A 54,747-nucleotide genomic window follows, 5' to 3' on the forward strand; every position below is an offset into this window, starting at 1 on the left:
ACACCCGCCTCTCTAATGTCACCCTTGGACACACCATTACATCCGCATACAATTTCATCATCAGGCATTTGTTCCAGCATCATGGAGCCATTTGCTTCTGATTGACCAGGATGAAAGCCGAGCAGCAGTTCTTTCTCGCGGCCAACTATCGACTCGCCACTTTTGATCAGTGAAAACAACTTGGCTCCATCAGACGTATCGCCGAACAGGACGGCTCCGATCAGTTTTTCTTCCTTGATTACGATTTTTTTATAGACGCCGCCAATTTCATCCTGATATCGAAGGGACCGCGTTCCCGCTTCGTCCTTATAACACCCTGCTGAAAACACGTCTACGCCCGATACCTTCAATCTCGTCGAAATGACGGAACCACGATAGCCCGGGGTCTCCATTCCCGCGAGCCGCTGGGCCAGCACACCGCCCTGTTCATATAATGGAGCCACCAGCCCGTAGGTGATGCCACGGTGCTCAGCACATTCGCCTACGGCGTATATGCCGGGGATACCTGTTTCCATGTAATCATTTACGATAATGCCGCGATTGACAGGAATTCCTGCCGACACCGCAAGCTCAATGTCTGGTGTAATGCCTACTGCCATAACGATTAGATCCGCTTCCAGCTCACTGCCATCGGCAAATTTCAATCCCTCCACACGGCGACGACCTGTGATAGCCGCCGTTCTCTTATTGACCAGAAAATTCATCCCTTGCTCCTCCAGCTCACGCCTTAGCATAAGGGAAGCGGCCTCATCCAGTTGCCGATCCATAATATATTCGTGAATATGAATAACTGTAACATCCATCCCCAAATTGAGGAGCCCCCTGGCAGCCTCTAGCCCAAGCAATCCGCCGCCGATAACGGCTGCTTTTTTGTGCGTCTTCGCCGTCTCCATCATCGTTTCGCAGTCACGGATATCCCGGAAGCCGATAACACCCTCCTTATTTGCTCCTGGAAGCGGCAGGATGAAGGCGTTGGAGCCAGTGGCCAACAGCAGCAAATCATAAGGGACGCATACACCGGAGCGGGACGTCACCTGCTGCTTGTCTGTGTCAATCTCTGTGACAGGATCACCTGTAAACAACCGGATATGATTTTCTTCATACCAGCTCCAGTCGTTGATGACAATATCCTGCAAACCAGCTCCTCCAGCCAAAACGGAGGACAGCATGATCCGATTATAATTCGGATGGGGCTCGGCCCCGAATACCGTAATGTCATAGATGCCCGGAGCGATCTTCAGTAAATGCTCAAGGGTGCGTATTCCCGCCATTCCGTTGCCGACCAGCACCAGCTTTTTTTTATGGTTCATCAGACCTCTCCCCTTCTATTCATATCCTCAAAACATAAAAAGCCTGCTTCACATAAGGGGATTCAAAATATCCCTCCATATGCGAAAACAGGCTCCATTGCCGTTTCATTGAATACGCCGTTGTATCCATCTGAGTATGGAATTAAAAGTACTGTAGCCAATATATAATGATTCAAGTTCGATGTCAATATTCCTTACGTATTATCTTTAAAAAATGTATTTTATCATCATGTAACATATTTATGACGTATAAAATATCACCTTTTCATAAAATTTCGATTGATTTTCAGATGAAAACACGCCAAAATGGATTAAAAGTCTGTTTTTCTTTCAAAATGTTCAAAAAACGCGTAGTTAAACCGAAAACACATGTCAGGTTTGTTATCAAGGAACACTTCTCAGCATCCCCATTGCTAACTATCCTTCATGTCGCAGAAAGGAGGAGCCCGCTTGCGTTCCTTGTTGGTAATTCACCCACATTCAGAGCATGTATCCGGAGAGGCTCACGCCGTTTCCTTACGTCAGGCAGGACCTGAGCAGCTTTTGGAGTCCAACGGATATTTGACACTACCCTGCCGTGATGAATCTGAAATCAAGCAGCTGATTCATGGTGCAGATGCGGCGGTGCTGAATATACCTGTCGGCACCATCAGCGCATGGTCTACCAAGCTGGAGCAAGCCAAAGCCATTCCACTGCTCTGGTGGTGCAGCGCGGAATCTGCTCTGTCATCGACGGAATTCTGTGAAGCCAATGTTCCCGTCGACGGCATTTTAACCCCGTCCATGGCAGCACATGAGCTGAATTGGGCTCTTCACTTTAGCGCCAAACGCTTTTTCGAACGCCAGCACTGGCTCAGTGAACGCAAACAACTGACCGCTCGGCTGGAAGAGCGCAAATGGATTGACATGGCCAAAGGCATACTTGGTGAAGTAAACGGCATTCCAGAAGCGGAAGCATACGATCTACTGCGAAAAAAAGCAATGAATGAGCGCAAACGGATCGTTGATGTGGCCATCTCCATCGTCAAAGCACAGCAAATGCTAAAGGCATAGATTTGAAAGGGGCGTTCATATGAACATGATGGAAATATTAAAAGAAGTTGGACGCGGCAAAAGAGGCGCCCGGGATTTGAATTACGCCGAAGCCGAAGCCGCTGCCGAGCTTATTATGACCCGCTCGGCAACGCCTGCACAAATCGGAGCCTTCTTTGCCGCAGAACGCATCAAAATGGAGAGCATCGCCGAGTTGGAAGCATTCGTTAACGTCTGTCGTAAATACGCCCATCGCTTCCAGATGCAGGAAGGCATAGATTTCGCAGGTCCCTACGATGGCAGAAAATCCTCATTTATCGCTACCTTCGCCACCGCTTTTCTAGTCGCCGCGCACGGGGTCCCGGTGACGATGCACGGAAGCGCGCCCCTTCCTCCCAAATGGGGCATTACACTCCCCCTTTTGCTGCAGGAAATGGGGGTGGCGTCTGAAACCATGACACACGAAGCCGCCACTCACGCGGCAAGGCTGACAGGCGTACTGTTCGCAGCCTCTGAACAATGGTGCTCACCTCTGAGAGAGCTGCGTACCATCCGCGAAGAGCTAGGGCTCCGCACTGTGCTGAACACAGCCGAGAAACTGGTTGATTACGGTGCTTCTCCGTATATCGTATTCGGCGTTTTCCACAATACAGTGTTCGACAAGATGGCGCAGCTGATGCAGCAGCTGAATTACCGCAGGGCTCTGATCGTCCAGGGTTGCGAAGGATCGGAGGATCTGTTCATTGACCGACCAACCCGAACCTACCTACTTGCTAACGGAGAGGTATCGCTGCAGGTTATCGACCCGGAAATGTACGGGTTAGATTCGGTGGTACCCGAGCTTAACTGGACCCCTGCTGAACAGCTGCGTATAACGGAGGAGGTATTACAAAGCACAGCTCCTCTAGCCTTTTCGAATCAAGTACTGCTCAACGGCGCAGTCCGACTATTCGTTGCAGGCCGAGTCAACTCTATAGAGGAAGGCTTGTACACCTGCAAACCATTGCTGGAAAACGGGGTTGCCTGGGATCTGTATTGTCGCTGGCGTGAAGCTATGCTTACAAACGAAATGAAAACAGGAGCCATCTTATCCGAACCCCGACTGCATTGATCGTACGAGCATTACGCAATCTAGCAATTGTAGAACATGAATTGAACAGGTCAAAAGGCCGGCTCCTGACTCAGGGGCTGGCCTTTTATGCATAAAAGAAATTCCGTAGAACTAAAGCCATTCACCACGATCTGCACTAATCGCGACTACAGGCAGGTGGAGGGGACGGATGTGTACAGCAGCCGTTTTGAAGCCCGGCATTCGGCAGAACGGATCAAGCTCTGCTCGGGTCGCCTGGTTTACATTTTGCACACCGCCCCAATGCATAGGTACGAAGAGCGTATCTTCGCGGATATTCGGTTTGATCCGGCTGCGCACGGTGAAGCTTCCTCGCTGTGACGTGATTTCTACCCATTCCCCGTCCCTGATATGCCAGCGCTGCGCTGTACGTGGATGAATTTCCACAAAGTTCTCAATCTCACGCGCGGTTAGCGACGGACTCCTGCGCGTTTGTACACCTGTCAAATAGTGAGCCAGCACGCGGCCGTTTGTCAGAATAAGCGGGTATTCCTCAGACGTCTGCTCTCCAGCTCCACAACTTTCAACCACCGTAAAAACGGCCTTTTGATCAGAGAGGGCAAAGCTTTCCCGAAACATCATATCCATACCTGCTTCGTCCGGTGACGGGCATGGCCAATATACGCCTTCCTCACGACGCAGCCTGTCATAAGTGATTCCGTAATAATCGGCAGAACCGCCTCGACTGGCAAGTCGCAGTTCTTCAAAAATATGCTCAGCATCCTTATACAAGAAGTAGCTTCCCCTGTCCAGCCCCGCAGCTATTTGACATAAAATACGCCAGTCATCTCTAGTCTCGCCCGGAGCAGGCCGGGCTGCTTCCCGCAACAGAACGCGCCCCTCCAGATTGGTCATCGTCCCGGTATTCTCCAGATAGGAGGTTACAGGCAAAACAATGTCGGCCATCCGTGCCGTTTCAGTAAGGAACATATCCGCCACAACCAACAGCTTGAGTTTTTTCAGCCCTTCCTCCACCAGTCGGGCATTCGGATTGGATACGACAGGATTAGAGCCCATCACGAACAGCGTCTCGATTTCTTTCTGATGAACGAGCTCCATCATTTCATAGGCCGATACTCCTTTTCCCGGCAAACTGTCCGGCTCAACTCCCCACACAGACGCCACGTAGGCCCGATCCGCTTCATTCTCAATCGATCTGTAGCCGGGGAGCTGATCTGCCTTCTGGCCGTGTTCCCGTCCCCCTTGTCCGTTACCCTGACCCGTGATGGCCCCGTACCCACAGCCTTCTCTGCCAATCTTGCCGGTAGCCAGCACCAGATTAAGAAAGGCACGCACTGCCATATGTCCATCTGTATGTTGCTCGACCCCTCTGGCAGTAAAAATAATCCCCGTCTTTACACCACCAAAAGCGCGCGCGGCCTGCCGGATCACCTCCGGCTCAATTCCGCACAGCGCAGCTGATTCGTTCAGATCTACACCGTTCAAATGAGTCAACAGTTGCTCATACCCATGGGTCCGCTTGCGGACAAACTCTTCATTCACTAATCCCTCGTCCACGATGACCTTTAGCATGGCGTTGGCCAGCATCGCATCTGTACCCGGTCTGATTTGTACATGCAGGTCGGCAGCAGCCGCCGTTGGAGTAGCACGAGGATCAATGACGATGATATACGCTCCGTTCTCCTTGGCCTGGTGAAAATAAGGCATGAGTGTCGGCTGACATTCAGCAATATTCGTACCTGCGAGCACAATACACTGTGCTAGCGGAATATCTGCCAGCCTGCAGGTCAGTCCACGGTCAATACCAAACACCTTGCTCCCAGCAGATGCAGCGGCCGACATACAGAAGCGGCCGTTGTAATCGATATAGCGCGTACCTACAGCCACTCTGGCAAATTTACCAAGTAAATAAGCCGTTTCATTGGATAGCGAACCACCTCCGTATATGCCGATTGCATCTGGCCCCTGTGTGGACAGCGTTGAAGCGAGACTTGTGGCGACAGCATCCAGCGCCTCCTCCCATGTAACCGGCATAAGCTTGCCTGCTTTACGCATAAGGGGCCGCATCAGCCTTTCTGGATGGATTGTATGCTGATATGCATTCATTCCCTTGACGCACATTCTGCCCTGCGAGGCTGCGTTAGGTTTCCCTTCCGCCCTGTACACTGTACGGGTGACACCAGCAAGTGACTCTATATCTGTGCTAACGGTCATCTTGCATTGCACGCTACAAAACGGGCACTGTGTATCCATCATTAAGTCTCCCCCTCTCCATTCTTCACAACTTTATTGTCTGCACGCGTACAAATGGATCGCCACCATTCCTGCTTAACCAGTTACCCTCTCAGCTTTGTCGACGCACAAACTGCCCGCCAATTCACTTCGAAGAGCTGCGTCGAGCACGTTCTCCCGCAATACCAAAATGTCAGTCCTTTCAATCCATTCCCACATTTTCTCCCCATACCGTGCGTTATACCGATACATTTGCAAGCAAGCCGCAGCCATCAAGACCGCTTCTTCCATGTTCTCTTCCACACCAATCAGCCGTCCCTGGCGAACCGGATGCTCCGCATGACCACCAGCATAGACCTCCCACCCTGCCGGTGATCGGGAGAGTCCAATGTCGTGGACAAGCACACCTCCGGGATATTCCGGGCCCGGGCAAACTGCAACTGCAATCGGTGCTGACAATGCGCGTCTCCCCCAGACAGCTGACAGTCGTTCTTTCAGCCAGGCTACTTCTGCAAAAGCCTCACCGTCTATCTGAATGGACTCGGAAATCAACTGACTCTCGCCATTCAGATCCATAAAATTCACAAAACGCAGACTCGTAGAGGCTGATTCTCCGCCGTGATGTGCGGCGGCCTGGATCGCAACATCTCCAACCCATTGACCTGACACAGACCTGTCCCGCAACCCAAGGGATTCCAGGTAAAAAAGTACAGCCGGACGGCATAATCCACACCCCTGCTGTCTGGTCCAACTGAGACGGGACACAACTTCCACTGGAGTCCGACATTGTGCGGTCATCATGGCTGTCTTGAGCGAATCATGATCGTAGTGCGTACATCCGCACACAGGAACAGCTTCTTGGACAGTCGGAGCAGCTACAGCTCCTGAAATTCCCGATAGGGACGAACCATTTTTGAGCAGTGCAGCCACCAGCGGCCGACACCCACCACAGGAAGCGGATGCCTTGGTCCGACTCTTCACCTCTTCCACGGTTTTTAGCTTATCTATAGTGATCGCTCGTAAAATAGTCCCCTTGCTCACGCCGTTGCATGCGCATACCGTCTCCTCATCCGACAGCTTGGCGGCCTCTTCCTCCGCTCTGCTTACACCTTTACCTTTATCTTGTGTAGCAAGCTCTGCAACAGGTGCACCTCGTCGTACCATTCCAAGCAGCGAGGTACTTTCCGCCGTATCTCCAAACAAAATGGCGCCAGTGACCATGCTATTGCGCATCATCACTTTTTTGTAAATCCCCCGAGTACCGTCATATTCCATTACTGCCGTCTCGTTTCCCTCTTCACGTATGTCTCCTGCGGAAAACACCTGAATCCCCGCAACCTTGAGCTGTGCATACGGAACCGACCCCTCATAGGGAGCCGTTTCACGGCCACAAACGACCTTTGCCAATACTTTACACTGCTCATACAATGGCGCCACCAGCCCATATGAAATCCCACGGTGCTCAGCGCATTCACCGACTGCGTAAATACCGGAAATACTTGTGCGCATATAATCATCCACGACAATAGCATGGTTGACTTTCAGACCGCTGCCCTGCGCTAATTCGATATTCGGCCGGATACCAACCGCCAACACAACCAAATCCGTCTCCAGCCTGTTCCCGTCCGAAAACATCAGTCCCTGCGCCCTGTTCCGCCCCATAATATTGACCGTTTTCTTTGCCAAATGAAACCGCATCCCCTGCTGCTCCAATTCTCTTTGCAGAAGAACAGCCGCTGCCCGGTCAAGCTGCCGATTCATAAGATACTGTGCATTATGGACAACTTCGACTTCCATCCCCAGATTCAGCAGACCTTGTGCGGCCTCTAAGCCCAGCAGTCCCCCTCCAATGACCGTGGCCTTCTCGTACGTTTTGGCATACTCAGCCATGGTTTCACAATCACCCACATTTCGAAAAGCGATGACTCCCTGTTTCCGGGCTCCGGGAATGGAAGGTATGAAGGGCAACGAGCCAGTTGCCAGTATGAGCATGTCGTATGGTTCTTTAATGCCTGATTCCGTTTCCACCGTACGGGCTGCAATATCAATGCCACAGACACGTTCGCCAGCGTACAGTCTTACTCCGTTCTCTTCATACCACGCCCAGTTATGAGTAACGATATGTTCGAATGAACTTTCATCCTGCAGCATTTTGGACAGGAGCACTCGGTTGTACCCGGGACGGGGTTCTGCACCAAATATCGTGATTTGGAACTGATCCGGCTCGAGATCGAGTATTTCCTCTACACATTTGATACCTGCCATACCGTTGCCGACGATGACCAGTTTTTTCATCATAACGAACCAGCCCCATTCTCCACATAAAATAAGACAGAAAAAGCCCTTCTCCATTCAAAGGAAAAGGGCGCCGTTGCCGCAAATGCCGACACACCGTTGTGCCGATATGTACCTAAGATTAATGAATTGTGAGCATTATGTCAATATTCAATACATATATCCTGTACCTTTGTCTTTATCTTATTTATTTTTTTCTTTTTATGTTATGTATATTGACATTTAAAGAACCATTTTTTATAATCTGGATTAAAATCACTCGAACGTGATCATACCTGATTGACGCACAATGAGGTGTGTCAACTACGGCAATGAAGCCGCAAATCATCCCCAGGCACCATGCAAGGGAGATTTGCGGCTTTTCATGTTCAACATTACATTGGATGGAATGAACAAAAAAAGTTTCTGGCAAAGCGGACACAAGCCCACGCTATTTGGCGCCTTCCTGTATTTTGATATCAGCTTTATGATATGGGGGATGATCGGGCCTCTGTCTGTTGTCATTGCTAATGACTACCCCATGGACCCTTTACAAAAAGCCAACCTTGTCGCTCTTCCGGTACTAGGCGGTTCCCTGCTGCGGCTCGTGCTTGGCTTCATGTCAGATTATATCGGTCCAAAGCGCACCGGGCAGATCGGTATGCTTGTGACATTCATTCCTCTCCTGCTCGGCTGGTTGTGGGTTGATTCGCTAGATCAGCTGTACATGGTCGCCCTGCTGCTAGGTGTAGCCGGAGCCTCATTTGCAGCTGCGCTGCCATTAGCAAGTCAATGGTATCCCAAGGAGCATCAAGGCTTGGCTATGGGAATTGCCGGTGCCGGCAATAGCGGTACCGTTCTCGCGACCCTGTTCGCTAATCGCCTCGCACAGCATTTTGGCAGCTGGGAGGCCGTTTTCGGATTGGCCATTATTCCGATCTTCGTCGTTTTCATTTTATTCAGTATTTTTGCCCGCAACAGCCCTCACCGACCGGCACCCAAACGTCTGTCTCAATACGCTTCAGTGCTTAAACAGGGAGATGCATGGGTATTCTGCGCTTTTTACTGTGTGACGTTCGGCGGGTTCGTTGGGCTTTCTAATTATTTGACCATTTTCTTTAATACCCAATACGGGCTCTCTGCTGTACATGCTGCCGATTTTGCAACCGTTTGTGTGATTGCCGGGAGCTTCTTCCGGCCTGTGGGCGGCTTTTTGTCTGACCGGATCGGGGGGTCACGCATGTTGATGTATTTGTACGCTGGAGCCGGGATCATGCTCGCGGGCATTGCATTTCTACCGCCGCTTGCCCTGGTTGTAGTGCTGCTTTTTGTAGGCATGATGTGCCTTGGCGCTGGCAACGGCTCTGTATTCCAGCTCGTGCCGCAGCGGTTCGGAAACGAAATTGGGCTCATGACCGGCATTATTGGCGCTGCGGGTGGCATAGGCGGATATTTTCTACCACTTATTCTCGGCAATCTGTACAAATTAACGGGTTCCTATATGCCGGGTTTCATCTGTCTGAGCCTGATCACCTTCTGCGCTTTTGCTCTCGTCATCGTAATGCAGCTAAAATGGCGCAACAGCTGGATGCGCCCTCCTGCTCCAGCTACTGATGAAGCCGCCCGCCGTATCGGGGAATTAAAGGTTGATGTCCATTAACGTATCGGGGAATTAAAGGTTGATGTCCATTAAAGTTATCTTTTTTAGTTCAACCCATATGCTTTAACTTCAATGATATAAAATTGAGGTTAAGGCTATTTTTTTATTTTACTTTATTGAATTTTCATAATTTTCATAATTCTTCATATGAAAACACTTATATAACCATTTTTCACACAACATACTGGTTCACTTGAGTTAAAATAAAGCGTATACTTGTTCACGCAATGTTCAAGGTTTTACGAAATGTAACTTTTTAGAAAGAAGGAATCAGAATGCGTGCTTTTCATCTTACTGAAGATGGATCTATCGAAACCGGATTAACTGGAAAAGAACTGCTTGCCAACCCACTGCTGAATAAGGGAGTGGCTTTTACTCTTGAAGAACGGCAGCAGCTTGGACTTGACGGTCTGCTCCCTCCTACCATATTAACCATTGAGGAGCAGGTTCAACGGGTATATGAGCAATTCCAGAGCCAACCGGACAATTTACGCAAAAACGTCGCTTTAAATGATCTGTTTCATAGAAATACCGTCCTGTACTATCGTTTGCTCTCTGAGCATCTGAGCGAAATGCTTCCAATTGTTTATACGCCAACGGTTGGTCAGGCTATACAGGAATACAGCCATGAATATCACAAGCCCGGCGGTATGTATTTATCTATTGATAATCTCGCAGGAATTAATGATGCTTTTAAAAATTTGAACTTGGAACCTGATGATATCGATCTCATCGTAGCCACAGATTCCGAAAGTATTTTGGGTATTGGCGACTGGGGAGTCGGGGGAATTAACATCTCTATCGGCAAGCTTGCTGTTTATACAGCTGCTGCGGGAATCGACCCTAGCCGAGTACTGGCAGTCGTGCTTGATGCAGGTACAAACAACGAGAAGCTGCTGGAAGATCCTCTATATATGGGGAACCGTCATAAGCGTGTTCGCGGAGAGCAATATGACCAATTTATTGATACCTACGTTCAAAATGCGCTTTCTTATTTCCCGAATGCTTTGTTGCACTGGGAAGATTTGGGCAATGTTAATGCGCGCAATATTATCAACAAATATGGAAGCAGTATTTTGACATTCAATGATGATATTCAAGGTACTGGCGCAGTTACGCTCGCAGGCGTTATGTCCGGTGTTCAATTGTCTGGAATCCCGCTGAGCAAGCATCGAGTTTTAGTCTTTGGGCCGGGAGCTGCCGGCATCGGTAATGCAGACCAAATCAGTGCAGCCATGATGCTGGAAGGACTGTCGGAAACCGAAGCAAAACGCAACTTCTGGGCTTACGATTACCGCGGCCTGCTCACCAATGAAACGGAAGGACTTTTCCCATTCCAGGTTCCTTATGTACGAGATGCCGCAGAATGCCGCGACTGGGAGCATGCTGAAGATGGCAAAATCCCTCTGCTGGAAGTCATTCGCCATGTGAAACCGACAATTATGATCGGAACTTCTGGTGTTGCCGGAGCATTTAGCGAGGAAATCGTGAAAGAGATGGCCAAGCATACCGAACGCCCAATTATTATGCCTATGTCCAATCCGACTCCGCTGGCTGAAGCAACTCCGCAAGATTTGATCCGCTGGACGGAAGGAAAAGCACTTATTGCCACAGGAAGTCCTTTTGAGCCGGTCATCTACAACAATATCAAGTTTGAAATCGGACAATCCAACAATGCTTTCGTATTCCCGGGTCTTGGTCTTGGCGCAATCGTGGTGAAATCGAAAGTGATTACAGACAGCATGTTCGCCGCTGCTGCCCATGCAGTAGCTGAAATGGTTGATTTGTCACAGCCTGGGGCTGCCCTGCTTCCAAAAATCAGCGAACTGCGAGAAGTATCTGAAGCTGTAGCCATAGCCGTAGCTAAAGCTGCAGTTCAGGATGGAGTAGCACGTCATCAGCCGAATGATATCGCGCAAGCGGTTCGGGATGCGATGTGGGATTGCAATTATAAACCTATCAGACAATATGGTCAGGAAGCAGTCTTGGTTTAAAAAATAATGAACAGCATCAAGTTGTACTTGCATACAAGCAAAATGATTATTTAATAGTAATTATTTGAAAGTGATTATTTAACTGGGGCTGAACTGCCCCCCGTCAAGTAGACAGTACAAATAATAAAGGCGTTTTAAGCGGCCTTGGTCCTAATTCCATCGGACTGAGGCCGTTTAATTTGGCTTGTAGTCGTTCGTAATTGTAAAAACGGATGTAGTCTCAATACATCTGCCACACGGGAGATGCTTTGGGTCAGTTTCTTGGCAATCTACTAGGCATACAAATACGACTTGACTCCTTGACCCGCAAATGCTTTCCAAATCACGAAGTTATACGGATAAGTCCAATCGATGTCGTACCCGCCCGTGATTTCATGCAGCCGATTGCTGTTGAACAGGATGGAGCCCTGCTGATCGAAAGCGACCCCGTCCACCCACACCATCCGGTCGTCCGACACGAGATCGTGGAACGTTTCGCTGTAGGGGCTGTACATCCCCACGCCCTTTCCCTCCAGCATCGTGTAAAAAACATTTCCTTGGGCATCGGCATGCATCCCATCCGTCGTGGTTCTTTTACTCCCTATCGCCTGCACGGCCCGCTGGATTTTTTCGGGCGGAGCCTGAAAATCCATCAAGACGGAGGTATCGATGGCATAAAGATTGCGTCCGGTCAGCGGGCAATAGTACAAGGTGGAACGGTCGGCGGACAAGGCGATGCCATCCACGCCGATGCGGTTCAGCATCGGCTTATTGTCAATGGCAAACTGAAAACCGGGAAGATCCTGTGTGCTGAATTGCCGGTCCAGCACCCGTCTGAGCGATCGCGTCCGCATGTTGTACACGATGATGCCGCCAGCCACCGGATGATCCGGCCAGCCATTGCCGGAATCGGTAATATAGACGAAGCCGTTCTTATTGTCGACGACCAGATCGTTCAAAAAAGAGGTCCGATACGAAGCGATCTCATCGGGAAGCGGGATGACGTCGATCATGCGGCGCGTATTCAAATCCCAGACAAGCAGCTTCTGCGAGCCTTCGGGCGAGGGGGCATAAGCGATTTTTCCTTGATCCAGCAACCAGATCCGGTTGAGCTCATCGATTTCATATCCCTGAATGGACCTCATCGCCCGCACATTCCCGGCCTCATTCCACTCCCAACTGGGAAAAGCCTCCAGGAGGGGGTTTCCGTTCTGGATAACAATTCTATTCATCGTGGCGGGAATGCCCGGGGCGAGACGGGGAACGCAGACGTAATAGTGCCCTTGCCGATCGACTTTGACGCCGACGAGGATCGCATTTTTCCAATACTGGCGGGCTTCAAATTCCTCCTTCATCCTGAGGTTCGGAAAACACCAATCCAACCGGCTCCAATGGAAAATCATATGAGAACGCAAGCGCATCCCCCCTTCAGACCAAAGTACTTCATTCCTATAGGTATATGGCCTCTTCCCCGCAAAAATGACCGGGTCTTCCCCTCCATTGAAGATTGGTTATTTGGCAGGAAAAGTTTTGTCGTTCTTTGCCATAAGTTTCACTGATAAGCATCCGATATTCTCCAATTTTAATAAATACCTAACATTTTGAAAGGTAATTGACGAAATATATAAGTAATAGGTCGTAAGTCGCACTTAAACTAAAATTTCTAATTCAAAGGAGAAGAGACACGTGAAAAACTTGAAGTGGAGTACTATGTCCTTTTTTGGTAAAAATCTATTAATTTCGTTTGTCAACATTGTATTAATAGGTGCTATTCTCATCACATCCAGCTATATTCTTCAAAAGAATATTTTGACCACCCAGTTGCAAGATCAGGTTAAAGTACTGACCAAAAAATGGGCAAATGATGTTGACAAAACAAAAATGCAACAAGCGTTAAGCGAAAAAGATTATAACGGTTCTGCTCAACAGGATTTACGCGAATTTCTCGATTCTATTCATACCTTGTATCCTAATGTTGCCCAAGCTTACATATTCGGCACAGAATTAAAAGAAGGAAATCAAACCTCCATTATTGGCATTCCGACCAACTTAGTCCAGTCTTTCCAGGAGTCGAAACTGAATATAGGCGATATGTATACGCTCTCTGACGCAAATGTAAAAGCTGTAAATGACATGCTTGAATCCAAAGAAGCGGCGTTAAGCAGCTTCTACACTGACGAATTTGGTACATGGACAACCATTGCTTACCCGCTTACAGATGAAAGCGGCAAAATCACAAGTGCGCTTTACTTTGACGTAGACGCAAGCTCTGTACCAGCCGGACTTCACAAGCTGCTTGTATATGGCGTTTCCCTACTCATTCTGTTCCTTGCTATCTTCTTGACGATTCAATATTGGCTGGTCAAACGCACTCTCTCCCCGATTCGCTCCCTGATGAAGGGCATTGAGGAAGTCAGCGAGGGAAATCTGAATGTAAAAATCAAGACAGGTCTGGACGACCTTGGCATCATCAATCAAAAGTTTAATACCATGATCAAACGTATTAACGATACCATGGTAAAAGTACAGGATACGACGCAAGAAGTTACGGAGTCGGCTCAGGAATTGCTAAGTATCAGCGAGCAAAACAGTACAAACACGAACGTCATTAACAGCAATATGAAAGAAATTGCCCAAGGAATTGAGGCACAAGACAAAGCTGCAATGGAAAGCTCACGGGCTATGAGTGAAATGTCTACGGTCGTTCAGACGATTGCAGGAAGCTCCTCTTCTGTAGCAGACGAAGCTTATTCTATGGAAAAACGCTCCGTTGAAGGTAATCAGATCGTGCAAAGAGTTTCCGCTCAAATGGATTCAATCTCCAACTCGATGGAAAAAACCGTTGTCTCCATTAATGCACTGCAAAGCCGTTCCAACGAAATCAGTAACATCGTAAGCATCATTACTGGCATTGCCAGCCAAACCAATCTGCTTGCACTGAACGCCTCCATTGAGGCTGCCAGAGTAGGTGAGGAAGGTAAAGGCTTTGCTGTAGTCGCGGGAGAAGTGCGCAATTTGGCTGAACAGTCCCAAGAGTCTGCCAGACAAATCGCCGAGCTGATTGAGGAAATTCAAAAAGAAATTGAGCAAACCGTAGAAGGTGTCAGCCTCGGCTCGAAGGAGGTCCAAATTGGACTGGAAGTCACCAAACAGACAGGTGAAATGTTCTCAGAGATTTTAAATGCCGCCAATAAAGTATCATCACAAATTCAGGAGGTTTCCAGTGCAACGGAACAGATTTCAGCCAGTACACAGGAAATGACAGCAACCTCTGACGAGTTATCCTCCACGATCAGCAAAACATCAGACAGCAGCAAGGAAATTGAACATACGATCGGAGAGCAGGCCCAATCCATGGCTGCCATCGTGGATGCCTCCGACAAGCTGTCGTCGATGTCTCGTGAGCTGGAGGAGCTTATTTCATTCTTCAAAGTCGACCGAAAAGCCTAAGGATGTGGCTTCATCCATCCGTCATAGATAAAAATAGAGAACCTCTATTCCGCATAACATGCGAATTAGAGGTTCTTTGACATTCCCACAATTAGTTTCAGACTAGTTTCAGATTCGTTTTAGTTTAGTTTAGAAATCCTTCCAAAGCGGAGGTTGGCTTTCCGTCAGCCTGCCAAGCACCTTTGTTGTAGCCCTTGTTGTAACCTGGGGTTGCAGCCGGCTCCCAATAAAATACCCCTGCGCCTTTGCCACCCCCGATGTTCCGCACCTTTGTTTTGATAGCAGCAATAAATGCCTTGGAAGCTGCGGGTTCATTATAATCCATCCCGATTTCACTGATGACAATGCCTTTACCGTATTTTGCAATGAGGCTATTGGCATTGGCAATCGTCTGGTCCACCTTGCCCTGCCAGTCAGAAGAAGACGGATACAGAGACAGCCCGACGAGGTCAAACTGAGCTCCATTGTCAATCAGCCCGCCAATATTCCAGTTTAACGTGGAACCGTTATCCCCGTTAGCCAAATGTACGATCGTCTTGGTGCTGCTGCTTACCGATTTTACTGCGTTATTGCCTGTATTGACGAGCCATGCATAGTTTTTCATATTCACCGAGGCTTTACCGTCATCCCAGAGCATTCCATTGTTCGTCTCATTGCCGATTTGTACCCAGTCTGGTGTTACGCCCTTGCTTTTCATCGTGTTCATAACATAAACCGTGTGGGACCAGACTGCATCCATCAGTTGTGTAAAGTTAAAATTGCGCCATGCGTAAGGCTTGTTCTGCTGGCCTGGATCAGCCCAGGAATCGCTATAATGCAGGGTCAGCATAACGCTCATACCCAATTTTTTGGCTCGCTGCGCCAGCTCTGCCGCCTTCTCAGCATTCATGTAACCGCTTGCATAATCGTTCATGTTAGGGTTCACCCATACACGAATACGTACCGAGTTAATCTGGTAATCGTCTCGCAAAATTTGCAGTACATCCCGACGGACCCCTTTTTTATCCTTCCAGGTCATACCTTGTGCTTCCATTCCTGCTACCCAGCTTATATCGGCTCCTTTGGCAAAAGCAGGGGCGGCTGAAGCCGTCCCCAACCCTGCAGAGCCGAACGGGTACAAAACACTGGATAACAAAATCAACACCGCAAATAGTATAAATCGGTTGCTTGTTTTCATAAGTCATCTCCTATCTGAATTTTGGAAAAAGTCAGCCCTTAGCCTTATACCATTTCTAATGTATGCGCTCTGTCTTGAGAACCTTGACAGCATAGTTATTCAATCGAAGTTTATCGTCTTCAATCACACGATTTTCCAGCATATCCACATAGATTCGTCCATCCAGTGTAATTTCTTGCGACTCATGCGTAAAATTCAAAATAAAAATATAATCGTAAACTCCATCAGTGCGAATCGCTGTATTTACTCCATGCGGCAACTTGACATGAAGTGCTTTACTGATTCCTTCACCCTCAATCAAGCTTCTATAAAAATGACTGTTGAACGATCCCGTGTTGCGTGAAGCGATGTAATAAGCTTTTCCCTGTCCCAAACGGTTCACCGTCAAGGCTGGACGTCCTGCATAAAAGTCTGAACCGTATACAGCCAGTACCTTTGCACCTTCCGTATGAATAAGGTCGCACAGCTCTACAGCCTCATACTCACCATTCAGATTCAACTCATTGCCCTCAACCGGCAAAATGCGATTTCGGTCGTGATCATGCAGTCCGTCGATCTCTTCCGACCATATTCCCAGCGTCTTGCGAAGCGGCCCCGGAAAGCCTCCGAGGAAGCACAAATCATGTTCATCCACAATGCCGGACCAATAGGTTGCTACAAAAATGCCACCGCTTTCAACAAACTTTTGTATTCGCTCACCCACACCGCTGCGCACCATATACAGCATTGGAGCTACTATAAGCTTGTATTTGGAGAAATCGGCATCCATATGAATGACATCTACAGGCACCCCCTGCTCCCACAATGCCAAATAATGCGCTTCGGCTGTCTCCTCGTATTTCACACCTTTATTCCGCGGCCCTTGCGAGTCGTTGACTGCCCAGCGATTCTCCCAGTCGAAAATAACTGCAGCCTCAGCAGGCACAGATGTACCGATAACCTCCTCCAATTTTTCCAGCGCATTGCCGACCTCTGTCACGTCTCCGAAAACCCGAGTGTGCTCATGTCCGACATGATCGACGACTGCACCATGCAGCTTTTCACTCGAACCGCGACTTTTCCGCCACTGAAAATATTGAACGGTGTCTGACCCGTGTGCTACAGCCTGTAAAGACGATAGCAGATGCATTCCTGGTCGCTTCAGCTTGCTGACCTCTTGCCAATTCGTCAAACTCGGTGTACTCTCCATGAGCATCCAAGGCTTGCCTCCTTTGATTGAACGAATAATATCGTGCATCATCGCTACCTTCGCAGCCTGACGGCTCTCATCACCTCCCCGGTCATGCCACGTCGGATAGCTGTCCCAGGATATAATATCCAGCAGATCGGCAAACTTCCAGTAATTCAGTCCTTCAAAAAATTCCATTAGATTGGTCGTGACCGGAAGTGTCGGGTTCGCTGCCTTGAGCGGCACAATTTCGTGTTGGATAAAATCTGCGGTCTGATCGGTCACAAACCGTCTCCAGTCCAAATTCATAGCATGGACCTGTGTTTCACCGTGAGGGGCCGGAGACTCGATTTGGCTCCAATCCGTAACCGTATGACTCCAAAAGGTCGTCCACCATGCGTGATTAAGCTTATCCAGTGTGCCATATTTATCCTTTACCCAGGTGCGGAATGCAGCCTGACAATAATCACAGTGGCATTCTCCACCAAATTCATTGGAAATATGCCAGCCAATGACAGCCGGATGATTCGCATAGCGCTCGGCCAGCTTTATATTCATGATGCGTACTTTTTCCCGGTATACTGGCGAGGTAAAACAGTGGTTATGGCGGAACCCGTGCAGGTTGCGGACACGGTTAGCCTCCACACGCAGCACCTCAGGATATTTTTGTGACATCCAGGCCGGTCTGGCTCCACTAGGAGTGGCCAAAAACGCATAAATTCCGTTCTCGGCAAACGAATCCAGGATACGGTCGAGCCATTCAAACGTAAATACACCTTCCTCAGGTTCCAATGAAACCCATGAGAATATACCGACGGACATCACATTACATTTAGCCAGCTTCATCAGCCGGATATCCTCTTTTAGCACCTCAGGATCATGCTGCCATTGCTCCGGATTATAATCCGCTCCATGCAGCATACGCGGAACTCGCTCACTGATTGGCGGGTATTTGAAAATGTTTGGATGCGACACTGTAAATCATCTCCTTTAGATCAATAGGGTTTACTCCTTGACAGAACCAAGCGTCATACCTTTAACAAAATACTTTTGTAAAAATGGATATACAATAAGAATAGGCGCTGCACCAATGAAAATTTGCGCTGCATTCACCGTCGTTTGTGAAAGCAATTCCATTTCTTTGGGACTCATACTCATAGAGCTCATGTCCTTCTGAATGATTACCGTTTGCAGGAAGGTAGCCAGTGGATAATCCTTGGCATTGCTCAAATAAAGCAGACCATCAAACCATGAGTTCCAGTGAAATACCATACTGAACAACGCAATCGTCGCAATAGACGGCAGGGATATCGGCAAAAATATACTAAACAAAGTCCGAAAATGTCCTGCCCCATCGATCAGTGCGGCCTCCTCCATCTCCTTGGGTATGCCTCTAAAAAAGTTCAGCATGAGGATGACCAGAAATGTATTGACCGCTCCCGGCAAAACAAGTACCCAAAAGCTGTCCATAAGATGAATTTTTTGAATAACCATATAAAATGGAACCAGGCCACCGTTAAAAATCATACTGAATACGAACAGCCATGAATATACGTTTCGGCTCCGGAATACAGATGTTTCTTTTGAAAGTGGATAAGCAGCTAAAAAGGTAATTAGCAGCGTCAAGCCAGTACCGAGCACGGTCCGGAGAACAGAAATCCAGATAGAGTGCAGAAAAATAGGATTATTCATTGTCTTCTTGTAGGCTTCTAGTGAAAATTGTACCGGCCACAGTCCAACCAGATTGGCGTCTGCTGCTGATTTGGCACTAAATGATACCGCTAATACATGAATCAGCGGAACGATACACATGATAGATAAAAGCACAAGCAGACAAATATTAAACACATTGAAGATGCGATATGCCGTTGTTTTATGATACATGACTCTCCCTCTTTCAGCCTTGTGGAATCAAAATATGCGGTAGCCTGCCCATTTGTATGCAAGTCGATAGGATATCAGAATGAGAATCATACTGATCACAGATTTAAACAATCCGATGGCGGTAGCAAAGCCCATTTCCCCGTTAATTAACGCTGTCCGATAGACGAACGTGTCAATAATATCGCCTTTTTGGTATACAAGCGGGTTGTACAGGTTGAAAATCTGGTCGAAGCCGGCATTCAGAACATTGCCGAGTGCAAGTGTACCCACAACCACCACCATCGGAATTAGCGAAGGCACTGTAATATGCAGCGTCTGTCTCCAGCGGCTTGCCCCGTCCATCTCTGCTGCTTCATACAACGAAGGATTAATCCCCGCCAGTGCGGCGAGAAAAACGATAGTATTGTAGCCAAACTCCTTCCATATATCTGATACGATCACCGTAAAACGAAACCAGTTATTGTCCCCCAAAAAGAAGATGGGCTGGATTCCAAGGCTTCCAAGAATGCGGTTCATAAAACCATCTGTCGAGAGCAAGTCAACCAGAATTCCGCCCAAGATGACCCACGACAGAAAGTGTGGCAGGTAAACCAGCGTCTGAATGGATCGTTGAAGTCCAACCTTGCGAATCTCATTCAGCAGAATAGCAAAAACAAACGGAACGAGCAGATTGAAAAACATCTTTAGTACCGCGATAATTAGCGTATTCCAGACGACTTGCAGACTGTCCTCCCGTTGAAACAGAAAACGGAAATTATCCAGTCCAACCCACTCGGAGCCAGTTATACCCAGCCAAGGCTTGTAATTTTGAAAGGCCATCACGATCCCGCCCATTGGAATGTAGCTGAATACAATTAAAAAAATGATGGCTGGCAGCAGCATGATATGAAATGGCCACGTACGTTGCAGACTTCTCATTGCAGTTCCTCCTGTAACTCTCATGGTATACTTCAATTATAGAAGCGTTGCTACTAACGAAACAGTTCAAAAAACCAACATACATGGCACAAAAGCAATCATTTTTCAGCCTCGCCATGTGACTGGTAGTCTATCTCGCAAGCATAATGGCAGCGCATTTATTTCCAATATAATCTGGTGATTGGTATGAAAAAGGCTGCCCGTGTGGGACAGCCCGTCTATCCATTTCAACTGTGTTTACTTCTCAACGCTCTTATACCATTCATTCACTTCTTTTGTAATTTGTTCGCCTCCGGCACTCTTCCACGTCTGCACGAAGGTATCAAAGGCCGAAATCGGCTGTTTGCCATAAATAATTTCATTGAAGGTCTGGTTTTCAATCTTATCCAGATAGTCCTTTTTGGACTTCATAGTTGGCGTAGTAGGTCCCGTGAACTGATCCTTCATGGAGATGTCCTTCTGTTCCATTAACACCTTGGCAGCCGCAGGTGTATCTTTGCCGTAATTGACCATTACATCCTTCTCCAGACGAGTCTTCGCTTCCGCGCCGTCAGCCAAACTTAACAAAGCCTTCATTTGGGCATCAGGTATACGCGCACCATCACGAACCAGCAAATAACGAACAGAGTTTACATAACCGCCTGGTATCTTGTCGATAGGCAACAGCTTTTTATTCGCATCCAGATCATAGTCGTAGCCCTTAAACAACCCGTTCGCCAAATCTCCTTCCGGTTTGGCATTTGCAAAATGATCAAACAAGTAATTTTGATAGGTGAAAAAAGCTTCAGGATGCTGCATTTGTTTGTTGATCAGTACGACACCATTGGTGTATTGAGTTCCATGGCGCATGGCTTTGTTGTCAGGCCCCACTGGAATCTTAATCGGCTTCCATACGGCACTCTTCGCATTTTTCACCGTATCCTGAAGCGGCCAGCCGCTCATCCAGTATGGACCCGGTATGATGCCTGCTGTTCCTGCGACTGCAGGCTCTGACGTTTTATTCTCATCCCACAATGCTGCTTCCTGCGGAATGTATCCCTTTTTGAGCCATTCGCTCAGCTTTTGCAGACCCGGCTTCATACCTGGCTGCACGGAGCCATACTCCAAGCTGCCGTCCGCGCCTTTGTTCCATTGTTGGGGGAGTGTGCCATAGGCTCCGAAAATCCAGGACGGGTCACCCATCCAGGTGTTCATAGACGTTTTGAAACCGATGCTGAGCGGAATCACTTTGTCCGGAGACAGTCCGTCCGGGTTTTTATTTTTAAAGGCATCCATCACCTTTTCCAGTTCATCCATCGTCTGAGGAGCTTTCATGCCGAGCTTGTCCAGCCAATCTTGCCGCACCCACAGCACATAATCGTGGTTATAGGCGAAATCGAGTACTGGAATTCCCATTTTTTTGCCGTCCCGGCTATATTGGTTCCATACGTTCGTATCCTGATTCATCGCCTGCTTCCAGGAATCCGAAGCATACTTATCGAACAACGGACCAGCTTCCGCGAACATACCGGAATCGATCATATCCTGCGCCAGCTGCTCATTTTCCGTTCCCAGTACAACGACGTCCGGCATCTCCTGACCGGAGGACATCGCCAAACGCAGCTTCGTGGCAAATGCACCATTGGTATCCGTGACAGACCAGAGTGATTTTATATTAATACCGAATTTCTCTTTAGCCCATTTGGTCGCCACGTTATTTTCGATCGATTCGCCATTTTTAAATTTTAAGGTAGGATCTACACCCCATACGGTGGAAATGGTGACTTCCGGATTGTATTTTTCTTTGTATACGTTTTCAGTTTTGGCTGCGCTATTGGTATCTCCACCATTCCCCGTGCCCGAGCAGCCCACAAGCCCAACTCCTAATAGCACAGTTGCGGCGAGCAGCGACAACAGCTTTTTTTTCGAATGAACTCGCATATTGTTCCCCCTCAAAAAATCATTTTCTACTCTTTTATTATAAGAGGGCTTTTCTATGCAGCCTATGTCACAAAATAAATATTTCTGCACCTTTCCCAACCGATCCTTACTATTACCTCTTGCTATTACCTCTTACTGGTCCCGTCTTTATTGGTCCCGAAATTCATGCGGAGTCATTCCATAATGCTTTTTGAACATCTTGCTGAAATATTGGGGATTCTGATAGCCCAGCTCTGTTGTAATTTCATATATTTTTTTGTTGGAATACTTGAGCAAATACAGAGCCCGCTCCATTCTCATTCGGATGATATAATCTCCCAGACCTTCTCCGGTTTCAGCCTTATAGATTTTGGACAGATAGACCGGATGAAGATAAACCTGATCGGCAATCGTCTTAACAGACAGCTCCTGACCTTTATCCTGGGAGATGAGCTCCTGGACCTGCTTGACCACATAGCTTTTGGCGTTTTGCTCACTTGCGGACCATTCCGACTTTAGCTTGTTCATCATCAAAAATATCCATTCCTTAAGATTGGAGAACGATTGAACCATTTTCTGCGCATGCAGAGGGTCAAAGCCCGTTTGATCCATCTGCGTAATGAAGCGTCCTTGCTTATGCGCCGTGTACATAAACGCGCTCGTTACCGTAATAAACAGCTCATATAAATGCTCACGGGTATACCCTGCTTCCTCTATCTTGCCAAATACACGATTTATCTTCACTTCAGCCTCCTCCCATTGTCTGGACTCCAGAAGATGGGTCAGCGTTGGGTGTACGTATAGTCCCTCCAGCAGCTTGGCTGAATTGTGCGACTGTTCTGGCTGTTCTTCTATAAAGAGCAGCGTATCCGTTTCCTCCTGCTGGTTCCAGTATAAGGACCTGATAGCTGACTGGTATACCTTAGGCAGCTCCTGTGGGAACATAAACCAGCCGGTTACCGTAACGTAAATTTCGCCTTTTAAGTAGCTGCTCACATTTTTTCGGAAATTGTCAATCGTCGCACGCAAAATATGATTCTGCTCGTCTATGCTCCGATCGGAAATCAGATTCCAATTTTCTTCTATCAATACAATTAGACAGTCATGCGGTGCTTTACAGTGCCAAACGTAAAAATCGGGCGCAAACACTTCTTCAGCAATATTTCCAATCGCATACTCTATTAAAGATATTGAATGATAATCCATATCAGAAAAATGCTTTCCTAGCTGAATAAGCAGCATACTGGCACGTTGTCCTGTGCGCAGCATAATTTCGTACTGTGACAACTTGTCCTCTATTATTTGTATAGACAGATGACGCCCAAGCACCAAATCATGCATCAGGTGAGTACGCAGCACACCAAAATCGGTCCTGCGACTGTACTGTAATTGATGAACCTTGTCAAAGGCTTCCCATTCTTCCTTTAGCGAATCGATGGCGGCTGATACACATTTCATAAACTCCTCATCATCCACCGGTTTCAAAATATAATCAAAAGCCTTAAGCTGGATCGCTTTTTTGGCATATTCAAAATCGGCATAGCCTGTGAGCAGCAAGCATCGAATGTGCGGCCATCGCTCGTTCACCTCAACAATCAGCTCTAATCCCGTCATGCCAGGCATACGAATATCCGTAACCAGAATATCAATGTCGTACGCTTCAAGCACATCCACTGCTGCCAATGCGGAAGCTGCTTGATGAACCCTCTCGATGCCCAGCGTTTCCCATGGAATGGTAGCCGCCAGGCTTTCGGTTACATAGCTTTCATCATCTACCAATAATATCTGAACCATAAGGTCCCTCCAGTTTAACCATATTCGAATTTGGGGAAGGTTCAATCAAGCCGTTCGTCTGCTCTGCTTCTGCTGGCAGCGGCCATTTTAGAACCGCACGCAGTCCTCCCAAAGGTGACAACGAGAAAGCCAGTCCGGCGTCTTCTCCAAAATGCAATCGCATGCGTTGATGTACATTCCATAAGCCGTAGCCATGTTTCTCTTCTACAGGCTTGTCAAGCGGTGATGTCAGGGCTGTTATAGCCTCTTGGCTCAAGCCTAGTCCATTATCATCCACAATCAGGTGTATATACGAGCCGACACACTCGGTTTTAATATGGATGATGCCATCCTCCACTTGAGGTTCTATCCCGTGCAGCACCGCATTTTCCACTAGCGGTTGCACTACAAGCAGCGGAATCAGCAGACTATTGGCCTGTGGAGAAACATCAATTGTAAACGTTAGCCGTGGCATACGCATCTGCTGAATTTTCAAATAATATTGAACAAACTCGACTTCCTCTGATAATGGCACCAAATCCCGTTCCTGCCTTGTCGTATATCGATAATACCTGGATAAATTATGCGCCATGGCCACGACCGCCTCATGATTGTGGAGCTTCGCCATACTTGTAATGAACGAAAAACAATTATAAAAAAAGTGTGGATTAATTTGTGACTGGAGCTGCTTTAGACGCGCTTCCTTGACATGCAGCTGCTCAACATACACCTTTTCAAACAGCTCCTGAATCTGTTCGACCATCAGATTGAATTGACGGGACAGGAAAGCAAACTCATGACTCCCCCTTGGGCTTAATCGAACAGCATAGTCTCCATCCTTTAATCTCCGAAATGCCCGCACAAGCTGGAGAATCGGCACTTGTACCTGTGAATGAAGCAGGTAAGCACCAATCAAGCCTACCAGCAGCAAGCCAACAACGGTGATATAAAATAATCGATTTGAAGAATAAATTGGAGACATTATATCGGACAAAGGCATATAGTCAATTAAATACCAGCCCGTCGTTTGCGAAAGAACGGCATGAACCAGGTAGCTCTCTTCTCCAATTTTCACGGTCAGATTATCAACCTCATGCAGCCCCATTTTTTCCAATTTTGTAATCAGCTTGCCAGACAGCTCTTCATTCGCAGTACGATTATAGATCGCTCCTACACCTTTTTTATAATAAAAAGGCTCCTTCCGTCCATCACCTTTAAAGCGGTCAAGCATGTCCTGAATGTTGCTGCTGTCAAATTCGACCTTAATAATCGTGTTGGCGGTTTCAGGATTACCAAGTGAGGAAAACGGGGATAACGTATACAATGAAAATATAAACTGATCTTTCCCGTACATTCTTTTTTTGGATACCTGCCAGCCATCTTTAATCAACTGGTTTAGTTTTTTCTGATCATAAAAACCGGCTCCATTTTCTGACACAACACGTCCAAGTGAAGGGGAATAGATATCCAGACCGGTTCTCCAATTCGATGAGCTTTCCTGAAGTCCCAGCTTGGTCTGGATACGTTTGACAAGATTAATTCCATCTAAATTGAGAGTCTTATCCTTTAAAAAAATGGCCTGAAAGCTGGCAACATCAGGATCATGAATCAACAAATGCGGCCAGGAGGATATCATTTCAATATTGGTGTTTACCTGATTTTGAAAAAAAGTCAGTTGATTATAATTGGACTGGTTCAGCTCGTTACGTAGCACTCTTGTCGTCATCTGATTGGAATAGACGTACAAAACTAGTACAGGAATCAGCAATAGAATAACAATAGAGACGATTTTCGTATAAAAATTAAATTTTAACATGTGGTCTACACATCCTCTGCACAAAAAACAGGCATACTAAAAAGGTATGCTTGAGCCCTGACCTTCCCCGCTGTCAGTACATACTATACAATATCAACGGTTGGCGGTGATAACATGTTTGACGCTAAACAAATGGACTGGTTAAATCAACTATCCGCTGAAGATTTGGCGATATTAGGTGCCGGCTTCACTACATTAGGTGATTTTTTTGCTTTTTTGGCATTGGTTAAAGCCAAACAGGAACCGAAGGGACAGGGAAATGAAGTTGTGGCACTGATCAGGGCCAAACAACAACCTCGTAAGGGAAATAAAAAATAACTATACGATTTCATAGCATTTTTATTTCACGACAAATTTTACACGAGTTCCATCCTCATACTCATCCAATTGGTGACTTACCCATGATCCTGCCCCACGATTATCCTTAGGAGCTATGTATTTGACATTTGCACCTTTACCACCTTCTGAACACATCGCCATCGGCCATTCGTCACGATCGTAGCCTTTACGAGCGGGAACTCCTGCAAGCGAGTGCTTTCGATTTTGCTCGGCTCCTTCACGGTCAATTGTGCATACCGATGATTTTCCCGTCTGAATCGCTTCCTTGATATGCTGCGCCGTTTCCGGATACCGATCTGACGGAAAATGCAGCGTAACCTGTGCCGATGAGGACGGGTTTTCTTGTGGTGTTTTCGTAAGGAGGTCGACTCCTTTAAACCAATACATGCCCGTGGCCAATAACACTACGGTTATAAAACTTAACAGTTTTTTCTTCAATTTTCCTCTTCCCTTCAAGCTATTCCAGTGGGTGCCTTCAACCAAGGAATCCCTGGATTTTATTTTTTGCAACCCCTTACGGACTATAAAAAATGGTTGAATATTCGACGACAAATAATACAGAGAGGAGGTTGCACAGATGAACGATGAGATCAAACTGGCCGTGAGCCACATGCAAGCCGTTGTAATCCGGTTACACAATGGAAGTACCGTTATTGGCTGGCCTAAGCTCCTGTCTGACCAAGAGAACCAGCATTTCAAGCTCTACGATGACGAAAACGTATATACGATTGCAATTCAGGACGTGGATACTGTCGCACGAGTTATTGTATAAGATACATGAAGCGACTCAATGCGATATCCAGCGGACAAGCCCAAACAAGGCACACCACAGGAGAAGACTGATCAAAAATCCCCAGAACAAACCTTTAAAAAGCTTCATACCATACTGACAACCTTTCCAACTGGCTTTTCGATATTATAACATGTCAGAAAGAGAGCTGTCGCAGCACGCTTCACATCATCTTTATATTATATTTTTTAAATTTTAAAATCACAGTACAAAGGCAGTGTGCAATAATTCCGAAAATTATGCCCGATCACCAATGAAAATGCAATCATGACATAATAAAAGTCACATTTTAATTAAAATTTAAGGAAAGTTTCTCGAAAATTATGTATAATTATTGACATAATAAACGTACGAGGTGATCATCATGGCATTACTAAATAGAGTTCAGGAATTAAAATTGCAACTGCCTAACGAGCATCATAGCATCTCGCAATACGTGGAGCATGCATTGCACTCGATTGATAATTTTGTGGAACAGCATCGTCAATTTGTAGCCGCTCAGGCTTTATATGGTGAGAAAATCAATGGCACGGAAGAAAGACTGTTTCGTGATACGATTTCCGAGATTAAAGCCCAACTGGTAGCCACTTTGGAAAAGACAGTTGAAGACTTCGCCCACAGGGGCGATAAGCACTGGAAAAACCATTATCAGGACGGCGTAGAGTAAGTTGAAAATAACCCCCGGTCTTTGGACCTGGGGTTATTTTGTATACGTGAATGTGGCAGCATACGCAGACTATTTTAACACTCTAGCAGATGTCGATACGGTTTTACCGCCATAGACCACTTTGATGCTTGAACTTCCGGTCGCCACTGCCTTCACCTGTCCGCCTGTTACCTGTACAATCGACGGCTTGGAAGATGTCCACACCGCTGAGCTTGTCACATTGGTCATTGCGCCTGAATCATAAACTGCATTTACACTAAGCACTTGAGAGGAGCCTTTAGGGAGCTTCAGGTTCTTGTTGCTCAAGACCAACTTGAGCAGCTTAGGCGTTACCTTGATCTCCACATTAAACGACTTGTCTTGGTATGTGCCTGTAATGGTTGCTGTTCCAATTCCAACCGCTTTAATAGATGACCCTTTTACGCTCGCTACAGAAGCATTCGATGTAGTCCATTTTACCTTGCTACTCAGCGTAGCTTTTTTACCATCTGTATATATGCCGATAACTTTGATGGACTTGCTCCCTTTCAAATTCATATCAGCACTTGTAAAGCTTGGGGTCAATGTAGAAATGGCTCCTTCTACAATGACAGGCACCTTCACGTATTTATTCATATACATGGCCTTGATGCCTGAGTTGCCACCGCTTACCGCTTTTACTTTACCGTTTCCTACTGTAACTGCCGCTGTTGTAGCGGCCCAGCTTACCTGATTCGTAACATCAAGTGTTCCCCCACCAGCCATTTGTGCCTTGATTGTCGGAAGACTCGCTTCTTGTCCTGCAACCAGTACATATTTCTTTTCAGAAGCGGTCAGCTTGAGCACTTTGTATTGCACGGTCACTGGAATATCCAGCTTGAGCGCACCTACTGTCGCTGTCAATGTTGCGCTGCCTGGATTTACTGCAACCAGCTTGCCACCTGCTATTTTAACTGCACTTTCACTGCTTAAGCTCCATTTCACATCGGATTGAACTGCTTTTTTAGCCCCATTGACCAAATAAGCAGATATCGTCGGAAGAGAAGTTTTGCTGCCTGTTTCGAGAGTCAGACTCGCTTTGCTCGATACCAGCTTTTCCACAGTCGGCAGCACATTAATCTTCAGCGTCTTGCTCAAACCGTGATAGGACGCTGTAATCGTCGCATTTCCTGCGTCCATCGGAGTGATTTTACCCTGCTCCACTGTAGCAACCAGCGGATTAGATGAAGTCCATTCTGCCGTGTTGGTTACATCGGTTTTGCTGCCTGTCAGGCTCACATCGGTTGCATTGACCTGAATGGGGGAGCTGCCCAGAAAGACCGATTTGGAACCGGACTCACTTAATGTCAATGCCTGGGAGGAAGAACGCACATACACCATGGTTTGTGCTTTAAGTCCATCCTTGCTCGCTTTAATGTAAGTCACACCTTTGGCAAGCGGGCGTACAAGTCCATTCTCTACGGTAGCAACGGTCGAATTCGAAGATGTCCATTCCACACCGGACACATTTTCCGTCCCGCCTCCGCTAAGCACACCTTGAGCTGTCAGTTGCTTCGATTCTCCGCCAATGGTCAGATTCAAAGGACCAGACGGATTTAATTGCAGCTTGCTGTAAGGCGATTTTACTGTAATTTTCGTCGCTACTGTCTTGTTTTCATGTGTGGCGGTAACTTTGACCTGCCCTATCGATACCGGGGTAATGAGTCCCTTTTCTACCTTTAAGATACTTGGGTCTCCGGAGATCCATTCAGCTTTTTCGGTTACATCCGTTTTCCCTTTTTCTGTAACCAACCACACTTTTAATTGCGCAGGGTTTCCACCCAGATTGACTGTGGTTGGATTTTGACTGTCCCACTCCACTGTGTAAGACGTGCTCTCCTCAGCCCGGATCAAACCTGCTGGCCATGCTGCAACTACAAACATCAGCAAAGCAAGTAAGAAGGTACTCCGTTTGCTCATACTCTTCATTCGTTTCTCTCCCTTGGTTTCATCTTTATAAATAGGGTATTATTAACAGCCCCTTACCTTTTATCGGTAAACAACGCACTAAATTGAACCCTTCAACAAAAATAGGTGGAATATAACAGTTAAAGTTCTCCGCGCAGCGACCTCACCACAAACAAATGCTCTTCCTTCGACAAGGTTTGTCCATCTTCAAGCACGACATCATGATCCGTATGACTAGCCAATTTGATATTGTAAGCAATCAACTGGTCATCTTTCCAAACCGTGACTGCCGATTGAAAATAGATGGCATTATCAAACTGTATTGGAACGCTCATCACATAGCCAATGGAGTTCAGCTTGGCCGGATGGCGGCTTCGACGCTCACGTCCGGGAGGAAGCATGGTAATATACGCAATATTTTCAAAAGGAATAGCCAGCATTTTCGGGCCTAAAATAACGTACTTGCGTGTATCATCCCATTTTTCGAGCGTCCCGCGCACCTTTTGGGTATGACCGTTGTTGCCGTGATATAAGATGACCTGACGTCCCTTCCATTGACGCATGTCCCCACCTCCAGTGCTAGCGGCTAGGAATCTCCCACCGTATCGGTTCCATTCCATGCTCCTGCAAAAATGCATTGGTACGCGAAAAAGGTTTGCTGCCAAAAAATCCCCGGTGAGCCGCGAGTGGACTCGGATGGACGGATTTCAGTACCAAATGCTTGCTGGTATTCACGAAGCTTGCTTTTTTCTGAGCATGACTGCCCCACAAAATAAACACTGCTGGCTGCTCACGTTCATTAATCGCTTCAATCACAGCATCCGTGAAACGTTCCCAGCCTATTCCCTGATGAGATTGTGGTTGTCCTTCACGTACGGTCAGCACATTGTTCAGCAGCAACACGCCCTGCTCAGCCCAAGGAACAAGGTAGCCCTGATTCGGAATGGGAGTCCCGATATCATCGTGCATCTCTTTGTAAATATTTTGTAGGGACGGCGGCGTGCGCACACCGGGTCTGACGGAAAAGCTCAAGCCGTGAGCTTGTCCCTCTCCATGATAGGGGTCCTGTCCCAATATAACCGCTTTGGTAAGATGATATGGCGTTAATTTGAGTGCTGAAAACAAATCTTCTTTCGGGGGATATACTTTGTGTATCTTGTACTCACGGGCTAATGCGTACCTTAATTCATTAAAGTAAGATTTTTCGACCTCTTCCCGTAATACATCATCCCAATCATTTCCAAACATAACTCCCGTCTCCTCTCGCTATGTAGATCTCGCAAATTGTAAGCTTTTTTATCCAAAAAAATAAGCCGACCCCTCATCCGGAGCCAGCTTATTTATTCGTTACTTGTGTTTTGCCGAAGGACCAGAAAAGTATTCTTACGATAGTCAGCTACCGCAGGGTCTAAATTCGATTTCCTTATTATAGCATTCACGATATTGATGTCAAGTGACTGAAAGCTTAAATCCGTCCAGAGAAAAGCTCTTTATTGCTGTATTTGTGACGAATTTGTATGAGCGTTTAAATATTCCAATGCATTATATAGCATAACAGCAGCTTCAGCGCGTGTAATCTCGCTTTTTGGATGAAACTTTCCAGTCGCATCCAAAGTATTGACCTTGTACACTAGCGAGCGCTGAATGCTGCCTTGATAAGCAGGCTCCAATTCGCTGTCGTCAGAGATATTCACAGGTGCGATTTTAATCATGGGAAGAACGCCCGCTTTTTCGATGCCCTGAATCAGCATGTGGGTAAACTCCTCCTTGGTCAGAGCTTTGGCAGGATCGATATCTTTTGGAATGTCTACACCATTATAATGCGCGTTGATAAAAGCATCGGCGTACCATGCGGTATCCTTGACATGGGTGAACAGATCGCTGGCCTGCGGTGCCTTTATAAAATCAATGGCAATCAAACTGAACCGGAATGCACCGGAGATCAGCTGAACTCCTTGTGCAGCGGTCACTTTAGAAGATGGGAGGAACTGCGTGTCAGAGACCCCTTTGAGTAGACCCTGATCTTTAAGGGATATGATTTTTTCTTTGCCGCTTACGTTGTCTAAATCCTTGAATTGGCTGTCTGCCGCAAACAATGGGCCTCCAATGGAAAAGGACAAAATGGCTACGGCTGTAACGGCTGCGAATGCACTTTTTTTCATACTCATATTAAGTTCCACCTTGTAGTTGAATTAGGCCGCTTGGCCATTAACAACTTCTATGACGTAGTACAAGCTGGAAAGGTTGCAGGACAAATTCTAAGATCCTTTAACATAGTACCTTCTCCAGGCAGTGTGCCAATTCATCATCAGATAGCGGCTTGCGATGCGTATTCTCCAGGTAGATATGTTTTTCGGTCTCCGGCATGATATATTGTTTGTACCACAGAAACATATCGGGGCTATCACCCTGAATCCGTAGAAATCTGCGCACCGTGTCCGCATGAGAAATGGTGTTATCGAGATTGGTCAACCAATCCGCCCGGTAGAAATGCTCCCATCTTCCAGTCCCTGCGAGCGAGAGCGCTTCTTTCCCCTTCTGGTAGCTCCAAACGGCATGCGAAGCTTGTATAAATGCTCGTGGATAGTCTCCTTCAAGAAATAACCCGTATGCGATGCAGATGTTAGCCAGCCCTCGGCAACCGCTCAGATGCACTTCAATCTGCACAAGAAGCTGATTATACAGCCTGCGACATTCATCTTCAGGCAATTGCTTCATCATTTGTAGACACCGCTCTTGCAGTTCAACCCAGCCTGGGATTGCCGATTCGGCTTTTTCCTTGAACCCGCGTACCTGTTCAGCAAAAGGTTTTTCTCCAGCAGCCCAGCACAGCCGTTCATCATAGCCTTCTTTGCCTTGCAGCCAAAAGCCCATAATTTGCCGCGCTGGATGGTGATAGAATTCCTCCCCCGCCCGATCATCCTTGTGCGGACCATAAACGATAGTACAACGGGAATAATCCTGGTACAATCGGGAAATCTCTTGATGCTGACGACTGTACAAGCGCCCGATAAAATCAGTAAGCTGCTGTTCAGCATCCGTGTTACCATACGTCCATAAATTCGCTGCCAAATCCAGCGTATATAAATGCGGCAAAATATTACCCGAATTGACCAACAGATACTCGTCTGCTCCTACGGCAAATGCTGTCGTTAATTCGTCAACAATCAGCTCGGCAGAGGAGGGAAATTGAGTAAGATGGTTTGACGCCTGCAGGTCGTGGAAGGTCACATGATAATATACTCCGTTCTTGCCTTCATCCTCCACCTCGGGCAATGCCGGTACACGATGGTTGAGATTGCCATGGCGTCGGGATACCATTTTGCCGTAACCATTGTCCGCCCATATTTTAATTACCCCTTCGGGAACTTCAATGTGACCCTGCTTGTATAACTCGGCAATCTCGCCATACATCGCCATACTGCACACGGGCTGCTCCACACATTCGCAGATCATACTGTACTGTTTGCGAACCACGTACGATATTAATTGTCCACGTTTCTCCGGCGTATTAAAGGAAGGGTCATTTTCCCAAAAAGGCTTGTCTCCCTGTCCACGAAAAGACAATACCCATACAATTTTCTCCCCCTTCTGCCGTTCGATTGCTTCCCGCCATAGCTGCTCAAATAGCTCGGGATGCTCTTTGTAGCTGGCCTGCTTCCCTGGAAAAGCGCGCAAAAACATCTCCGCACCCAGCGGCTCGGCATGATGGTGTGTAATCCATAATCCCATGTCTGCCGCAAGCTTATGATGGATACCTGTGCGCGGTAAATCCGTTCCCGGAATCACCATGTTGCCACCACAGCGTAGTAATGCTTCAAAAACGGGCTCCCATACCTGCTCCGTCGGCGGATAATCATCCTTCCAACCAATCAGACATACCTCATCATTGACAAACCAGCCCCGATAGCGAACCTTGGGCGGTATACTGTCATAATCCTGGCTCGGCAGGACTATAGTATCCCGTCTGGTCGGAGCAAGTTCTGCCCAGAACCAGAACGGCTCTACACCCAGAACGAAGCGACTGTAATGGAGCAGCCCGTAAATGATCCCGAGCTCATCACGGCCAATGATATGAAGTACCGTTCTCTTGCCATCAGCAACAAAACGCAAACAATACCCCTCCGGCCACTGTGGGCATCCATCCTCTTCCTGCGCATAACGGATCATGATCGAGGCCTCTTCTTCTGTTTGCAATGGCTCTCTGCCAAACACTTGCTTATGATCTCGCGCAATCATTCTCCAAGCGTGTGCAATCGGCACATTTCCGCCAACTTGAAGATTGTATCCGCTTTCAGATGTAATGATCAGAGGTTCACAGGGTTTCATGGATTGTCATCTCCTATTCAACGGTGAAGGTTCTTCTTACCTTTATTGTATAGATTGGCGACAGACTTAGATAGTCTATAATATTGCGGATATTGCTCAATCATACAAAAGATCAGACATCGTATGTACCCTTGGTTCGGCTTAAAAGTTTCACAAAAAATAAAACTCGGCGACCTCTTACCGATTCAATTTCGGAAAGGTCGCCGCTAACCTTTAACTTACCTTTTTCCAATCAAAAAAGGTAATCAGTTGTCCTTATAACTGTATCTATCATGTTAAATAGAATCACTATTTTTTATTATAAAACAAGTTGTTTGATATAAAATGATGGGCGTTCTTGTATAAAAATTGAAACAATCTGACCTGTATGCTTAGCTTTCACACAAGCATCCGCCGTCACTGCTACAACATAACCATCCCAAGCCGATGGCCCATTCACTTCACCTTTTACAGTACAATTAATCCATTCTTGCAGTTCAACATCATAGGAATCAATGAAACGATCCTTCCAATCTACTAGAATTTCGGTTGAAAGCTTCGCTTCGCTACGCATAAGTACACTGGATGGCTCAGGTAAGCTGGCTATACCTGTTTCTCCAACAACCTGGCATTGAATGTCATATCCATATTGACAATTTACAAATATTTCAGTGTCAATTCGGATTCCTTGTTTGGTTTCTAGTAAGACGATATGCGGGTCCTGTAGCCCTTCAGCTGCAAAACGTGTGTTTCTTGGCAGAATTACCTGGGCGGAAACATAATCGTCATTAAGTAACCACCGTAAAACATCTATTTCATGAGGAAAAGAATCAGTAAGCGCCATATCACCGGTACAGCCTGGGGCTGAAGGAGCTCGGTGTGCACAATGCACCATTAACGGTTCACCGATCCTTCCATGTTCAATAACATGTTTTAATGCGCGATACCCCTTATCGTAACGTCGCATGAATCCTACTTGAACCAACTGTTTACCGTGTGCAATCTCTGCATCAACGATTCTCCTACACCCCTCAGCAGTTGTAGCAAGTGGTTTTTCGCAGAAAACCGGTTTACCCGCAGCAATGGAAGCCAAAACAAATTCTTCATGGGTAGGACCCCAAGAGGTTACGATAACTGCATCAACATCTTCGGAGTTAATAACGTCATGTCCATTTTCATAAACCTTTGCATCCATATTTTCGTTATTAACAACAGCCTTGGCTTGTTCTGCCTTCACATCTGTCACTGCAACAATTTTAGCTCCCGATAAAGTGTTGGAGATCCTATGAATATGATCTTGACCAATAGCACCTGTACCAATAACACCTATTTTTAGAACCATGTAACATATACCTCCTTCTTTTATTTACTGATTGACAAGCTTAACCTTGTATTCTTAAAATCTCTAGGTAACGCTTCTTTGAGAACATCCATGGATTTTTTAACACCAGTAAGCGGTTCCATTGTTAAATCTTCCATTTCAAGAACTACTGGTCCCTCATATCCTGCCATTTTCACGACAGTAAAGAACTCCTTCCAATAACCAACATCGTGTCCGTATCCAAGTGCAACATAATTCCATGAACGGGTAGCAAAACTTTCCATTGGTTTCACGTCGATAAGCCCATGTATATCATTTACTCCTCTTTCTATCCGTACATCTTTGGCATGGACATGATATATTGCACTTCCTAATGCCCTTGCTGCTGCAATTGGATCTCCACCCATCCAAAATAAATGACTTGGGTCAAAATTCATGCCAACCATGTCCCCAACTTCATTTCTTAATTTGAAAAGTGTTTCTGGATTATGCACTAAATTACAGCCAAGATTCTCAATGGCAATTTTTTTGACGCCGCGTTCTTCCGCGACTTTCACGGCTTTTTCCCAGTATGGCAAGGCTACTTCATTCCATTGCCATTCTAGAATTTTAAAATGGGAAGGTAAAATAGGGTGTGTTAGCCAATTCGGTGTCACATCATTTGGACCCCCGCTAGGACAACCCGACATCATAACAACTGTTTCTACCCCTAAAAGCCCTGCAAGCTGAAATGTTTTTTCAATAACTGCTTTATGAGCTTCTCCCTCTTCCGTTGGGTCGAGTTGATTTCCTGAACAATTTAAAGCTGCAATTTCAAGCCCTCTACTTTTAATAGCATTTAAAAATTCCTCACGTTTAACAGTACTCTCCAGCAAACCATCCAAATCAATATGTGGTGCTTTAGACCAATTACCACACCCTAATTCTAGAGCTTCAAATCTCAGATCTACACATGTATCAAGCATTTCTTCCAACGGCATGAATCCTAAGATATCAGTAACTAAGCCAGCTTTCATCATTAACAATACCTCCATATATAATGAACAAATGGTATTTTAAAGACATAAAATTAAATAGAAAATCGGTTCGTAATCTTAATATCAGCCTCCCTTTTAAGTTGCTATTGAGCCTGGAACCTCTATTGCAAGCGTTGTCATTCAGATTAAACATAAATAAAAATTTCTCATTTACAATTGTGATTATAGGATATTACACAATACGTGTATTTAGATTATCAAGACGCGTTTTTATACTTTTAAGACATGATATTTCTAAGAAAACCATTGATTCGTCGTATACATATCCTTTTTAGAACAAAAAAAACCACTTCAATGCATAACATTAAGTGGGGATAGTTCAATACTCTGTATATGAAGTTGTTTTTGAGTCTATATAAAGCAAGCGAAAGACTCTTGGTGGACTACCCATTACAGAGTGAAAAACACGAGTAAAATAGTGAACCGTTTTAAAACCAGTTTTTATTGAAATATCCCTGATGGATAAATCTGTTGTTTTAAGTAATGCGACAGCTCTCTGTATTCTCTCATTTTGAACGTACTCTGAGTAACTTACACCTAATTCTGCTACAAATATTCTTGACAAGTGCCGACCCGATATGTGGAATTGACGAGCTACATCGGGAAGTTTTAAAGGACTTTCCAGATTATCATTAATGTATAACTTTGCTTGACGAAGAAGTGGAGAAATCATTTCAACCGATTTTTTTGGGCGATCACTATGTGAATAAGGAACAAAAATTTGCAGTAATGAAAGAATAAGGGAGTAAGCTAAGTTTGTTAGCATTTCTTCATAAAAAACCTGTTCGGACTTTGTTGTTTGGATAAGAAGAGATTTCCAAAGCAATGTAGCAACTGTATCATCGCTTACGGGCACAACTACTTTGGAACACTTCCGAGCTTCCCTTATTATTCCTATCCATTCTTCACTTGATTCTGATTCTATTAGTTCAAATGCTACATAAAGGAGGGCTAATCCATCTTTACTTTTTATTTGGTGTAAAACATCTGGTCTTGAAAGGAACATCATATTTTTTTGTAAGGAGTATGTACAATCGCCGTCTATATAATACCCTTCACCATCAACTACAAAACATATCTCAAAAAACGAATGTTTATGCGGTACTATGTCATAATGTTTTGGCATGACTCCCCAATAATGTAAATGAAAAGATGAGCCATTTCGTTCTAGACGATGAACATATTGATTCAAATAAATTTTTCCTGATATAAATTTACTTAAATCCAAAAAAAAACCTCCAGTTAAACGTATACTGAACCCCTAAAATAGGAAAATATAAAAAACCTATACTCCCTATTTTCTGTATTCTATGGGGGAACAGGCATCGTACCGTTTATAAAAAAGATGTACCGTTTTAAAGAAAATTATACCCTTTGCAAAAGTGTCGCACCGTTAAAATTAACGCAACAATTGATGAAAGACCACTAAGAATTAAATTAAAAATTTGAAAGGATGTGATGTAATTACCACCCGGTCTCCCGCCTGCCTAAATCAATTATACATAAAACAACTCTCTCAACATACCGAAATTTACTAAGACCAAGCTTCGTAATACACTTCGAGTTCTCCATGATATCTTCCTAATACACAAAATAACAAACACCGCCCCGATGGCGCTGAAGCTTCCGAGATAGTGGGCGGTAAAGATCAGAATTTCACACCATACCATCCTTTAGATAATGTAGTGGCAAGCTAGTCCTGATTCCATATTGTATGCTTGTCTTCTGGGGGATGGATGCCAACATTTGCGAAGTCACCAGCTGGAATTGTATGTTGAACAACGGTTATTCATGCGTCACATAGCCCATCCCAAGCCCTATTTCCTTCTTATGCATCGAACTTTCCCTTTTAATTTAAACAGTTCTTTAGGTACACACCTCCACCAATAACGAATCCCCTACATACGATAAGAGCATCACGGACAACAATGCTGTTATTCCTTATACAGCAAACCAAGGTAGGGGGTGAAACGTTTATGGAATTGCTGGAGAAAGTACAAGCCGAGATCAACCGTTATATGACCCGGATTCAGTCGGAACAGCAGGAAGATGGGTCATGGAGATATGATTTTGAAACAGGGCCGATGACGGATGCCAGTATGATGATTCTCATCAGCTCCCTGTATCCTGAAGAACAAGAACTCCTTTCGAAGCTGGCCCAGCGCTTGGTGTATAAACAGGCGGATGGAGGCGAATGGAAACAGTACGACGACGATGATGGCCACCTATCCTCCACAATAGAGGCGTATACCGCGCTGTTGTTATCTGGTTATCTGGAGCGGGATGCACCGCCGATGAAACGGGCCAAGGATTATATTCTCCGCAGCGGCGGAGTCGAGAAGGCACATGTCTCCACTAAGTTTATGCTGGCCTTGAACGACCTGTATCCGTGGCCTGCGTATTATCCGATGCCTCTATTTTTGATCCATCTCCCGAAATGGATTCCATTTAGCTTTTACCGCTGGAGCTCGTACGTCAGGACTCATTTCGCCCCGATTCTCATTCTGGTGCACCTCAAATTCACTCTACCGCATCCTTCTGGTGCAGACATCTCCCATCTCTACACGACGCCGAAGTACAATAAGCTGCATCATCAGAGCCACGGCCGCAGACGATCCGTGAAAGGAAAAAGGTCAAACCGTTCCATCCAAAAGGCCGAGAGTTTTATATTCGAGCATATTGAAGGGGACGGGACGCTGCACAGCTATGCAAGTGCCACTTTTTTTATGATCTATGCGCTGCTGGCAATCGGCTATCAGCCGGACTCGCCTGTGATCTCCCGTGCGATGAAGGGGCTGCTCTCTTTTGTAACGAAGACGGATGACGGGGGGATGCATATTCAGAATTCTCCTTCCACCGTATGGGATACGGCGCTTGCCTCCTACACGCTGCAGGAGGCAGGGCTTTCAGCAGGGGATCATACCGTGCAGCGGGCAGCAGCGTTTTTGCTGTCGCTTCAGCATACAGAGAAGAAGGCGCAGGCAGAAGGCTCTCTGCTGCACATGACAGGCGGCTGGGGATTCTCCGAAAGCAACAAGGCGAATCCCGATGTGGATGATACGCAGGCGGTGCTGCGGGCGCTGACGCGGTACACGTCTTATCACGCAGACAGTCTTGAGTCATGGAGAAAAGGAGTACAGTACTTATTCCGCAGGCAAAATGATGACGGTGGCTGGGCCGCTTTTGAGCGGAACAGCACTTCCTTCATGACTCGTCTGTTTGCAGTAGAGAACTTCGAAGATACGGCGTTTGATCCTTCAGCGGCAGATGTGACGGGGAGGACTTTGGAGTTTCTGGGAAATCATGTGAAGCTAACAACGAATCATCCGCGGGTACAGGCGGGAGTGCGTTGGCTGCTGAAGCGGCAGCAGCGGGATGGATCCTGGTATGGCCGTTGGGGAGTATCGTATCTGTATGGGACATGGGCTGCCGTAACAGGACTAAGAGCGGTAGGTTTATCAGCGGAGCATCCCGCGATTCAACAAGCAGCAGACTGGCTGCTCCGCATGAGACAGCCGGATGGTGGCTGGGGGGAGTCCTGCAAGAGTGATGTAGCGAAAACCTACATTGCAGCTCCTTACTCCACGGTCGTTCACACCGCATGGGCGCTGGATCTGCTGATTGCGGTTCATGATACACCTGTGAAGGAAATCAAAGAAGCCACCTCCCTGCTGATCGACTGGAATCGAGAGGAAGGTAGCAAGCGAGTAACATATCCGACCGGAGCGGGTCTTCCGGGGCATTTCTATATCCAGTATCACAGTTATCCGCGGATCTGGCCCCTGCTCACGCTCAGTCACTATGAACAAAAGTATAAAGACTGCTAAAATGCCCCATTTTCCTGGATTGCAGGTATACACCCTATACTTTCTATTCGATCCGCATATGCTATACTAACTCGTCTTCAAGATGATAAAAAGTAGTTTTTAACCTATAACTCCGGCTACAGACAAGAATGGAACATATGTGAAAGGAGACAACAAGCATGTCCCAACTTGATCCCCGTTTAATGGGAACATTCCGCCGTAGAATGATGGACCCACGATGTTTTCACAAAGTGTGCGGCATTTTACGTGCCCAGAAATATGAGGATTTAAAATGCTACCATGGCTGCTGCAGTATGATTGATCGACTCTCCGAATGTATGGGTGTACCGGTATCACCAGTTGAAAGAGAAAATGCGGCACAATGGCTGATGGGCTGCGGCGTAGATCCCCAGAACCCTTACCACCGCAGACGGATGTGGAATATGGTGTGGGGTAGATAGAAAAAAAGGTTAAGGCGAAAGGCTGCTCATTCGAGCAGCCTTTCCTTTTGTTACATTTAAGAAAGTACACCCCCTTAGCACGCAGCATCATTATATCGAAAGGAAAAATTGCCAATGGAATCAGCATGAAAGAAATTCAAGAATGGTTGGGACACAGTAATTATTCCAGAACAGCTAACACCTATTCTCACTTGGAATACAGTTCCAAGGCATCTTCAGCGTAAACCATGAGCGAGGTTCTGACATTTTAAATAAAAAAATCGCATAGCTCTCATTACTTCATAAGAGCCATGCGATCTTCCCTTCGTTCTCTCTTAAGCTGGTTTTAAAACAAGGTTTTTTCGAAAAAAACCTTATAAATCAAGGATGCCGAGGACCGGGATCGAACCGGTACGGTAGTCACCTACCGCAGGATTTTAAGACATGAGTTTTTAATATACTGTACTGGCATACAGTTCCAAAATCCAGTATTCTCAAGGCTTTTATATGTTCGTATATGTTCTCATTTGGACTGTATTCTACACAAAATACTACAGTCTGTCCCCAATAAAAAGAGCAGGGACAGATAAAACCTTCTGCTCATCAAAGGAAAAGCTCCGCTAACCTTAATTGGTCGGCAGAGCTTTTCCTACAGATTTATCAACGTGATTTTTTTAGTCTCGCTGATGCATAGGCGCTAGCATCGCCTCTAATTTCAATGGTGTAATATCCTCGACTAGGGCTTCTATGATAACTCTTTACATCATCCATACCAGGTCTCATCACTAGCTGACTCATTAGTATTGTCTGATCATTATCTATGTCTTCAAACAATATGTAGATTTCCACATTCCCTGGAACAATAAAATATGCATCTAATTCTACTTGTTCACCGTCGGAATATAACTTCTCACTTGCAGCATAAATTTCGCCTTCTTTTTTTGATGCATCAACACGACTATTGGCAGCAGATGCGCTTGACGTAAACATCAGAAAAGCAGCGATCATTACTAACAACATCGGTTTAATCTTTTTCATCGAATATTCCCTCCTAGTATTGTTATGATTATATAATAAAGATACTATTCTAAGCGTGTCGATGTAAGGGGAAACTTGTCCTGCTAAAAAAGATTCTATCAGACTTTGGCAGATAGAATCTTAATCCTTTAGTTAACGATAAATTTCACTCATGTCCCATCCCCATATTCGTCTAGCTTGTGACCTACCCAGCTCCCAGCTCCACGGTTATCCTTTGGACTTATGTACTTAATATCTGCACCCTCTCCACCTTCGGAACACATCGCCATAGGCCATTCATCACGATCTTTACCCTTGCGTGTGGGTACACCCTTTAAGGACAGGTCGCGGTTATGATCGGCTCCTGCTCGGTCTATGGTGCATGTGTTTGAGTGTCCGGCTGCTATAGCCTCTTTAATGTGCTGTGATGTTTCTGGATACTTCTCTGACGGAAACTCCAGCTTTATGTCTTCTTTGGCTGCTTCCGTAGAAACTTGTGTTACTTTCGTTACTGGGACCACATTTGCTTTCTGTTCATTCCCCTATATATTCCTGGACAATATGATGCAAATTACTATTACTACCGCTAAAACTATACCACCGTACCTCTTCAACCTAATCCCCCCTTTAAAAGGAAAAAACACCCCACCGGCTTGAGCCAGCAGGGTGCTACCGATGCTTTCGGATTTATATGGAAACTATATTACGTTTGGGTGATTCTATAAATACTATATATAGATTATGCTGATCACCTCACGCTATGACGCGTTCTGCCCAGTTCCAAGTACCTTGGCTTGTTACTTTGATTTTATCCCCTACGACAAAAAAGCCATATTTATCGTTACTAACTGAAATTTCTTTGCGCTCATTGTTTTCAAACTCGCAGGTTAAATAGAATGTTTTTGAAGACGATCCTTCAGTCCAATCTACCCGTTTATCAACCACCTCACCTATTCGTTCTACTTTCGGTTGTTTACGATTATTGCTTGCAATCCGAGAACCCCCTATAAACGCTGAAAGAATAAGTCCCACGACTATAAGTAAAAGAATCCAAAAACCCATCTATAATCCTCCTAAGTATTCATTCGTTGGTAATTATGATATCGGCTTTTCAACTGTTTATTTTGATATCCAATGAAAAGTGAATATAAAAACACCCCACCAGCGTTGCCAATAGGGTGTCACCGATGCTTTAGGATTGCACAACGTGTTTCCGTATGTATTGTTATAAGAGTAATTCATTTGGTCTATTTTGTAAATATATATAGAAAAATATTCCTATATAAAAATACTTGTAATCTCTAGATATAAAGAAGATTGATTATTCAAGAAAGGAACTGCAAACATGAACGGTTTATCACTAACTACAATAGTTGGAATTTTTGGTGCTGCTATTGGAGGAGCTTTAGGTATTTATATCAGTTCGTATACTGATATAGTATGGCTAAGTTACATTATAAGATTTTCATTAGCTGCCCTGTTCGGCTCTTTTTTTTCTTTTCTTGGTTGGTACCTAAACAAAAAGGGCCTTTTAGTTAACATATTTCAATTTATAAATTTATTAGTAGGCCTATTATTATTCTATTTATTATTTTGTGTAGTTTCTTTTATAGTGTTGTCTTTTACACCTATCTCTAAAGAGCTTATAAATATCTATGGAACCTATGTTCCTATCCCCCTGTCCTTTTTAGCAATAATAAGATATATAAAAAAGAAAAAAATTAAATTCAAAAAATCTTATGATACAATAGAAGACGATATATATTATTAAAAAATCTACCCTACCAGCAAAAGCGGTAGGGTATTTGCTTTAACCTTACTCCATAGTTACAGGCGTTTGAACAGCTTCTGTCGGTGCTGAAATAGGCTCAAGTTCAGGTTGAACTAGAGCACCTGGCGTTACCTCTGCCGTAGCCTGTGCCAAGAAATCATTAAACTTTGCAGCTAAGCCTCAATACAATTTTTTTAAATGTATTCTGAGTAAGGGGAACAATCATCTTGCTTTGTATGTGGATAAATATCCCTAGTTCTGATAGACTATTCCCGTTGTAATTACATTTATTAACACAGGGGGAAAAGTCACAATATGAACAAAAAGATTATTATAACGGGTATGAGTGCCCTTGTACTAATGATGGGATTGGCTGCCTGCGGGAGGCAATCAAATGAAGAGCAATCAGTCTCCCCGGAATCTGCACCAGCTGTTTCTGAGAAACTAGCTGCTCCACTATCTAAAGAAGAATTCGAGCAAATGTACTCAGACCCAGTAAGGTTCAAAGGACGTTCTGTGGATTTTTATGCAAAAGTAGCTACAGATCCTAGTAAAGAAAGTAATGCTATATATATTCAGGCCTATGTAGATACTATAAATTCTGAAAAAAATACTATGATAGGTTATGCTGATAGTTCTCTTAAAGTCAAAGAGGACGATTTTATACATGTAACTGGGATTGTTGCAGATGAATATGTAGGTGAGAATGTATATGGCGAGGAATTGACTGCCCCTGCCATCGAAGCTGATAAAATAGAAAAAACTGATTACGCTACCGCTGTAGCCCCTGCATTGAAAACCATTACAGTAAACAAAATAGTGAAACAACATGGCTATGTAATGACTCTTCAGAAAGTGGAATTTGCCGAAGAGGAAACAAGGTTTTATTTATCAATTGAGAATAAGTCGAAGGACACAATTAACTTTAACCTTTACCACACTAAGTTAATTCAAGGAAGCAAACAGTTTGAACCAGAAGATAGTTATTATGGTACAGACTATCCTGAGTTACAGTCTGACATACTCCCAGGTATAAAAACCGAAGGTATTCTGAGGTTTGAAGGAGTAAATCTCTCTAAAGGTAATTTAAAATTGATTGCTGAGGGTTCTTCGGAAAACTACAATCTTAATTTCGACCCATTTAAATTTATAATTTCAACTAAATAATTTTATAAAGACCCTGCATAAACAGGGTCTTTGCCATATCATTTAGAGTCTAGGTATCTATTTTTTTATTCATTGGGTACAGGCGCTTGAGCAACTGTATTTGAGACTTTTTCCGGTTCGGGTGTCGCAGCAGTGGTATCAGTTCCAGTAGCTTGTGAAAGGATTGCCGTAACTTGAGCTGCCAACGATGATACAGCCTCCTTCGCAGCCGCTTGAGTAGCTTCTTCTTTCGGTTGTCATTCTGTAACGATTGCCTTCGTTTTGGAGTTGTACTCCAAATATGCCTTTTCTATCGCGGATCGAATCTCTACTGCCGATACAGTAATTCCTTGTTCCGCCAAACGCAATGTAGTATATTGCAATGCCTCCTGAAGCTTACGTTCTCCCCCTGCTTGTTTGAATGCCGTTTGGGCAAAGGCAAAACCTTCTCCTGCTATCTAATGGATTACTTCCATTTTCAGCGATAAACTCAGGAAGACCTTCTTTTCCAACATCACCATCGTACCCACTTATGGGCACGCCAAAATCGCGCAGGTGCCCTCTAACTCTTTCCCATCTGACAACTTCATTTCCACTAGCAACAGAACGAACAAATCCAAGCCCACGAGATACATCCTCCAAATTCAATTGGGCCGTGCCGTTTCCATCAATAAATCCTCTTACTCGTGAATTGTAAGTATATTCCTTACTGATTTCACCTTTCTTTGAACACAAAATAAGCCCCTGAGTTGTCAGAGGCTTTCATACTTATATCTTAAATTGGTTCTGCTGCTATAACGCTACGGATTTTAAAAAAACCATATGTTATTAACCTAATACGAACGAGCAGGATAGTTGAATAACAGTAATCAATCTAAAGAGCATGTCGACCTACGCAAGGCTTCAGCCTAAACGGGACTACGCAGGTTGTAGTTAATTTACTATTATGATAAACTGAATGTAATTTGATGATGGGAGTTGAACGGATACATGTAGAACTTTTCTTGCTTCGAGATCACGAAAAGAACGGACTCAGCGATCAGCTGTGGTCGTTTTATTTCATCTCTGCAAGAAAGGTCTGCGTTTCGTTTGCGCTCCCTCTCCGGACAGTCATACGGCCCCTTGGAATGGGGCCGTATTTCCTCGTATGGATTAGAGCCGCAAGATAGCACCTTTCTTGCGGCTCTTTTTTATTTCCAAACGAAAGGATGATTGCCATGCCCGCCATTCAGGTAACCAATCTTACTTTTGCCTATCCAGGCAGCTATGACCCCATATTCGAAAATGTTCATTTTCAAATTGATACAGACTGGAAGTTGGGCTTTACGGGGCGAAACGGTCGGGGGAAAACGACGTTCTTAAACCTGCTGCAGGGGAAGTACGAATACAGCGGTACGATCTCCACACCAGTCGCCTTTGATTATTTTCCGTTTCCCGTCGAACACCCGGAGTATTTAACCTTAGACGTCGTCGAAGAGATCGTGCCAAGCTATGAGAGCTGGAAGTTGATGCGCGAACTGAACCTGCTTAAGGTTTCAGAAGACGTGTTGTACCGGCCATTCGAATCGCTGTCGCAAGGAGAACAGACGAAGGTATTGCTGGCCGTACTATTCATCCAAGACAATCGATTTCTGCTCATCGACGAGCCGACCAATCATCTCGACTTGCACGCACGCAAGCTTGTCGCCGATTATCTGAATACGAAGCGCGGTTTTATTCTTGTTTCACACGACCGGGCTTTTCTCGACCGCTGCGTGGATCATATTCTATCGATCAACAAAACGAATATCGAAATCCAAAAAGGCAACTTCTCCAGCTGGTGGACGAACAAAACTCGCCAGGATACGTTCGAAATGGCACAAAACGAAAAGCTGTACAAAGATATACAGCGTTTATCAGCTTCTGCTAAACGTACTAGTAGCTGGTCTTTCGAGACCGAGAAATCGAAAAACGGCACACGAAATTCCGGCTCCAAGCTTGACAAGGGTTACGTCGGGCATAAGGCAGCAAAAATGATGAAACGCTCGAAATCCATCGAACAGCGGCAACACGCCGCTTTAGAGGAAAAATCGAAACTGCTCCGAAATATCGAACAGTCAGAAAGCCTTGCGATCTCTCAGCTCGTGTATTCCAAATCGGAACTGGCGATGCTGGATCACGTCACGGTTTACTACGGGGAAAGAGCGGTTTGCAAGAACATTTGTCTGACGATCGAAGCAGGAGATCGGATTGCAATTTCAGGTCCAAATGGTTCAGGTAAGTCTAGCTTGCTCCGCCTGCTCAACGCTGAAGCGCTACAGTATACAGGTACGTTTCAGCGGGAGCCGCAGCTTCGCGTTTCCTATGTATCCCAGAATACTTCTCATCTGCGAGGAACGCTTTCCGATTATGCAGCAGAGCACAGAATTGACGAAAGCTTATTTAAGGCTGTGTTGCGTAAGCTAGATTTCGCCCGCATCCAGTTTGAGAAGGATATATCGGCGTTTAGCGGCGGGCAGAAGAAGAAGGTTCTGATCGCGAGAAGTCTATGTGAGGAGGCTCATCTGCATATTTGGGACGAACCGCTCAACTTTGTCGACGTGATTTCCCGGATGCAAATTGAGGAGCTGCTGCTTGAGTACACGCCGACCATTGTATTCGTGGAGCATGATCGGGAATTTCATGACCGTGTCGCCACGAAAACGATTGAACTCGGTGGGGATTAGAATTTTACAAAGTAACTTGGAATAAGACATGATTTCAACGGCAGAAAGCTTTGCACAACAACTTAGAGAGAACGATCTTAAAAGTCATCCCTCTGCAATTTGATATCTAATTCAATCAGACGGTTCAGATCCTGAACTGTCTGCATTTTTATATTCCCAGCCTGTAGGTCCTTGACCCACTGAGCTATGCCTGCCTTAACGATCTTGCGGTACTGTGTCTTGGATTCAAGATTACTTGACATTTTTTTATGAATACGCTCTCTTGACAAGTGTATGTTATATTTAAATTGTATTATTTTTAATCCTAAAAAAGAAAGAGGGATAAGCAATGAATGAAGGATATACTAAAACTGACTACAACCAAGACTATCAACTAAACAAACTATTAAAAGATGAAATTGAATGCACAGTCATTACTACTAACGGAGTACAAATGAGAGGTAAGATTCAATTATATGATAAATTTTCCGTTTTACTTCGTACTCACAATGGGATACAGAATTTGATTTATAAACATGCTATTTCTACAATTAGATTAGATAGATAAAGTTAAAATAAAGAGTAGGTAATGAACCAAAAACAGCAGCGAATAGACGCTGTTGTTTTTATTTACTTGTGATAAGTAGCATGAGAGCAAAAGAAAAAGCACCCCGAAGGATGCTCGTTAATTGAGAAATTGAATACCCCAAAAATATAAAATGACCAAAACACCAGCACTCGCTATGAATCCTGTTAATTTTTCTCCCAGTATTTTTTTAATGGGGATGCACACTAAACACCATAAAGTTATGGCGAAGATGAGTATTAATAGCCTATTTCCTCCCTAACTTTTGTCTAATTCCAAAATTCGACATTCAGGAAGAATTATCCTCTTTAACACATAGCGTGGTCGTAAGCAAAACTGCTTGACCCCATCCCATCTACCCCAAACACATCCTTTACATTTTTTCTGCTGTTTTTGGTGATCCTTTCGATAGGAGCAAAATTCCTTTCTTCTGCTTCTTCTTCAAGACTAAAATCCTTTCAAAAGGCAATAAAAAAAGCCAACCGTATGATAGTCTTACATAAGACAGTATAAAAACTTGACTGTTTATGGGCACTGCCAAGTAAAATGTCTGAAAACAGGCGTATCGTTCAAATGAGCGATACGCCTGTTTTTTTATTCTCCGTCCTAATAAGTAGAACGAAATAAACAGGTTTGTCGATGGAAGGGATAAAGCAGTATGCCAAAACGGAAGCGTAATTTGCGGCTACATATCATGGTAAGAGGAATTAGCTATTTTACAAAAGCGCATGAAAGAACTGGACAGTCAAAATCAGAGTGCATTTATTCGCAAGATGGCGATTGATGGATATGCCGTAAATGTTGACCTTGCCACCCGTAAAAGAACTCGTATCCCTACAACGCCGATGCGTTAATAATCTTGCTCAAACAGCTAAATACGCACATGCTAATAACACCTATCAAGCTAAAATCATGGAACATTCAAAAAGGTTATGACAAGCTATGGGAACAGTATTCAACTCAAATAAAAGACACTACTTATTGACAAGTAAACTGTCGTTTACCATAATAAGTGGTGAACGATGGTTCACTGCTGCTGAGAGGGGGTTTCTAGATGTCGGATACAAAAGAAAATATTTTGCATACCGCGCTCCGCTTGTTTGCGCGAGATGGCTATGAAGCTGTTTCGGTTAGCGCTATTGCCGGGGAGCTTGGAATGACAAAAGGAGCTTTGTATAAACACTACAAGAATAAGCGGGATATATTTGACAGCATTGTGGAGCGTATCTATCAAATGGATTATGAGCGAGCGCGGAAATTTGAGGTTCCAGAAGAAGTATTCGAGAAAGCACCATTACCATACCACAATACTTCTGTGGATAAAATAAACGCTTTCATCAAGGCGCAATTCCGCTTTTGGACAGAGGATGAATTTGGCTGCAATTTTCGCAAAATGATTACATTGGAGCAATACAGAAGTCCTGATATGGCAGATCTGTATCAAAAGTGCCTTGCAGGTGGGCCGGTAGATTATATGGAGGATTTGTTCCATGAAATGATAGAGCAAGGTATTTTGAGCAAAAGTAATCCGAAGCAATTAGCACTTGAGTTTTATGCACCATATTACCTGTTGTTAAGTATTTATGACGTATCCCCGGATAAAGAGGAAGCCGCGAATCTTTTTGCGGCGCACATTGAGCGCTTTATGCAAAAAAATATAGCGAAAATGAGTAAAGATAAGGAGTAATCACAATGGAATATATTAAAAGCCAAAAATACGACTTACCCAAATTACAAGCAAAAATGATGGGACCTAACCCCTTAAAATTGCAGGAGGAAATGCTTATCAAGCATAAAATTCCCGCCGGAAGCCTCGTTTGCGACTTGGGCAGCGGGCAGGGGCTTACAAGCGTTATGCTTGTCAAAGATTATGGTTTCACTGTTTACGCCGCCGATTTGTGGAGTGACCCGGAAGAAAACCGCAAATTCTTTGACAAGATGGGGCTAACTCACAAACAGATTATACCAGTCAAGGCTGACGCCACCAATTTGCCATTTGAAAAAGAATTCTTCGATGCGGTAGTCAGCACAGATTCTTATAATTATTGGGGACGCGACCCGGAATACTTGGATGCAAAGCTACTGCCTTTCGTCAAAAGCGGCGGTTATATTTATGCCTGTGTCCCCGGCATGAAAAAGGATTGCCATGATAATCTGCCGGAAGAATTGCTTCTCTCGTGGACGCCGGAACAGCTTATCTATCTGCGCGATATTCACTATTGGACAGGAATTGTAAATCAATGTAAAGACGCCAAAATCATTTCCATATATGAGATGGAGGGCAATGAGGAACTTTGGGAGGAGTGGCTGAACCAAGAAAATGAGATTGCGGTCAATGACCGCAAAACAATGGAAGCTGGCGGTGGGAAATACCTGAACTTCATCGCTTTCGTACTGCAAAAGAAGTAAATGAGGATTTGATATGTAAGACGGATTAAAAAGGATAGGTCAAACCTTCATCGTCTGGTATTTCTGGTTCCTCTTCAACAACTGGAGCGCTCTGTACTCTTTTGGAACGTTCCGAATTACTGCTCTTATGTAGTGATCGGTAATTTATAACATGCGGCTACCACTAATCCCCATGCCCGGATTGGGCCTTAAATGGGCATCCTTCTTGCTCTGGGTTTATATTACCCCCTGAGTCCTGTCTTCGGTTTAGTTTTGGTTTAAAAAAATTACTGAAGCTGGCCAGCTAATGCTTTAAGACCACTTGGTACAGCGAACTATCATGTTCATTTCCGTTTACATAGGCTGTGTTTTGTCTATATAGTAAACTACGCCTTCGCCGCCAATGATTGGGAAGCCGCTTTCGTCATAATCCAGATTCGTGCCGACATACTTGCCATGCTTGGCCGCTTCACTTCCAGCGGATGAAGATGTAAAATTCCCGAGTTGTCCAAGTATGCGTAACTTTAAAGTTCATCCCCAATCCGTCCCCAAAAGCGAAAAAGGTGCTCAATCCCTGTGATATGGGCGCCATGATCTCAATCCCTAAAAAAGCAAAAAACCCTTGAGTATCAAGGGTTTCGTACGAAAAACTAGGATGCCGAGGACCGGGATCGAACCGGTACGGTAGTCACCTACCGCAGGATTTTAAGTCGCCTACGAATAGTAAGCGCGTAGAAACCCCGCTGCATCAACGTTTTACACCGATTATATACGTTAAATTGACGACAAGTACCCGAGGACCTCACCGTCCATTTATGCGTGATGTGATTTCGTAGGCTCCCGCTCCTGTGCGGTTGCTACCGTTATATTATACGGTAAATATTTCCGGTATACAAGCGCCTATAAACGAAGAAAAAGCGCCCGCCCACGAATCATAACCGTAGACGAGCACTTTATAATTTTCGGAAGTTTATTTTGATACGCCGATTTCTCACGCACCAGATTCCGGGCCGTCGCGCAGGGGCCTTGGGGGTAAGGCCCTCGCAATCTCCACGCAAAAAGTCGCTTATTCATTCGCTTTTGATAGCGTAAATAAGCGTTGTTTTCGATCGGACACGCGCAGCTATACGTACCACCCGGTCGCCTTTTATGCAGCGAATATTCACATACATGTGCACAAAATCCATATTATGCGAATATGTCTGCGCTCAGAACCCGCGCCGTTATGCGGTTGATACTACGCTGCATAAATGTACCCTATGCACTGTATATACATTACCAGCGTATAATCCATATAAATCCCGTAGCTACGCGGCTTTGCACCCTATCCGGCTGCCTACCCGCTGGTAACGTATGCAGTGAAATACGCTGGTTTCCACGCCCGTTATACACTGCGTATGCAGCCGGAATGTGTAGCGTAAATCCGCTACTACGGAAGCCTCACGCCAGCCAACCCCCGAGTTGTAAGGCGGACGTGCGTCGGAAGGCTCGTGTAGGTAAACCGGGCTATATGTCCGGAATCGTCGGATTATCCCGCGAGCAATCGGTCCAGCTCTTCGATGTCTTTGCGGATAGCTTCGTCCGATCTACGCTTGTTCTCGGCCTCTTCACGCATATCAACAACTTCCGTACGATCTGTAAGCAGCCCGTATCTACGCATGAACAAGTCAATTGCCTTTACGGAAGGCATACCGTTATTGCCGCCCATGATTGCTTTCATCAATTGAGTGTACACGGTCGACCGCATCGAATCAAGTTGACGCTCGGCCAGGTAGTTAACGTAAGCAGCGAACGTCGTCTGAGCCTTCCACTCGTACAACGTCGAACGCGCTATGCCGAGTTCGTCCGCAAGCTCCTGCATTGTGCGTTTCTTTCCACCGTCGGAAAGTAGTTCGCCCCATTCGTTAGATACGAGTAATTGCGCGGCCCGTTGCTGCTGCGGCGTAAGTTGTTCCTCAAGTCGTCTACGCTGTGAGCTCATTTGGTCTCCTCCTCTATACGTTTCTTCACGTCGGCTATTGCGGCTTGAAACGTTTCCTCATCGCTAAACGCTCCCACCTTTTTCACCGTGTCCCTACTCATCAGCCATTTAAGCGCAATATGAAGACTCCTCACTTGAGCGTTAATATCGAGTGTACCCAGCTTGTCTTCATCTATTGCGTTATTCACGCGGTTAATAACTCCGAGAGATAATCTAACACCCAAGCCCGGTACACCGTAAAGCTTCTCCTCCGCGTGTTTCAGTAGCTTCGCATACTCAACGTATTGGGAAAGTCTGTCTGTATCAATACATGTAACCTCGCCGCTGGCTAGAATCCGAGCGTACTTGACTACGATCGCGGTAAACGGTTTGAGGTGGTCAATTATAGCGAGCGCCAGCGGAGTGCTGACGAACTTAGGAACGAGCTTCGGGTACTGGTCTAATCCTTGTTCGATACGGAGTTTACGTATGCGCTCCGTTAAACGTGCAACGTCATTCAATTCAATCGTTCCCCTTTCGTAAGTAAAAGAGCGAGCCGCAGCCCGCCCGTTATTAAATCCGCCCCAACACGATATAACGTTGTCCCGCGCCAAACGACGCAACGGCTACGCGGTCGCCCGCCTTCAACGTATCGTGAAACGTAATCTCGAACGTACCGGACGCAAATGACCCGAAGTTAAACACGTCGCTGAACGCCTTCGAGTTAACCGGCGCAGACGATTCCGTTTCCTTTGTTACGCGTGTATATCGGTTGAGTTCGAGCGTAGTCGGGTTCGTAGCTTTAACGGACACCTTCCGAGTATGTTCACGCAAATGCTCCAGTATAAATACGTCGTCTCCGTCGAGTTCGATCTTCATGTTATCGACCTGTACGCGAAGAGCTGGCGGAGGAGCGAGGATCGTTGCGTATTCAATGTTGACTTCAACGTTGTGTCCGAGTTGCTTAATTACGTCGCGGAACTGTGATACGCCGCCTCCGTCTATTAATTTAATCACTGAGTTACTCTCCCTTCGTTACATAGCGAGACGACGCGCTAACATACTTGCGAACCGGTCAACGTCCATGTCATTATTGATCGTGACGTTCTGGATAACGATTGACGGAGTGTTTCCGCCTTTGCCGCGCTGTTGATCGCGCCACTCTGACGCCTCGTGCTTCGTGAGGACTGCCTCATCACGGTGAAGTGTAGCGGGATAACCATTCGCAGGTACTCGATCAAGTCCGCCCGCGTGTCCGTTTGCGCTTGGACGCTCAACCTGGATAACGCCGTTGCCGCCCGCCCATTCCGGCATACCTAACGAGAAATTACCGGATAATACCTGCGCCGCGTCAGAATTTTTGAACTCTTGCCACTTCTTATACGCGTACTCAATCGCAGAAGCCACCGCGTCAATCGCCGCTTCCATGAACTTCAGGATAGGCTTAACGGTTTCCCACGCAGCCGAAAATGCCTCGCCCAACGTTGGAAGCATTGGCCTCACAACATTGTCTATGAGGAACGTAATCCCTTGCGCGAGGTATCCGACGAGCTTGGCTGCGATTGGAAATACCGTGTTGAAGATGTCCAGAACGGTCGGCAATACCGCGACCACAACCTCGCCGATCGCCTTAATGGCCGATTGGACCAACGTAAAAACCGGCTGCATAAACGTCCAAGCCGATTGGAGAGCACTCGATATCTGCGGAAAGTAGCTTTTAAATATGCCAACTACGTTCGTGACCCCGTTTACGAGTGCGGTCCATGTTGCCTGCGCCGTCGGAAGCAACGATTTAACTCCGTTCATAACGGCTTGACCTACAGGAGCCAGCACAGCCATGACGCTGGTAAACGTAGACTTAATCGCGTTGCCCCACGTCTTCGCTTGATCGGAGTCTAACCAGTTGTTTAATTGAATAGCGAGCTCGGACCCTTTATTTGCGAGTGCAGCGATCATCGGCATCGTTGGAAGTAGCGCGGATATCTGGAGCGTCTGTATAGCTCCTTCAAGTTGTTCCACTGCACCGGCTGCGTTGTTCATTTTCTCCTTAGCTACTTGAAGCGCGGTAACGTTGCTCATCTGACGCTGAAATTCCTTGACGCCTTTAGAGCCCGCCTTATACAACGTGGTCGCTGCCTTCACACCATCCGTACCGAACATGTCCAGCAGTGTAGCCGTCCGGTCTTGGTTCGACATTTTGCCGAGAGTCTGCTGCAATACATCAGCCACGCCTGCTAGGTCCTTGATCTTACCCTTTTCGAAGAACTTATTTGCCTTGCCGACGCCGATGCCGAGGTCTTCGAACAGTCGCGCGGCCTTCTTTGTCTGAGGCTGTAGATACATCAGCATAGACTTATAAGAGGTACCGGCATCCGACCCGAATTTCAACCCGTCATTGGACACGAGACCGATCGCGGTATTAAAGTCTTTGAACGATACCCCTACCATGTCCGCAACGCCGCCCGCACTCGCGAGAGCATATCCGAGACTTCTTACGTCGGTTGCTCCGGAATTGGCAGTACCCGCGAGAATATCCGCAGCTTGTGCCGCTGTAAGCCCGTCCTTCTTAAACGCGTTTAGCGACGTTGCCATTGTCTCCCCAGCTTCCGTGAGTTCCAAGCCGCCAGCCGTTGCGAGATTAAGTGCTGCGTTAAGGCCGCCCGCTTGGACTTGAGCGGTGGACATTCCCGCTTTGAGCAATTCCTCGATCGCTTTTGCTGACTCAAGTGCTGAATATTTAGTAGCCATTCCCTGCTCCAGCGCGAGTTGTTGCATCTGCTTCATTTGTGCATCTGTAGAACCCGTTAAAGCTTTAATCGTGGACATTTGCTCCTCAAAATCCATCGCTTTTTTAACGGAATCTCCCGCAACGGCGACAGCAGAAACGGCAGACCCAAGAAGGCCC

The 54,747-nt window shown here is 45.7% G+C and carries 45 protein-coding genes and 1 pseudogene; 16 read left to right on the forward strand and 30 right to left on the reverse strand.

All coding sequences use genetic code 11. The features are described 5' to 3' along the window. A pseudogene (locus WG8_RS28515) lies at window positions 1–1,310 on the reverse strand (FAD-dependent oxidoreductase); the annotation flags it as partial. Between the two features lie 450 nt (window positions 1,311–1,760). Here WG8_RS28515 and WG8_RS15025 point away from each other — a divergent pair. Next, entirely contained in the window at window positions 1,761–2,363 is a 603-nt protein-coding gene (locus WG8_RS15025; RefSeq protein WP_007431063.1) for an ANTAR domain-containing response regulator, read from the forward strand. A gap of 19 nt (window positions 2,364–2,382) precedes the next feature. After that, window positions 2,383–3,453: an anthranilate phosphoribosyltransferase gene (locus tag WG8_RS15030; RefSeq protein ID WP_043891091.1), complete on the forward strand. Its 1,071-nt coding sequence runs from the start codon at window positions 2,383–2,385 to the stop codon at window positions 3,451–3,453. A 111-nt stretch (window positions 3,454–3,564) separates the two neighbouring features. On the opposite strand, the gene nasC is transcribed toward WG8_RS15030, so the two are convergent. Further along, complete coding sequence (gene nasC, locus WG8_RS15035; RefSeq protein WP_007431065.1) at window positions 3,565–5,688, reverse strand: assimilatory nitrate reductase catalytic subunit NasC; 2,124 nt, start codon at window positions 5,686–5,688, stop codon at window positions 3,565–3,567. A gap of 72 nt (window positions 5,689–5,760) precedes the next feature. Further along, window positions 5,761–7,962 (reverse strand): nitrite reductase large subunit NirB, encoded by a 2,202-nt coding sequence (gene nirB, locus WG8_RS15040; protein ID WP_007431066.1) that lies wholly within the window; start codon window positions 7,960–7,962, stop codon window positions 5,761–5,763. 385 nt (window positions 7,963–8,347) lie between these two features. Here nirB and WG8_RS15045 point away from each other — a divergent pair, with 385 nt between their 5' ends. Continuing rightward, complete coding sequence (locus WG8_RS15045) at window positions 8,348–9,598, forward strand: nitrate/nitrite transporter (RefSeq protein WP_043891170.1); 1,251 nt, start codon at window positions 8,348–8,350, stop codon at window positions 9,596–9,598. A 275-nt stretch (window positions 9,599–9,873) separates the two neighbouring features. Then, window positions 9,874–11,592: an NAD-dependent malic enzyme gene (locus WG8_RS15050; protein WP_007431068.1), complete on the forward strand. Its 1,719-nt coding sequence runs from the start codon at window positions 9,874–9,876 to the stop codon at window positions 11,590–11,592. A 103-nt stretch (window positions 11,593–11,695) separates the two neighbouring features. Here the strand turns inward: WG8_RS15050 and WG8_RS29540 are convergent, their stop codons facing one another. Together WG8_RS29540 and WG8_RS15055 are read right to left on the reverse strand one after the other, a co-directional pair. After that, on the reverse strand, window positions 11,696–11,806 hold the full coding sequence (locus WG8_RS29540) for a hypothetical protein (protein WP_442950078.1): 111 nt from the start codon (window positions 11,804–11,806) through the stop codon (window positions 11,696–11,698). A 58-nt stretch (window positions 11,807–11,864) separates the two neighbouring features. Continuing rightward, on the reverse strand, window positions 11,865–12,992 hold the full coding sequence (locus WG8_RS15055; protein WP_007431069.1) for an L-dopachrome tautomerase-related protein: 1,128 nt from the start codon (window positions 12,990–12,992) through the stop codon (window positions 11,865–11,867). Between the two features lie 265 nt (window positions 12,993–13,257). On the opposite strand from WG8_RS15055, the gene WG8_RS15060 reads away from it, so the two are divergent. Beyond that, window positions 13,258–15,021 (forward strand): methyl-accepting chemotaxis protein, encoded by a 1,764-nt coding sequence (locus WG8_RS15060; RefSeq protein WP_007431070.1) that lies wholly within the window; start codon window positions 13,258–13,260, stop codon window positions 15,019–15,021. A 124-nt stretch (window positions 15,022–15,145) separates the two neighbouring features. Here WG8_RS15060 and WG8_RS15065 read toward each other — a convergent pair whose 3' ends face one another. The 7 genes from WG8_RS15065 to WG8_RS15095 all read right to left on the reverse strand — a co-directional run bounded on the left by WG8_RS15065 (window position 15,146) and on the right by WG8_RS15095 (window position 25,656). Next, entirely contained in the window at window positions 15,146–16,198 is a 1,053-nt protein-coding gene (locus WG8_RS15065; RefSeq protein ID WP_007431071.1) for a glycoside hydrolase family 53 protein, read from the reverse strand. A gap of 55 nt (window positions 16,199–16,253) precedes the next feature. After that, on the reverse strand, window positions 16,254–18,341 hold the full coding sequence (locus tag WG8_RS15070) for a beta-galactosidase (protein ID WP_007431072.1): 2,088 nt from the start codon (window positions 18,339–18,341) through the stop codon (window positions 16,254–16,256). Between the two features lie 30 nt (window positions 18,342–18,371). Then, complete coding sequence (locus tag WG8_RS15075; protein ID WP_007431073.1) at window positions 18,372–19,250, reverse strand: carbohydrate ABC transporter permease; 879 nt, start codon at window positions 19,248–19,250, stop codon at window positions 18,372–18,374. A gap of 27 nt (window positions 19,251–19,277) precedes the next feature. Beyond that, entirely contained in the window at window positions 19,278–20,168 is an 891-nt protein-coding gene (locus WG8_RS15080) for an ABC transporter permease (RefSeq protein ID WP_007431074.1), read from the reverse strand. 237 nt (window positions 20,169–20,405) lie between these two features. Further along, window positions 20,406–22,088, reverse strand: a complete 1,683-nt coding sequence (locus tag WG8_RS15085; RefSeq protein ID WP_007431075.1) for an extracellular solute-binding protein — start codon at window positions 22,086–22,088, stop codon at window positions 20,406–20,408. A 147-nt stretch (window positions 22,089–22,235) separates the two neighbouring features. Further along, on the reverse strand, window positions 22,236–23,861 hold the full coding sequence (locus WG8_RS15090) for a response regulator transcription factor (RefSeq protein WP_007431076.1): 1,626 nt from the start codon (window positions 23,859–23,861) through the stop codon (window positions 22,236–22,238). After that, window positions 23,836–25,656 (reverse strand): sensor histidine kinase, encoded by a 1,821-nt coding sequence (locus WG8_RS15095; protein WP_007431077.1) that lies wholly within the window; start codon window positions 25,654–25,656, stop codon window positions 23,836–23,838. Before WG8_RS15095 ends, WG8_RS15090 begins: the two co-directional genes overlap by 26 nt. A gap of 114 nt (window positions 25,657–25,770) precedes the next feature. Here WG8_RS15095 and WG8_RS15100 point away from each other — a divergent pair, with 114 nt between their 5' ends. After that, window positions 25,771–25,974, forward strand: coding sequence for a hypothetical protein (locus WG8_RS15100; RefSeq protein WP_007431078.1), 204 nt, complete (start codon window positions 25,771–25,773; stop codon window positions 25,972–25,974). 21 nt (window positions 25,975–25,995) lie between these two features. On the opposite strand, the gene WG8_RS15105 is transcribed toward WG8_RS15100, so the two are convergent. Continuing rightward, on the reverse strand, window positions 25,996–26,433 hold the full coding sequence (locus WG8_RS15105) for a NucA/NucB deoxyribonuclease domain-containing protein (protein ID WP_007431079.1): 438 nt from the start codon (window positions 26,431–26,433) through the stop codon (window positions 25,996–25,998). Between the two features lie 139 nt (window positions 26,434–26,572). Between WG8_RS15105 and WG8_RS15110 the strand changes: the two genes are divergently transcribed. Further along, the gene (locus WG8_RS15110) at window positions 26,573–26,767 is read left to right on the forward strand and encodes a hypothetical protein (protein WP_007431080.1); all 195 of its coding nucleotides are present in this window, start codon (window positions 26,573–26,575) and stop codon (window positions 26,765–26,767) included. A 382-nt stretch (window positions 26,768–27,149) separates the two neighbouring features. Beyond that, window positions 27,150–27,452: a hypothetical protein gene (locus WG8_RS15115; RefSeq protein ID WP_007431081.1), complete on the forward strand. Its 303-nt coding sequence runs from the start codon at window positions 27,150–27,152 to the stop codon at window positions 27,450–27,452. 69 nt (window positions 27,453–27,521) lie between these two features. Here WG8_RS15115 and WG8_RS15120 read toward each other — a convergent pair whose 3' ends face one another. From WG8_RS15120 to WG8_RS15155, 8 genes are all read right to left on the reverse strand, one after another. Further along, window positions 27,522–29,399 (reverse strand): Ig-like domain-containing protein, encoded by a 1,878-nt coding sequence (locus WG8_RS15120; RefSeq protein ID WP_007431082.1) that lies wholly within the window; start codon window positions 29,397–29,399, stop codon window positions 27,522–27,524. 119 nt (window positions 29,400–29,518) lie between these two features. Further along, a complete protein-coding gene (locus tag WG8_RS15125; protein WP_007431083.1) occupies window positions 29,519–29,941 on the reverse strand; it encodes a hypothetical protein in 423 nt (140 codons plus the stop codon). 16 nt (window positions 29,942–29,957) lie between these two features. Beyond that, window positions 29,958–30,626 (reverse strand): uracil-DNA glycosylase, encoded by a 669-nt coding sequence (locus WG8_RS15130; RefSeq protein WP_007431084.1) that lies wholly within the window; start codon window positions 30,624–30,626, stop codon window positions 29,958–29,960. A 242-nt stretch (window positions 30,627–30,868) separates the two neighbouring features. Further along, on the reverse strand, window positions 30,869–31,546 hold the full coding sequence (locus WG8_RS15135) for an S-layer homology domain-containing protein (protein WP_007431085.1): 678 nt from the start codon (window positions 31,544–31,546) through the stop codon (window positions 30,869–30,871). Window positions 31,547–31,646: 100 nt separating this feature from the next. Beyond that, window positions 31,647–33,707, reverse strand: coding sequence for a glycosyl hydrolase 115 family protein (locus tag WG8_RS15140; RefSeq protein ID WP_007431086.1), 2,061 nt, complete (start codon window positions 33,705–33,707; stop codon window positions 31,647–31,649). 298 nt (window positions 33,708–34,005) lie between these two features. Next, the gene (locus tag WG8_RS15145; protein WP_007431087.1) at window positions 34,006–35,028 is read right to left on the reverse strand and encodes a Gfo/Idh/MocA family protein; all 1,023 of its coding nucleotides are present in this window, start codon (window positions 35,026–35,028) and stop codon (window positions 34,006–34,008) included. 20 nt (window positions 35,029–35,048) lie between these two features. After that, on the reverse strand, window positions 35,049–36,023 hold the full coding sequence (locus WG8_RS15150; protein ID WP_043891172.1) for a sugar phosphate isomerase/epimerase family protein: 975 nt from the start codon (window positions 36,021–36,023) through the stop codon (window positions 35,049–35,051). A gap of 340 nt (window positions 36,024–36,363) precedes the next feature. Further along, window positions 36,364–37,272, reverse strand: coding sequence for an AraC family transcriptional regulator (locus WG8_RS15155; RefSeq protein WP_043891092.1), 909 nt, complete (start codon window positions 37,270–37,272; stop codon window positions 36,364–36,366). Between the two features lie 748 nt (window positions 37,273–38,020). On the opposite strand from WG8_RS15155, the gene WG8_RS15160 reads away from it, so the two are divergent. Next, window positions 38,021–39,871, forward strand: a complete 1,851-nt coding sequence (locus WG8_RS15160) for a terpene cyclase/mutase family protein (protein ID WP_007431089.1) — start codon at window positions 38,021–38,023, stop codon at window positions 39,869–39,871. Window positions 39,872–40,029: 158 nt separating this feature from the next. Then, the gene (locus tag WG8_RS27145; RefSeq protein WP_007431090.1) at window positions 40,030–40,311 is read left to right on the forward strand and encodes a hypothetical protein; all 282 of its coding nucleotides are present in this window, start codon (window positions 40,030–40,032) and stop codon (window positions 40,309–40,311) included. A gap of 639 nt (window positions 40,312–40,950) precedes the next feature. Here WG8_RS27145 and WG8_RS15165 read toward each other — a convergent pair. The 3 genes from WG8_RS15165 to WG8_RS15175 form a co-directional block, all read right to left on the reverse strand. Then, window positions 40,951–41,328, reverse strand: coding sequence for a hypothetical protein (locus WG8_RS15165; protein ID WP_007431091.1), 378 nt, complete (start codon window positions 41,326–41,328; stop codon window positions 40,951–40,953). A 149-nt stretch (window positions 41,329–41,477) separates the two neighbouring features. Beyond that, on the reverse strand, window positions 41,478–41,828 hold the full coding sequence (locus tag WG8_RS15170; RefSeq protein WP_007431092.1) for a NucA/NucB deoxyribonuclease domain-containing protein: 351 nt from the start codon (window positions 41,826–41,828) through the stop codon (window positions 41,478–41,480). Window positions 41,829–42,060: 232 nt separating this feature from the next. Then, a complete protein-coding gene (locus tag WG8_RS15175) occupies window positions 42,061–42,369 on the reverse strand; it encodes a DUF2500 family protein (protein WP_007431093.1) in 309 nt (102 codons plus the stop codon). A 283-nt stretch (window positions 42,370–42,652) separates the two neighbouring features. Between WG8_RS15175 and WG8_RS15180 the strand changes: the two genes are divergently transcribed. Beyond that, window positions 42,653–43,078 carry a hypothetical protein gene (locus WG8_RS15180; RefSeq protein WP_043891093.1) on the forward strand — a complete coding sequence of 142 codons (426 nt, stop codon included), beginning with the start codon at window positions 42,653–42,655 and terminating at the stop codon, window positions 43,076–43,078. A 315-nt stretch (window positions 43,079–43,393) separates the two neighbouring features. Continuing rightward, complete coding sequence (locus WG8_RS15185) at window positions 43,394–44,245, forward strand: hypothetical protein (RefSeq protein ID WP_007431094.1); 852 nt, start codon at window positions 43,394–43,396, stop codon at window positions 44,243–44,245. A 236-nt stretch (window positions 44,246–44,481) separates the two neighbouring features. Here the strand turns inward: WG8_RS15185 and WG8_RS28520 are convergent, their stop codons facing one another. Both WG8_RS28520 and WG8_RS28525 read right to left on the reverse strand, forming a co-directional pair. Beyond that, window positions 44,482–44,607: a hypothetical protein gene (locus WG8_RS28520; RefSeq protein ID WP_232289108.1), complete on the reverse strand. Its 126-nt coding sequence runs from the start codon at window positions 44,605–44,607 to the stop codon at window positions 44,482–44,484. A 13-nt stretch (window positions 44,608–44,620) separates the two neighbouring features. Then, a complete protein-coding gene (locus WG8_RS28525; RefSeq protein ID WP_232289109.1) occupies window positions 44,621–44,959 on the reverse strand; it encodes a hypothetical protein in 339 nt (112 codons plus the stop codon). Between the two features lie 482 nt (window positions 44,960–45,441). Here WG8_RS28525 and abc-f point away from each other — a divergent pair, with 482 nt between their 5' ends. From abc-f to WG8_RS15210, 4 genes are all read left to right on the forward strand, one after another. After that, a complete protein-coding gene (abc-f, locus tag WG8_RS15195; protein ID WP_007431098.1) occupies window positions 45,442–46,929 on the forward strand; it encodes a ribosomal protection-like ABC-F family protein in 1,488 nt (495 codons plus the stop codon). Window positions 46,930–47,257: 328 nt separating this feature from the next. Next, on the forward strand, window positions 47,258–47,476 hold the full coding sequence (gene hfq / locus WG8_RS15200; RefSeq protein ID WP_043891094.1) for an RNA chaperone Hfq: 219 nt from the start codon (window positions 47,258–47,260) through the stop codon (window positions 47,474–47,476). A gap of 1,072 nt (window positions 47,477–48,548) precedes the next feature. Next, the gene (locus WG8_RS15205; protein WP_007431100.1) at window positions 48,549–49,181 is read left to right on the forward strand and encodes a TetR/AcrR family transcriptional regulator; all 633 of its coding nucleotides are present in this window, start codon (window positions 48,549–48,551) and stop codon (window positions 49,179–49,181) included. 5 nt (window positions 49,182–49,186) lie between these two features. Next, window positions 49,187–49,903 (forward strand): SAM-dependent methyltransferase, encoded by a 717-nt coding sequence (locus WG8_RS15210; RefSeq protein ID WP_007431101.1) that lies wholly within the window; start codon window positions 49,187–49,189, stop codon window positions 49,901–49,903. A 1,507-nt stretch (window positions 49,904–51,410) separates the two neighbouring features. Here WG8_RS15210 and WG8_RS15215 read toward each other — a convergent pair. From WG8_RS15215 to WG8_RS15230, 4 genes are all read right to left on the reverse strand, one after another. Then, window positions 51,411–51,863 carry a phBC6A51 family helix-turn-helix protein gene (locus WG8_RS15215; RefSeq protein ID WP_007431103.1) on the reverse strand — a complete coding sequence of 151 codons (453 nt, stop codon included), beginning with the start codon at window positions 51,861–51,863 and terminating at the stop codon, window positions 51,411–51,413. Next, window positions 51,860–52,363, reverse strand: a complete 504-nt coding sequence (locus WG8_RS15220; protein WP_007431104.1) for a hypothetical protein — start codon at window positions 52,361–52,363, stop codon at window positions 51,860–51,862. The genes WG8_RS15215 and WG8_RS15220 overlap by 4 nt, the downstream gene beginning before the upstream one ends. A gap of 52 nt (window positions 52,364–52,415) precedes the next feature. Beyond that, a complete protein-coding gene (locus tag WG8_RS15225; RefSeq protein WP_007431105.1) occupies window positions 52,416–52,859 on the reverse strand; it encodes a DUF2577 family protein in 444 nt (147 codons plus the stop codon). An 18-nt stretch (window positions 52,860–52,877) separates the two neighbouring features. Continuing rightward, the coding region (locus WG8_RS15230; RefSeq protein WP_007431106.1) for a phage tail tape measure protein at window positions 52,878–54,747 on the reverse strand (1,870 nt) is incomplete at its 5' end.

This window comes from Paenibacillus sp. Aloe-11, assembly GCF_000245715.1.
In the GTDB taxonomy this organism is placed as follows: domain Bacteria; phylum Bacillota; class Bacilli; order Paenibacillales; family Paenibacillaceae; genus Paenibacillus; species Paenibacillus kribbensis.

Excerpts from the sequence above, each read along its gene's own strand:
- WG8_RS15030 (WP_043891091.1), top strand. The coding sequence starts at position 2,383 with ATGAACATGATGGAAATATTAAAAGAAGTTGGACGCGGCAAAAGAGGC.
- nasC (WP_007431065.1), bottom strand. The coding sequence starts at position 5,688 with ATGATGGATACACAGTGCCCGTTTTGTAGCGTGCAATGCAAGATGACC.
- nirB (WP_007431066.1), bottom strand. The coding sequence starts at position 7,962 with ATGATGAAAAAACTGGTCATCGTCGGCAACGGTATGGCAGGTATCAAA.
- WG8_RS15045 (WP_043891170.1), top strand. The coding sequence starts at position 8,348 with ATGAACAAAAAAAGTTTCTGGCAAAGCGGACACAAGCCCACGCTATTT.
- WG8_RS15050 (WP_007431068.1), top strand. The coding sequence starts at position 9,874 with ATGCGTGCTTTTCATCTTACTGAAGATGGATCTATCGAAACCGGATTA.
- WG8_RS15055 (WP_007431069.1), bottom strand. The coding sequence starts at position 12,992 with ATGCGCTTGCGTTCTCATATGATTTTCCATTGGAGCCGGTTGGATTGG.
- WG8_RS15065 (WP_007431071.1), bottom strand. The coding sequence starts at position 16,198 with ATGAAAACAAGCAACCGATTTATACTATTTGCGGTGTTGATTTTGTTA.
- WG8_RS15075 (WP_007431073.1), bottom strand. The coding sequence starts at position 19,250 with ATGTATCATAAAACAACGGCATATCGCATCTTCAATGTGTTTAATATT.
- WG8_RS15080 (WP_007431074.1), bottom strand. The coding sequence starts at position 20,168 with ATGAGAAGTCTGCAACGTACGTGGCCATTTCATATCATGCTGCTGCCA.
- WG8_RS15085 (WP_007431075.1), bottom strand. The coding sequence starts at position 22,088 with ATGCGAGTTCATTCGAAAAAAAAGCTGTTGTCGCTGCTCGCCGCAACT.
- WG8_RS15090 (WP_007431076.1), bottom strand. The coding sequence starts at position 23,861 with ATGGTTCAGATATTATTGGTAGATGATGAAAGCTATGTAACCGAAAGC.
- WG8_RS15095 (WP_007431077.1), bottom strand. The coding sequence starts at position 25,656 with ATGTTAAAATTTAATTTTTATACGAAAATCGTCTCTATTGTTATTCTA.
- WG8_RS15100 (WP_007431078.1), top strand. The coding sequence starts at position 25,771 with ATGTTTGACGCTAAACAAATGGACTGGTTAAATCAACTATCCGCTGAA.
- WG8_RS15110 (WP_007431080.1), top strand. The coding sequence starts at position 26,573 with ATGAACGATGAGATCAAACTGGCCGTGAGCCACATGCAAGCCGTTGTA.
- WG8_RS15115 (WP_007431081.1), top strand. The coding sequence starts at position 27,150 with ATGGCATTACTAAATAGAGTTCAGGAATTAAAATTGCAACTGCCTAAC.
- WG8_RS15120 (WP_007431082.1), bottom strand. The coding sequence starts at position 29,399 with ATGAAGAGTATGAGCAAACGGAGTACCTTCTTACTTGCTTTGCTGATG.
- WG8_RS15125 (WP_007431083.1), bottom strand. The coding sequence starts at position 29,941 with ATGCGTCAATGGAAGGGACGTCAGGTCATCTTATATCACGGCAACAAC.
- WG8_RS15130 (WP_007431084.1), bottom strand. The coding sequence starts at position 30,626 with ATGTTTGGAAATGATTGGGATGATGTATTACGGGAAGAGGTCGAAAAA.
- WG8_RS15135 (WP_007431085.1), bottom strand. The coding sequence starts at position 31,546 with ATGAGTATGAAAAAAAGTGCATTCGCAGCCGTTACAGCCGTAGCCATT.
- WG8_RS15140 (WP_007431086.1), bottom strand. The coding sequence starts at position 33,707 with ATGAAACCCTGTGAACCTCTGATCATTACATCTGAAAGCGGATACAAT.
- WG8_RS15145 (WP_007431087.1), bottom strand. The coding sequence starts at position 35,028 with ATGGTTCTAAAAATAGGTGTTATTGGTACAGGTGCTATTGGTCAAGAT.
- WG8_RS15150 (WP_043891172.1), bottom strand. The coding sequence starts at position 36,023 with ATGAAAGCTGGCTTAGTTACTGATATCTTAGGATTCATGCCGTTGGAA.
- WG8_RS15160 (WP_007431089.1), top strand. The coding sequence starts at position 38,021 with ATGGAATTGCTGGAGAAAGTACAAGCCGAGATCAACCGTTATATGACC.
- WG8_RS27145 (WP_007431090.1), top strand. The coding sequence starts at position 40,030 with ATGTCCCAACTTGATCCCCGTTTAATGGGAACATTCCGCCGTAGAATG.
- WG8_RS15165 (WP_007431091.1), bottom strand. The coding sequence starts at position 41,328 with ATGAAAAAGATTAAACCGATGTTGTTAGTAATGATCGCTGCTTTTCTG.
- WG8_RS15175 (WP_007431093.1), bottom strand. The coding sequence starts at position 42,369 with ATGGGTTTTTGGATTCTTTTACTTATAGTCGTGGGACTTATTCTTTCA.
- WG8_RS15180 (WP_043891093.1), top strand. The coding sequence starts at position 42,653 with ATGAACGGTTTATCACTAACTACAATAGTTGGAATTTTTGGTGCTGCT.
- WG8_RS15185 (WP_007431094.1), top strand. The coding sequence starts at position 43,394 with ATGAACAAAAAGATTATTATAACGGGTATGAGTGCCCTTGTACTAATG.
- abc-f (WP_007431098.1), top strand. The coding sequence starts at position 45,442 with ATGCCCGCCATTCAGGTAACCAATCTTACTTTTGCCTATCCAGGCAGC.
- hfq (WP_043891094.1), top strand. The coding sequence starts at position 47,258 with ATGAATGAAGGATATACTAAAACTGACTACAACCAAGACTATCAACTA.
- WG8_RS15205 (WP_007431100.1), top strand. The coding sequence starts at position 48,549 with ATGTCGGATACAAAAGAAAATATTTTGCATACCGCGCTCCGCTTGTTT.
- WG8_RS15210 (WP_007431101.1), top strand. The coding sequence starts at position 49,187 with ATGGAATATATTAAAAGCCAAAAATACGACTTACCCAAATTACAAGCA.
- WG8_RS15215 (WP_007431103.1), bottom strand. The coding sequence starts at position 51,863 with ATGAGCTCACAGCGTAGACGACTTGAGGAACAACTTACGCCGCAGCAG.